General features: G+C 58.3%; 54 protein-coding genes and 2 pseudogenes (2 of these 56 running past the window's edge). 24 read left to right on the top strand and 32 right to left on the bottom strand.

Annotated elements, in window-relative coordinates; all coding sequences use genetic code 11:
• Positions 1-717: the 3' portion of a cytochrome c oxidase subunit 3 gene (locus tag AC1MEE_RS25275; RefSeq protein WP_480412223.1), read on the top strand. It extends 171 nt beyond the left edge of the window; only the last 717 of its 888 coding nucleotides appear in the window; its start codon lies beyond the left edge, outside the window; the stop codon is at positions 715-717.
• A gap of 9 nt (positions 718-726) precedes the next feature.
• On the opposite strand, the gene AC1MEE_RS25270 is transcribed toward AC1MEE_RS25275, so the two are convergent.
• Positions 727-930, bottom strand: coding sequence for a twin transmembrane helix small protein (locus AC1MEE_RS25270; protein WP_480412222.1), 204 nt, complete (start codon positions 928-930; stop codon positions 727-729).
• 84 nt (positions 931-1,014) lie between these two features.
• Between AC1MEE_RS25270 and AC1MEE_RS25265 the strand changes: the two genes are divergently transcribed.
• The 5 genes from AC1MEE_RS25265 to AC1MEE_RS25245 are packed head-to-tail and all read left to right on the top strand — an operon-like array spanning position 1,015 to position 4,949.
• Positions 1,015-1,755, top strand: coding sequence for an SURF1 family protein (locus AC1MEE_RS25265; protein WP_480412221.1), 741 nt, complete (start codon positions 1,015-1,017; stop codon positions 1,753-1,755).
• Positions 1,721-2,314 (top strand): hypothetical protein, encoded by a 594-nt coding sequence (locus AC1MEE_RS25260; RefSeq protein WP_480412220.1) that lies wholly within the window; start codon positions 1,721-1,723, stop codon positions 2,312-2,314. The genes AC1MEE_RS25265 and AC1MEE_RS25260 overlap by 35 nt, the downstream gene beginning before the upstream one ends.
• A 9-nt stretch (positions 2,315-2,323) precedes the next feature.
• Complete coding sequence (locus AC1MEE_RS25255; RefSeq protein WP_480412219.1) at positions 2,324-3,385, top strand: COX15/CtaA family protein; 1,062 nt, start codon at positions 2,324-2,326, stop codon at positions 3,383-3,385.
• A gap of 35 nt (positions 3,386-3,420) precedes the next feature.
• Positions 3,421-4,320 (top strand): heme o synthase, encoded by a 900-nt coding sequence (gene cyoE, locus AC1MEE_RS25250; protein ID WP_480412218.1) that lies wholly within the window; start codon positions 3,421-3,423, stop codon positions 4,318-4,320.
• The gene (locus tag AC1MEE_RS25245; RefSeq protein WP_480412217.1) at positions 4,317-4,949 is read left to right on the top strand and encodes an SCO family protein; all 633 of its coding nucleotides are present in this window, start codon (positions 4,317-4,319) and stop codon (positions 4,947-4,949) included. The genes cyoE and AC1MEE_RS25245 overlap by 4 nt, the downstream gene beginning before the upstream one ends.
• A gap of 66 nt (positions 4,950-5,015) precedes the next feature.
• On the opposite strand, the gene AC1MEE_RS25240 is transcribed toward AC1MEE_RS25245, so the two are convergent.
• The 3 genes from AC1MEE_RS25240 to AC1MEE_RS25230 all read right to left on the bottom strand — a co-directional run bounded on the left by AC1MEE_RS25240 (position 5,016) and on the right by AC1MEE_RS25230 (position 7,568).
• Entirely contained in the window at positions 5,016-5,789 is a 774-nt protein-coding gene (locus AC1MEE_RS25240) for a MetQ/NlpA family ABC transporter substrate-binding protein (RefSeq protein WP_480412216.1), read from the bottom strand.
• A gap of 97 nt (positions 5,790-5,886) precedes the next feature.
• On the bottom strand, positions 5,887-6,561 hold the full coding sequence (locus AC1MEE_RS25235) for a methionine ABC transporter permease (RefSeq protein WP_480412215.1): 675 nt from the start codon (positions 6,559-6,561) through the stop codon (positions 5,887-5,889).
• Positions 6,561-7,568, bottom strand: coding sequence for a methionine ABC transporter ATP-binding protein (locus AC1MEE_RS25230; protein WP_480412214.1), 1,008 nt, complete (start codon positions 7,566-7,568; stop codon positions 6,561-6,563). The genes AC1MEE_RS25235 and AC1MEE_RS25230 overlap by 1 nt, the downstream gene beginning before the upstream one ends.
• A gap of 373 nt (positions 7,569-7,941) precedes the next feature.
• Here AC1MEE_RS25230 and katE point away from each other — a divergent pair, with 373 nt between their 5' ends.
• Complete coding sequence (katE, locus tag AC1MEE_RS25225) at positions 7,942-10,110, top strand: catalase HPII (protein ID WP_480412213.1); 2,169 nt, start codon at positions 7,942-7,944, stop codon at positions 10,108-10,110.
• 69 nt (positions 10,111-10,179) lie between these two features.
• Here the strand turns inward: katE and AC1MEE_RS25220 are convergent, their stop codons facing one another.
• The 4 genes from AC1MEE_RS25220 to AC1MEE_RS25205 all read right to left on the bottom strand — a co-directional run bounded on the left by AC1MEE_RS25220 (position 10,180) and on the right by AC1MEE_RS25205 (position 13,053).
• Complete coding sequence (locus tag AC1MEE_RS25220; RefSeq protein WP_480412212.1) at positions 10,180-10,896, bottom strand: PA5502 family lipoprotein; 717 nt, start codon at positions 10,894-10,896, stop codon at positions 10,180-10,182.
• A 102-nt stretch (positions 10,897-10,998) separates the two neighbouring features.
• The gene (znuB, locus tag AC1MEE_RS25215) at positions 10,999-11,781 is read right to left on the bottom strand and encodes a zinc ABC transporter permease subunit ZnuB (protein ID WP_480412211.1); all 783 of its coding nucleotides are present in this window, start codon (positions 11,779-11,781) and stop codon (positions 10,999-11,001) included.
• Positions 11,774-12,571 (bottom strand): zinc ABC transporter ATP-binding protein ZnuC, encoded by a 798-nt coding sequence (znuC, locus tag AC1MEE_RS25210; protein ID WP_480412210.1) that lies wholly within the window; start codon positions 12,569-12,571, stop codon positions 11,774-11,776. Before znuC ends, znuB begins: the two co-directional genes overlap by 8 nt.
• The gene (locus AC1MEE_RS25205; protein ID WP_480412209.1) at positions 12,571-13,053 is read right to left on the bottom strand and encodes a Fur family transcriptional regulator; all 483 of its coding nucleotides are present in this window, start codon (positions 13,051-13,053) and stop codon (positions 12,571-12,573) included. Before AC1MEE_RS25205 ends, znuC begins: the two co-directional genes overlap by 1 nt.
• A 66-nt stretch (positions 13,054-13,119) precedes the next feature.
• On the opposite strand from AC1MEE_RS25205, the gene AC1MEE_RS25200 reads away from it, so the two are divergent.
• A complete protein-coding gene (locus AC1MEE_RS25200; protein WP_480412208.1) occupies positions 13,120-14,043 on the top strand; it encodes a zinc ABC transporter substrate-binding protein in 924 nt (307 codons plus the stop codon).
• A gap of 111 nt (positions 14,044-14,154) precedes the next feature.
• Positions 14,155-15,579 carry an IS1182 family transposase gene (locus tag AC1MEE_RS25195; RefSeq protein WP_480410535.1) on the top strand — a complete coding sequence of 475 codons (1,425 nt, stop codon included), beginning with the start codon at positions 14,155-14,157 and terminating at the stop codon, positions 15,577-15,579.
• 413 nt (positions 15,580-15,992) lie between these two features.
• On the opposite strand, the gene AC1MEE_RS25190 is transcribed toward AC1MEE_RS25195, so the two are convergent.
• Together AC1MEE_RS25190 and AC1MEE_RS25185 are read right to left on the bottom strand one after the other, a co-directional pair.
• The gene (locus tag AC1MEE_RS25190) at positions 15,993-16,943 is read right to left on the bottom strand and encodes a homoserine kinase (RefSeq protein ID WP_480412207.1); all 951 of its coding nucleotides are present in this window, start codon (positions 16,941-16,943) and stop codon (positions 15,993-15,995) included.
• Between the two features lie 36 nt (positions 16,944-16,979).
• Positions 16,980-17,267 (bottom strand): DUF2782 domain-containing protein, encoded by a 288-nt coding sequence (locus tag AC1MEE_RS25185; RefSeq protein ID WP_480412206.1) that lies wholly within the window; start codon positions 17,265-17,267, stop codon positions 16,980-16,982.
• Positions 17,268-17,341: 74 nt separating this feature from the next.
• Here AC1MEE_RS25185 and polA point away from each other — a divergent pair, with 74 nt between their 5' ends.
• A complete protein-coding gene (gene polA, locus AC1MEE_RS25180; protein ID WP_480412205.1) occupies positions 17,342-20,104 on the top strand; it encodes a DNA polymerase I in 2,763 nt (920 codons plus the stop codon).
• 310 nt (positions 20,105-20,414) lie between these two features.
• Here the strand turns inward: polA and yihA are convergent, their stop codons facing one another.
• Positions 20,415-21,059: a ribosome biogenesis GTP-binding protein YihA/YsxC gene (gene yihA, locus AC1MEE_RS25175; protein WP_480412204.1), complete on the bottom strand. Its 645-nt coding sequence runs from the start codon at positions 21,057-21,059 to the stop codon at positions 20,415-20,417.
• Between the two features lie 190 nt (positions 21,060-21,249).
• Here yihA and AC1MEE_RS25170 point away from each other — a divergent pair, with 190 nt between their 5' ends.
• The 7 genes from AC1MEE_RS25170 (at position 21,250) to AC1MEE_RS25140 (ending at position 28,559) form a co-directional block, all read left to right on the top strand.
• Positions 21,250-21,540, top strand: coding sequence for a c-type cytochrome (locus AC1MEE_RS25170; protein WP_480412203.1), 291 nt, complete (start codon positions 21,250-21,252; stop codon positions 21,538-21,540).
• A 46-nt stretch (positions 21,541-21,586) separates the two neighbouring features.
• Positions 21,587-22,213, top strand: a complete 627-nt coding sequence (locus tag AC1MEE_RS25165) for a c-type cytochrome (protein ID WP_480412202.1) — start codon at positions 21,587-21,589, stop codon at positions 22,211-22,213.
• A 198-nt stretch (positions 22,214-22,411) separates the two neighbouring features.
• Complete coding sequence (locus AC1MEE_RS25160; RefSeq protein WP_480412201.1) at positions 22,412-23,056, top strand: thiol:disulfide interchange protein DsbA/DsbL; 645 nt, start codon at positions 22,412-22,414, stop codon at positions 23,054-23,056.
• A gap of 12 nt (positions 23,057-23,068) precedes the next feature.
• Positions 23,069-23,947: an endonuclease/exonuclease/phosphatase family protein gene (locus AC1MEE_RS25155; RefSeq protein WP_480412200.1), complete on the top strand. Its 879-nt coding sequence runs from the start codon at positions 23,069-23,071 to the stop codon at positions 23,945-23,947.
• A complete protein-coding gene (locus tag AC1MEE_RS25150) occupies positions 23,944-25,971 on the top strand; it encodes a GGDEF domain-containing protein (RefSeq protein WP_480412199.1) in 2,028 nt (675 codons plus the stop codon). The genes AC1MEE_RS25155 and AC1MEE_RS25150 overlap by 4 nt, the downstream gene beginning before the upstream one ends.
• Before the next feature lie 113 nt (positions 25,972-26,084).
• The gene (locus AC1MEE_RS25145) at positions 26,085-26,864 is read left to right on the top strand and encodes an N-acetylmuramoyl-L-alanine amidase (protein ID WP_480412198.1); all 780 of its coding nucleotides are present in this window, start codon (positions 26,085-26,087) and stop codon (positions 26,862-26,864) included.
• A gap of 81 nt (positions 26,865-26,945) precedes the next feature.
• A complete protein-coding gene (locus AC1MEE_RS25140) occupies positions 26,946-28,559 on the top strand; it encodes an EAL domain-containing protein (protein ID WP_480412197.1) in 1,614 nt (537 codons plus the stop codon).
• Positions 28,560-28,571: 12 nt separating this feature from the next.
• Here the strand turns inward: AC1MEE_RS25140 and AC1MEE_RS25135 are convergent, their stop codons facing one another.
• Together AC1MEE_RS25135 and algB are read right to left on the bottom strand one after the other, a co-directional pair.
• Entirely contained in the window at positions 28,572-30,359 is a 1,788-nt protein-coding gene (locus AC1MEE_RS25135) for a KinB sensor domain-containing domain (protein WP_480412196.1), read from the bottom strand.
• A 10-nt stretch (positions 30,360-30,369) separates the two neighbouring features.
• The gene (algB, locus tag AC1MEE_RS25130; protein ID WP_480412195.1) at positions 30,370-31,716 is read right to left on the bottom strand and encodes a sigma-54-dependent response regulator transcription factor AlgB; all 1,347 of its coding nucleotides are present in this window, start codon (positions 31,714-31,716) and stop codon (positions 30,370-30,372) included.
• Between the two features lie 229 nt (positions 31,717-31,945).
• On the opposite strand from algB, the gene AC1MEE_RS25125 reads away from it, so the two are divergent.
• Both AC1MEE_RS25125 and AC1MEE_RS25120 read left to right on the top strand, forming a co-directional pair.
• Complete coding sequence (locus AC1MEE_RS25125) at positions 31,946-32,794, top strand: BON domain-containing protein (RefSeq protein WP_480416339.1); 849 nt, start codon at positions 31,946-31,948, stop codon at positions 32,792-32,794.
• Between the two features lie 39 nt (positions 32,795-32,833).
• The gene (locus AC1MEE_RS25120; RefSeq protein ID WP_480412194.1) at positions 32,834-33,268 is read left to right on the top strand and encodes a ferritin-like domain-containing protein; all 435 of its coding nucleotides are present in this window, start codon (positions 32,834-32,836) and stop codon (positions 33,266-33,268) included.
• A 101-nt stretch (positions 33,269-33,369) separates the two neighbouring features.
• Here AC1MEE_RS25120 and AC1MEE_RS25115 read toward each other — a convergent pair whose 3' ends face one another.
• The gene (locus AC1MEE_RS25115; protein WP_480416392.1) at positions 33,370-33,603 is read right to left on the bottom strand and encodes a hypothetical protein; all 234 of its coding nucleotides are present in this window, start codon (positions 33,601-33,603) and stop codon (positions 33,370-33,372) included.
• Between AC1MEE_RS25115 and AC1MEE_RS25110 the strand changes: the two genes are divergently transcribed.
• From AC1MEE_RS25110 to AC1MEE_RS25095, 4 genes are all read left to right on the top strand, one after another.
• The gene (locus AC1MEE_RS25110; RefSeq protein ID WP_480416338.1) at positions 33,535-33,759 is read left to right on the top strand and encodes a hypothetical protein; all 225 of its coding nucleotides are present in this window, start codon (positions 33,535-33,537) and stop codon (positions 33,757-33,759) included. The genes AC1MEE_RS25115 and AC1MEE_RS25110 overlap by 69 nt on opposite strands.
• Before the next feature lie 57 nt (positions 33,760-33,816).
• Complete coding sequence (locus tag AC1MEE_RS25105) at positions 33,817-33,981, top strand: DUF1328 domain-containing protein (RefSeq protein WP_480412193.1); 165 nt, start codon at positions 33,817-33,819, stop codon at positions 33,979-33,981.
• A gap of 673 nt (positions 33,982-34,654) precedes the next feature.
• The gene (gene gltP, locus AC1MEE_RS25100; protein ID WP_480412192.1) at positions 34,655-35,986 is read left to right on the top strand and encodes a glutamate/aspartate:proton symporter GltP; all 1,332 of its coding nucleotides are present in this window, start codon (positions 34,655-34,657) and stop codon (positions 35,984-35,986) included.
• Positions 35,987-36,120: 134 nt separating this feature from the next.
• Positions 36,121-37,359 carry a nucleoside recognition domain-containing protein gene (locus AC1MEE_RS25095; RefSeq protein ID WP_480412191.1) on the top strand — a complete coding sequence of 413 codons (1,239 nt, stop codon included), beginning with the start codon at positions 36,121-36,123 and terminating at the stop codon, positions 37,357-37,359.
• Here AC1MEE_RS25095 and AC1MEE_RS25090 read toward each other — a convergent pair.
• From AC1MEE_RS25090 to AC1MEE_RS25005, 18 genes and pseudogenes are all read right to left on the bottom strand, one after another.
• On the bottom strand, positions 37,332-37,976 hold the full coding sequence (locus AC1MEE_RS25090) for an ABC-type transport auxiliary lipoprotein family protein (protein WP_480412190.1): 645 nt from the start codon (positions 37,974-37,976) through the stop codon (positions 37,332-37,334). The genes AC1MEE_RS25095 and AC1MEE_RS25090 overlap by 28 nt on opposite strands.
• Complete coding sequence (locus tag AC1MEE_RS25085; protein WP_480412189.1) at positions 37,973-38,911, bottom strand: MlaD family protein; 939 nt, start codon at positions 38,909-38,911, stop codon at positions 37,973-37,975. Before AC1MEE_RS25085 ends, AC1MEE_RS25090 begins: the two co-directional genes overlap by 4 nt.
• A 2-nt stretch (positions 38,912-38,913) precedes the next feature.
• Positions 38,914-39,720, bottom strand: a complete 807-nt coding sequence (locus AC1MEE_RS25080; RefSeq protein ID WP_480416337.1) for an ABC transporter ATP-binding protein — start codon at positions 39,718-39,720, stop codon at positions 38,914-38,916.
• Between the two features lie 17 nt (positions 39,721-39,737).
• The gene (locus AC1MEE_RS25075) at positions 39,738-40,883 is read right to left on the bottom strand and encodes an MlaE family lipid ABC transporter permease subunit (RefSeq protein WP_480412188.1); all 1,146 of its coding nucleotides are present in this window, start codon (positions 40,881-40,883) and stop codon (positions 39,738-39,740) included.
• Between the two features lie 10 nt (positions 40,884-40,893).
• Positions 40,894-42,054, bottom strand: a complete 1,161-nt coding sequence (locus tag AC1MEE_RS25070; RefSeq protein WP_480412187.1) for a DUF5924 family protein — start codon at positions 42,052-42,054, stop codon at positions 40,894-40,896.
• 222 nt (positions 42,055-42,276) lie between these two features.
• Positions 42,277-43,929 (bottom strand): Na/Pi cotransporter family protein, encoded by a 1,653-nt coding sequence (locus tag AC1MEE_RS25065; protein ID WP_480412186.1) that lies wholly within the window; start codon positions 43,927-43,929, stop codon positions 42,277-42,279.
• 253 nt (positions 43,930-44,182) lie between these two features.
• Positions 44,183-44,950 carry a TerC family protein gene (locus AC1MEE_RS25060; RefSeq protein ID WP_480412185.1) on the bottom strand — a complete coding sequence of 256 codons (768 nt, stop codon included), beginning with the start codon at positions 44,948-44,950 and terminating at the stop codon, positions 44,183-44,185.
• 94 nt (positions 44,951-45,044) lie between these two features.
• Positions 45,045-45,236, bottom strand: a pseudogene (locus tag AC1MEE_RS25055) (citrate transporter); the annotation flags it as partial.
• 142 nt (positions 45,237-45,378) lie between these two features.
• Positions 45,379-47,340 carry a DUF7844 domain-containing protein gene (locus AC1MEE_RS25050; RefSeq protein ID WP_480412184.1) on the bottom strand — a complete coding sequence of 654 codons (1,962 nt, stop codon included), beginning with the start codon at positions 47,338-47,340 and terminating at the stop codon, positions 45,379-45,381.
• Positions 47,337-47,657, bottom strand: a complete 321-nt coding sequence (locus tag AC1MEE_RS25045; protein ID WP_480412183.1) for a DUF2388 domain-containing protein — start codon at positions 47,655-47,657, stop codon at positions 47,337-47,339. The genes AC1MEE_RS25050 and AC1MEE_RS25045 overlap by 4 nt, the downstream gene beginning before the upstream one ends.
• 34 nt (positions 47,658-47,691) lie before the next feature.
• A pseudogene (locus tag AC1MEE_RS25040) lies at positions 47,692-47,876 on the bottom strand (DUF2388 domain-containing protein); the annotation flags it as partial.
• A 97-nt stretch (positions 47,877-47,973) separates the two neighbouring features.
• Positions 47,974-48,291, bottom strand: coding sequence for a DUF2388 domain-containing protein (locus AC1MEE_RS25035; RefSeq protein WP_480412182.1), 318 nt, complete (start codon positions 48,289-48,291; stop codon positions 47,974-47,976).
• Positions 48,292-48,630: 339 nt separating this feature from the next.
• Complete coding sequence (locus AC1MEE_RS25030) at positions 48,631-48,846, bottom strand: DUF1127 domain-containing protein (RefSeq protein WP_480412181.1); 216 nt, start codon at positions 48,844-48,846, stop codon at positions 48,631-48,633.
• Positions 48,847-49,163: 317 nt separating this feature from the next.
• On the bottom strand, positions 49,164-50,657 hold the full coding sequence (locus AC1MEE_RS25025) for an acetyl-CoA hydrolase/transferase family protein (RefSeq protein ID WP_480412180.1): 1,494 nt from the start codon (positions 50,655-50,657) through the stop codon (positions 49,164-49,166).
• Between the two features lie 199 nt (positions 50,658-50,856).
• On the bottom strand, positions 50,857-52,308 hold the full coding sequence (locus AC1MEE_RS25020; RefSeq protein WP_480412179.1) for an NAD(P)(+) transhydrogenase (Re/Si-specific) subunit beta: 1,452 nt from the start codon (positions 52,306-52,308) through the stop codon (positions 50,857-50,859).
• A complete protein-coding gene (locus tag AC1MEE_RS25015; RefSeq protein ID WP_480412178.1) occupies positions 52,305-52,652 on the bottom strand; it encodes an NAD(P) transhydrogenase subunit alpha part 2 in 348 nt (115 codons plus the stop codon). The genes AC1MEE_RS25020 and AC1MEE_RS25015 overlap by 4 nt, the downstream gene beginning before the upstream one ends.
• Before the next feature lie 11 nt (positions 52,653-52,663).
• Positions 52,664-53,785 (bottom strand): Re/Si-specific NAD(P)(+) transhydrogenase subunit alpha, encoded by a 1,122-nt coding sequence (locus AC1MEE_RS25010; RefSeq protein WP_480412177.1) that lies wholly within the window; start codon positions 53,783-53,785, stop codon positions 52,664-52,666.
• A 427-nt stretch (positions 53,786-54,212) separates the two neighbouring features.
• A complete protein-coding gene (locus tag AC1MEE_RS25005; RefSeq protein WP_480412176.1) occupies positions 54,213-55,133 on the bottom strand; it encodes a LysR family transcriptional regulator in 921 nt (306 codons plus the stop codon).
• A gap of 158 nt (positions 55,134-55,291) precedes the next feature.
• Here AC1MEE_RS25005 and AC1MEE_RS25000 point away from each other — a divergent pair, with 158 nt between their 5' ends.
• On the top strand, positions 55,292-55,956 hold the 5' portion of the coding sequence (locus tag AC1MEE_RS25000) for an acyl-CoA dehydrogenase (RefSeq protein WP_480412175.1). Its footprint extends 517 nt past the window's final position; the window shows 665 of its 1,182 coding nt (coding positions 1-665); it begins with the start codon at positions 55,292-55,294; its stop codon lies beyond the right edge, outside the window.

Raw genomic sequence — 55,956 nt, 5'->3', positions numbered from 1 at the left:
GCCTACATGCTGTTCGGCTGGTTCGGCACGGTGATCAAGGAAGGCCGCTCCGGTCTGTACAGCGCGCAGATGGATCGCAGTTTCCGCTGGGGCATGAGCTGGTTCATCTTTTCCGAAGTGATGTTCTTTATCGCCTTTTTTGGCGCCCTGTTTTATGTGCGGAATTTGTCTGGCCCCTGGCTCGGAGGTGAAGGTTCCAAGGGTGTTGCCCATATGCTCTGGCCGAACTTCCAGTTTGCCTGGCCAATGCTGCATACCCCGGACCCGAAACTTTTCCCGGGGCCCAAGGAAATCATCAATCCGTGGCACCTGCCGCTGATCAACACCATCTTGCTGGTCAGCTCCAGCGTCACCGTGACCATCGCCCACCATGCGTTGAGAAAAGGCCATCGTGGTGTCTTGAAAATCTGGCTGGCACTGACGATCTTGCTCGGCCTGAGCTTCCTGACGTTGCAGGCCTCGGAATATATCGAGGCTTATCACGAGCTGGGCCTGACCTTGGGTTCAGGCATCTACGGCGCGACGTTCTTCATGCTCACCGGTTTTCACGGGGCCCACGTCACCATCGGCACAATCATTCTGTTCGTGATGCTAATGCGGGTGATGCGCGGGCACTTCAATGCCGAGGATCAATTCGGCTTCGAGGCGGCGAGTTGGTATTGGCACTTTGTCGACGTGGTGTGGATCGGGCTGTTTGTCTTTGTGTACGTGCTTTAGAGGGCGGGTTTACCAATTGACGTGAGAGACCAGTTGGCCGCTGTAGAAGCCCCACGCGATCAGGACGACCGTGATGGCGGCCAGGCTGACACGCACGGTCAATGCCTTCAGCAGCCGGTTGGAACCGCTCTCGTCCTTGACCAGAAAGAACAGGCCGCTGAACAGACTGATCATCGTGGCAATCAGCATTAGAACAATCGCCGCTTTGAGCATGATGAAACTCCATGGCACTTGATTAAATGGGCGGGGGGTATAGGCGATGTATTGCAGTATAGCTACCCGCGATTGGGGCACGCCATGAAGCGCTTCCGACCCGGACTGGCGCCAACGATGGTGGTTTTTCTGTTGTTGCCGCTGCTGATTTTTCTCGGTTTCTGGCAGCTTGATCGTGGCGAGGAAAAGCGCGTGCTGCTGGCCAACTATGCCGAGCGCCGCGCGGCTGAGCCGATGGTCAGCATCCACCTTGGGCAAACGGCAGACCCTGCCTATCGGCGCGTGCAATTGCGTGGCCAGTTCGATGCCGAACACAGCCTGATGCTGGATAACAGCACCCGAGGTGGCAGGGGCGGTATCGAGCTGATTCAACCCTTTCACGATCTGGCCAGCGGGCTTTGGCTGTTGATTAATCGGGGCTGGCTGCCTTGGCCGGATCGGCGCACGAGACCCGTGTTCACCACGCCCGATCAGGTCTTGAGCCTCAACGCCTGGGTATATGTGCCTACTGGTGCAACCTTCCAATTGAGTCCAGATCCGGCCGGCGCCCCGTGGCCGCGTCTGGTTACGGCGGTGGATCCGACAAAACTCTGGCCTGAGCTGGGACGCGAAGGTTTTGCCTATGAACTGCGGCTGGAGCCGGGGGTTGCCGCTTATCAGCTCGATTGGCCGGTCGTGGCGATGGGCCCGGAAAAACACCTCGGTTATGCCGTTCAGTGGTTTGCCATGGCGGCGGCACTGTTCGGCCTTTATCTATACTTCGGATTGCACAACGCCAAGGAGAAAAACCATGGGAGCGGCCATGAATCCACTCAGCATGTCTGAAACACGTCCGCCGCAGCATCGCCGCAGGGGGCGCTTGCAGCTGATTCTTGTGCTGCTGGTGGCGATCGGACCCATGATCCTCGCCACCGGGATGTACAAATTGCAGTTCTGGGTGCCGGACAGCCGCAGCTATCACGGTGAGCTGATCGGTAACGGTCAAAGCCGCGCCGATCTTGGCGTGCAGACCGACGAGTCGCGCTGGCAACTGTTGGTCAGTGCGCCGCAGGGCTGCGCGGCGGATTGTCAGCAGTTGGTGTATCTGGCGAGGCAGATTCAGATCGGTCTGGGCCAGGACTCCTCTCGCGCCAGCCACGCGCTGGCCGTTGCACAACCGCTCGATGCCGATTACTCGACGAAGCTCACACGCGAATACCCGAAATTGCAGCGCTACCCGCTGGATTTGTCGCGGTACAACAAAGCCGTACCCGGCGTTGAGACGCCACAACTCTGGATCATCGATCCCCACGGCAACCTGGTGCTGCGTTACGACGCCAAGGTCAACGGCAAGGACCTGCTCAACGATCTACGCCAACTGTTGAAACTGTCGAACATCGGATAGGGCATCGTCATGGCCAGACCTGGATTTCGCCTCGCTTTGCTTGCCACGCTGCTTGCGCTGGTCGTGGTGTTACTCGGTGCCTATACCCGGCTGACCCACGCGGGCCTGGGTTGTCCTGACTGGCCGGGCTGTTACGGCTTTATCAGCGTGCCCAATAGCGAGGCGCAGCTGGCGCACGCCGAACTGCATTTTCCCGATGCTCCGGTCGAAGCCCACAAGGGCCGCAACGAGATGGTCCACCGCTACTTTGCAGGCACGCTGGCGCTGATGATCATGCTGCTGGCGGCGCAGGCCCTGCGTCGGCGTCATCAAGCCGGGCAGCCGCTGAAGTTGCCGCTGTTGATGCTCGGTGTGGTGGTCGCTCAGGCCGCATTCGGTATGTGGACGGTGACCCTCAAACTCTGGCCGCAGGTGGTCACGGCGCATTTGTTGGGCGGCGTCGCGACCTTGAGCCTGTTGTTTTTACTGACGCTGCGTTTGTCCGGCGGCTTTGCCCCCATGCCGCAGCTACCTGCGCGATTACGCCGCCTGGCTGCGTTGGGGCTGGTGCTGGTGATCGCGCAAATTGCCCTCGGCGGTTGGGTCAGCTCCAACTATGCAGCGGTGGCCTGTATCGACCTGCCGACCTGTCATGGCGAATGGTGGCCGAAAGCGGATTTCGCCAACGGCTTTCACCTTACACAGCACATCGGCCCCAACTACCTGGGCGGGCAACTGGACAGCGATGCGCGCACCGCCATTCACATCACCCATCGGCTCGGCGCGGTATTGGTGACATTGGTATTGCTGGCGCTGGCCTGGCAGCTGAAGCGTGCCGGCCTCAAAGGCATGGCTACATGGGTGCTGCTGGCCCTCGCGGTTCAGGTGGGCCTGGGTATCAGCAACGTGATCTTCCATCTGCCGCTGCCGATTGCAGTGGCTCATAACGCCGGTGGTGCGGCCTTGATGTTGACCATGACCCTGGTGAATTACCGCACACGATCAGCCTTCGGCTGGGCGGCCAGAACAAAGCCCGGACACCGCTTTCAGGGACAGGGTCTTGCTCAAGGGCAGCTTCAACCGAGCAAATAACCTGGCAAAGAACAATAACTAGAAGGAGAGATGCCATGGCTACTCTAATCCGCGAGCAACACAGCCAGGCCATCTGGCGTGACTACCTTGAACTGACCAAACCCAAAGTGGTGGTGCTGATGCTGATCACCTCACTGGTCGGCATGTTTCTCGCCACGCGCGCGGGAGTGCCGTGGACGGTGCTGCTGTTCGGCAATATGGGGATCGCTTTTTGCGCAGGCGGGGCGGCAGTGGTCAATCATGTGGTGGATCGGCGCATCGATGCGGTGATGGCGCGCACCCAAAAGCGGCCCTTGGCCGAAGGACGCGTGACACCTGCTGCGGCCATGACCTTCGCTTTGCTGCTGGCGGTGGCCGGGCAAGCCTTGCTGCTGGCATTTACCAACCCGCTGACCGCCTGGCTGACGCTGGCCTCGTTGCTCGGTTATGCAGTGATCTACACCGGCTTCTTGAAGCGCGCCACGCCGCAAAACATCGTGATAGGCGGCCTTGCTGGTGCCGCGCCGCCGCTGCTGGGTTGGGTCGCGACCACGGGGCACGTCGGTGCCGAACCGCTGCTGCTGGTACTGATCATCTTCGCCTGGACCCCACCGCACTTCTGGGCGCTGGCGATCCATCGCAAGGAGGAATACGCCAAGGCGGACATCCCGATGCTGCCGGTCACCCATGGCGAGCACTACACCAAGGTGCATATTCTGCTATACACCTTCGTCCTGCTCGCGGTCAGTCTGCTGCCCTATGTGATCCATATGAGCGGCATGCTGTACCTGTTGTGTGCATTGGGGCTTGGCGCGCGCTTTCTGCAATGGTCCTGGGTGCTGTACCGTGGCAGTAAGCCGCACGCGGCGATCAACACCTTCAAGTACTCTATTTACTACTTGTTCCTGCTGTTTATCGCGCTGCTTGTCGACCACTACTTATTGTTGAACCTATGACTCGAATCCAAAAAACAGTTTTTATTCTGGTCGCCCTGGTGGCGCTGGTCCTGGGCCTTACGGTCAACAAAGTATTGTCTGGCAGGGGACAGGGCGATCCAACGGTGCTGATCGACGCCGGCATCATTCTGCTGCCCACCAGCCGCAGCCTGCCCGATCTGCAGATGACCAATCAGGATGGCAAACCGGTTTCTGTTAATGAACTGAAGGGCAAATGGACGATGCTGTTCTTCGGCTATACCTTCTGCCCGGACGTCTGTCCGACGACCCTCGCCCAGCTGCGCCAGATAAAAAGCGAACTGCCTAAAGACGTCGTCGGCAAGCTGCAAGTCGTGCTGGTCAGCGTCGACCCCAATCGCGACACTCCACAACAGCTCAAGCAGTACCTGGGTTATTTCGACCCCGATTTTCAGGGCCTGACCGCACCGGTCGCCGACATCCAGAAACTCGCCAATGCGGTGAGCATTCCGTTCATTCCTGCCGACACCAGCAAGCCCAATTACACCGTCGACCACAGCGGCAACCTGGCCCTGCTCGGCCCGGACGGCACCCAGCGTGGGTTCATTCGCTCGCCGTTGAACAACCAGAAAATGGTCGCCCAATTGCCGGGTTTGTTGTCGCGTAAGTGACGCCTTCGCAGCGGGACGCGTAGTTGCAAGTCTGCGAATGGCCCGACGCGGTCTTATTCGGCGGTATCAGAACGCCGGAACGACCGCGCCCTGGTATTTATCCAGAATGAATTGCTTCAGTTCCGGGCTATGCAAGGCGACGACCAGTTTTTGCATGGCAATTGAATCCCTGTTGTCCGGGCGCGCGACCAGGATGCTCACGTAAGGCGAATCGCTGCCTTCAATGACCAACGCCTCTTTGGTGGGGTCCAGACTGACGGCCCGCGCGTAATTGGCGTTGATCAGCGCCAAATCGACGGTCGTCAGCACGCGGGTCAGCGTGGCCGCTTCCAGCTCGCTGAATGCCAGGTTTTTAGGGTTCTGGGCGATATCACTTGGCGTCGACAGGATTTTGTTCGAATCCTTGAGTGTGATCAACCCGGTCTTGGCCAACAGCAACAAGGCGCGGCCTTCGTTGCTGGCGTCGTTCGGCAGGGCGACTTTGGCGCCGTCGGGCAGCTCGTCCAGCGTCTTGTGCGGGCTTGAATAAGCGCCCAAGGGTTCGATATGGACCTTGGCTACAGCAACCAGGTCGGCGCCGTTGCCCTTGTTGAACTCATCCAGATACGGCTGATGCTGAAAGAAGTTGGCGTCGAGGCTTTTTTCCGCGAGTTGCACATTGGGCTGAATGTAATCGCTGAAGACTTTGATCTGTAGATCGACCCCTTCCTTGGCCAGCATCGGTTTGACGAACTCGAGGATTTCCGCGTGCGGCACGGCACTGGCGCCGATGGTCAAGGTTTCGTCGGCGTGCGCGCTCAAGGCAACGACTGCAGCCAATGCGGCGAGTAGCTTTTTCATGCATCAACTCCGTTGAAACGGCCACCTCTGTCGAGGTGACCACACCCGGTCGGGCCTTGGCGGGTCGGCGACCCGCCACTGTGATCATCTGTCGTTGCTATCGGTGAGTGAAGTGCGCTACCAGCTTGTCGCCGATGGTTTGCAGGATCTGCACCAGTACCAATAGCAATACGACCGTGACGAACATCACATCGTTCTGGAAGCGCTGATAACCATAGCGAATGGCCAGGTCACCCAGACCGCCAGCACCCACGGCACCGGCCATCGCAGTGAACGACACCAACGCGATGGCAGTGACGGTAATGGCCGCCAGAATGCCGGGGCGCGCTTCGGGCAACAGCGCCTTGATGATGATCTGCCGGGTCGTCGCGCCCATGGCCTGGATCGCTTCGATGATGCCTTTATCCACTTCCCGCAGGGCGGTCTCGACCAAGCGGGCGAAGAATGGTGTGGCGCCCGCGATCAAGGGCGGCAAGGTACCGAGGACGCCGAGCGAGGTGCCGGTGAGGAGTTCGGTCAACGGCATCATCACGATCAGCAGGATGATGAAAGGCAACGCCCGCAGCAGGTTGACGATCAACGCCACCGCCGAATACAGACGATCATTCTCCAGTAACTGGCGCGGCGAGGTCAGGAACATCAACACGCCCAGCGGCAGGCCCAGCAGCACGGTAAAGGCCAGGGAAACGCTGAGCATTATCAGCGTGTCACCGATAGCGACCCAGATTTCGTACCAGTCGACGTTGGAAAACAGATTGATCAGGGTATCCATCAGCGCAGCACCTCCATGTGAACATCCGCGGCAGTGAAGCGAGCGAAGGCCGCTTCCATGTCGCCACCGGTGATGGCCAGGGTCAATTGCCCGTAGGGGGTGTCTTTGATGCGGTCTATACGTCCGGCGAGGATGCTGTAGTCGACGCCGGTTTCCCGGGCGACGGTGCCCAGCAGAGGGGCGTAGGTGGCTTCACCCTGGAACGTCAGACGCACGATGCGGCCCTGCACATGGGAAAAGTCGTCGCGTTGTTCGCTTTCGTCGATCTGCTCGTCTTCCTGCACGAAACGCTTGGTGGTCGGGTGCTTGGGATGCAGGAACACATCGGCCACCGCACCCTGCTCGACGATCTTGCCGGCGTCCATCACCGCGACGTGGTCACAGACGCGACGGATCACGTCCATCTCGTGGGTGATCAGGACGATGGTCAGGTTCAGCTCGCGATTGATCTCGGCCAGCAGTTGCAGAACCGACGCAGTGGTTTGCGGGTCGAGGGCGCTGGTGGCTTCGTCGCACAGCAGGATTTTCGGTTTGGTCGCCAGCGCGCGGGCGATGCCCACCCGCTGCTTTTGCCCGCCAGACAGCTGGGTCGGGTATTTCTTTGCATGGTCGGACAGGCCGACGCGCTCGAGCAGCTCCGCCACGCGCTGATCGATCTGGCTGCGTGACATATCGCCGGCCAGGGTCAGTGGCATGCCAACGTTGTCGGCGACGGTCTTGGAGGCCAGCAGATTGAAGTGCTGGAATATCATCCCGACCTGGCGGCGAAAGCCCCGCAAGGCGTTGGCGTCGAACGCGGTGACATCTTCGCCGTCGACGATGATCTGACCGCCACTCGGGGTTTCCAGGCGATTGATCAGGCGCAGCAATGTGCTTTTACCCGCGCCGGAATGGCCAATCAGGCCGAACACCTGGCCGTCTTCGACGCGCAGGCTGGTGGGGTGCAGAGCGGGAATTTCCCGGTCGGCAACCCGATAGGTTTTATAGACGTTATGAAACTCGATCACGTAGCGAACCTTGTGGGGGCGCGGTAAAAAAGGGTGGAGGAAGCGGCCGGATGTTCAGGCGTTCTTACTACCAACGGGCACCGGCTGGATGAGCCGGGCGCGCATTTTAGCCTGTCTGGTTAGAGGTTCTTAGCATTTATTTCACGACAAACCTGCGAAACGGCAATAACGAGATCGGTGGTGGCGATGGCGTGGGGCTCGTTCGCTGGGTAGACCAAAGGTCATGAAAAACACGGAACGGCTGTTTTATCGCTCAGTCACAAATTAAGCGTCTCGATTTTCCTGAGTGCCGTGCCAGGAGAGTTTTTGCCGATCAAGCCCATGCCGATTGAGTTGGCGCCAGGGCCGCCCGCAACCGAGGAGTTTCAGTCTGATGGCCACTAAGAAAACCATAACCCACACCACGACTCGCGCTACGTCCAAAACCGAAAACAGCCAACTGGCGGGCACCGACACCCTGGATCGGGGCAATACCAACGCCAAGCTGGAAAGCCTGGAACAGTTCCGTTCCGATGCCACCGAGCAGGCGCTGCGCACTAATCAGGGTGTAAAAGTTTCCGATAACCAGAACACGCTTAAGGTCGGTGATCGCGGTCCGTCTTTGCTTGAAGATTTCATCATGCGTGAAAAAATCACGCATTTTGACCATGAGCGGATTCCTGAGCGCGTCGTTCACGCCCGGGGTACCGCTGCGCACGGTTATTTTCAGACTTATGAAAGTCATGCCCTGTTGACCAAGGCGGGCTTCTTGCAAGACCCTGAGAAAAAGACCCCTGTGTTCGTGCGTTTTTCCACTGTGCAGGGGCCGCGTGGCTCAGGCGATACGGTGCGTGACGTACGGGGTTTTGCTGTGAAGTTTTACACCGAAGAAGGCAACTTCGATCTGGTCGGCAACAACATGCCGGTGTTCTTCATTCAGGATGCGATTAAGTTTCCGGACTTCGTCCACGCGGTAAAACCCGAGCCGCACAACGAAATACCGACTGGCGGCTCAGCGCACGATACGTTTTGGGATTTCGTCTCGCTGGTGCCGGAATCGGCGCATATGGTGATCTGGACGATGTCCGACCGGGCCATTCCGAAAAGCCTGCGGACCATGCAAGGTTTCGGTATCCACACCTTCCGCCTGATCAACGCCGAAGGTAAATCGAGCTTCGTCAAATTCCATTGGAAGCCCAAGTTTGGCGTGTGCTCGCTGCTCTGGGACGAAGCGCAAAAACTGGCGGGCAAGGACACTGATTTCCACCGTCGCGACCTTTGGGAGTCGATTGAAACCGGCGATTACCCCGAGTGGGAATTTGGCGTGCAGATTGTCGCGGAAGAGGACGAACACAGGTTTGATTTCGACCTGCTGGATCCGACCAAGATCATCCCCGAAGAGTTAGTGCCGGTCACGCCGCTGGGCAAGATGGTGCTCAACCGAAACCCGGACAACTTCTTCGCCGAAACTGAACAGGTCGCGTTCTGCCCTGCGCATATCGTGCCGGGTATCGACTTCTCCAATGATCCGCTGCTGCAAGGCCGGCTGTTTTCCTACACCGACACTCAGATCAGCCGTCTCGGTGGGCCGAACTTCCATGAGATTCCGATCAACCGTCCACTTGCACCCAACCACAGCGGGCAACGCGACGCGCAACATCGCACCACCCTCGACAAGGGGCGTACGTCTTACGAGCCCAACTCCATCGATGGTGGCTGGCCGAAAGAAACGCCGCCATCACCGCAGGACGGCGGTTTCGAGTCCTATCCGGAACGCCTCGAAGCGCACAAGGTTCGTCGTCGCAGTGAATCCTTCGCTGACCATTTCTCTCAGGCGCGCCTGTTCTTCCGGAGCATGAGCACCCACGAGAAAGAACACATTATTGCCGCTTACAGTTTTGAGCTGGGCAAGGTGGGGCGCGAATGGATTCGCGCCCGTCAGGTCAACGAAATTCTGGCCAATATTGACCTGGAGCTGGCCGCGCGCGTGGCGCAAAACCTCGGAATGCCTGCGCCGAAAGCCGGCACGTTGCCAGAAAAATCGACCTCCGTGACTGAATCACCCGCACTGAGCCAGGTGAACCTGCTGTCCGGTGACATCGTTTCACGCAAAGTGGCAATTCTTGCAGCCAACGGCGTCGATGGTGCTGCCATCTCGGCGCTGAAAAAGGCGCTGGAAGCCGAAGGTGCACACGCCAAACTGCTGGGTCTGACGTCGGCACCGATAACGACCGTAGACGGCGAGAGCCTACCCGTGGACGCTTCCATGGACGGGATGCCGTCGATAGCCTTCGACGCGGTATTTGTGCCGGGCGGTGCTGAATCGGTGAAAGCGCTGAGTACCCACGGTGTGGCGCTGCACTTTCTGCTTGAGGCGTACAAACACCTCAAGGCAATTGCGTTGAACGACGAAGCCAAGGAACTGCTGAGCGTGCTGCATCTGGAGGCCGATGAAGGCTTGCTCGTTGGCAAGGACAGTAAGGCATTCAAGGCTTTTTTTGCCGCGATAGCTCAGCATCGGGTCTGGGCGCGTGAGCCGAAGGCCAAGACTATTCCGGCTTGATGTGGGGTTTTGCCGGGCAGATGTTCTGTTTCTGATCTGACGCTATCGCGGGCTAGCCCGCGATAGGGGTCATAACTTGGCGGGCTTGAGAACGATGTGCGCGGGTTGAGTACGCTCGATCTGGCGCTCCAGCTGCAACTCGAAATCAGGGTTGAGCTTATTCACGCGCTTGGTCAGCAGCGTGGCAAGCCACGGGTAATCATCGGTGCGTGGCACTTGCAGAGTGACCTGGCAATCGAAGGCCGTTACATCCGCCGCGATCGCATCCAGTTGGCGGCGAAGTTGCACCATGTTGCCGATTTTCAGCTCGATGGTCGTGCTTTCGGCGGTCGGGTCGATGACCTTCGCGATGCGTTTGGCTTCCGCTGCTTTCAGTTCGGCTTCGGCTTTTTCCAGCTCGGCTTTACGCGCCTGAGCAATGGCGCCGTTGACGCCGCTGGTCAGCGCTGGGGCCTTGGGCATCAGCGCCCGGGCGCGGCTCAATGCGCTGGCTGCCGCATTCACATCGCCTTTTTGCAGGACGGTCTGGCTGCGCTTCAAGTACGCCTCAGCCAACCGCCGTTGGTACTGTTCAATGCGCGGGTCGTCTGGCATCTGCGTCTGCAGGGCAGCCAACTGGTCTTCGGCGGTGGCCAGCTCGCTGCTGGCGATATTCTGCTCAAGCAGCTCAAAGCTGGTGGGCTCGGCGGCAGGCGCTGGCGTTTCGACCGTCGGCGCACTGTGGCAGGCGCCCAACAGGATGGAAAATGCGACAAGGAGCAGATAACGGGAGGCGAACGGCTTCATTCCTGCGATTCTCTAATTGCGCAAAAAACGAGCAAGTCTACACATAAGTACCTTGCCTCGAAAATAACTGTTCGATTCTGAGCGTATTTCCGAGGCAGGGCACTATCGCTTTGGTAGAACAAAGCTTAGTAAAAACAACACCGCTGCGCAGACCACGATCGAAGGTCCCGCCGGAGTGTCCTTGAACCACGACAAGGCCAGCCCACCGCACACGGCAACCACCCCCAGCAGGCTGGCGCCCAGCGCCATTTGTTCGGGCGAGCGCGCATGGCGTTGCGCGGCGGCGGCTGGAATGATCAGCAACGAGGTGATGAGCAGTACGCCGACGATTTTCATCGCCACGGCGATCACTATTGCGATCAACAGCATCAAGGTCATGCGCAAGGCGGCAACCGGCAGGCCTTCGACCCTCGCCAGTTCTTCATGCACCGTGATTGCCAGCAGTGGACGCCACAACGCGACGATTAGCGCCATGACCGCCGCGCTACCGCCCAGAATCCAGGCCAGATCCGTGGGACTGATTGCCAGCAGGTCACCGAACAGATAACCCATCAGGTCGATGCGAACGTTGTGCATAAAGCTCAGCACCACCAGCCCCAGGGACAGGGTGCTGGGCGCAAGGATCCCCAGCAGCGTGTCCGACGCGAGCGGCTGGCGCTGCTGCAGGGTCACCAGGAGAATAGCCAATAGCAGGCAGCCGACGGTGACCGCCAATGCCGGGCTGATATCCAGCAAAAAGCCCAATGCAACGCCAAGCAACGCGGCATGGGACAGGGTGTCGCCGAAATAAGCCATGCGCCGCCAGACCACGAATGAACCGAGGGGGCCTGCGACCAGCGCCAGCGCCAGCCCCGCGAGCAAGGCATACAGTAGAAAATCAGCCATGCTTGCAGTTTTCTCCGTGCACATGGGTATGGGGCGGGCTTGCCGCTGGCGCGGTCTCATCGACCACAGCGCCGTGCAAGTCGTGGGCGTGATCGTGGTGGTGGTGATAAATCGCCAGACTTTGCGCGTTGGTGCCGAACAGCTCGACGAACGCCGGATCGTTGCTGACTTGCTCCGGGTGGCCTGAGCAGCACACATGCCGATTCAGGCAAACCACCTGGTCGGTGGTGCTCATCACCAGATGTAAATCATGGGACACCATCAGCACGCCACAGCCGTGGCGATCGCGCAGGCGGGTGATCAAGCTATACAGCTCGGCCTGGCCAGCAACGTCGACGCCTTGCACCGGCTCATCAAGGACCAGCAGCTCGGGCTCGCGCAGCAGCGCACGGGCCAGCAAGACACGCTGCATCTCGCCCCCGGAAATCCCTTGCAGCGGGCTGTCGATGACTTTTTCGGCGCCTACTTCGTTCAGCGCCTCGAGCGCGCGTGGGCGATCCACTCCGGGTACCAGACGTAGAAAGCGCAGCACCGACAGCGGCAACGTGGGGTCTACGTGCAGCTTTTGCGGCATGTAGCCAACCCGCAACTTCGGCTTGCGCCAGACGGTGCCCGTATCTGGCTTGAGCAGGCCCAGTACAGCCCGCACCAGCGTGGTCTTGCCCGCGCCGTTGGGGCCGATCAAGGTGACGATTTCGCCGGGTCTGACACTGAGCTGAATATTTTCCAGCACGCTTTGCCCGGCAAAGGTAACAGCCACCTGATCGAGACGGATCAATGCAGTGCTCATCAAGCCGCCTTGCAGCCCGAACACAGACCGACGATTTCGACCGTTTGCCCTTCGACCGTGAAACCGACCTCGGCCGCGGCACTGACAACGGCCTGGGTGATGCTCTGGTGTTGCAACTCGATAGCGGCGTGGCATTCCCGGCAGATCAGGAACTGGCCTTGATGCGCATGCGTCGGGTGGTTGCAACCGGTAAAGGCGTTGAGCGAGGCGATGCGGTGCACGAGGCCGTTTTCCAGCAGGAAATCCAGTGCGCGATACACAGTTGGCGGCGCAGCGCGGCGGCCGTCTTCTTCGCTGAGGACCGCGAGAATGTCATAGGCACCCAGCGGTTTATGACTTTGCCAGACCAGTTCCAGCACGCGACGACGCAGAGCGGTCAGGCGCAGACCTTTGCGCGCGCACAGCGTGTCAGCCTCGGAGAGCGCGGTATGCACGCAATGGGAGTGATCATGGGGGCGACTGGCCAGCGGTGTTTTAGGCATGAGCGGCGACGGCTTTTGTGAGAGACGTTATTATGTTACCTGTTCCTGTCTCTCTGGGTGATGATCGTGTCGCGTCTTTTTGCCATTTTTATTGCTGTAACTGCCAGCTTACTGGTGATCACGTCTGCCCAGGCCGAGGTTCGGGTGTTAACCAGCATCAAGCCGTTGCAGTTGATTGCCGCTGCGGTGCAGGACGGTGTGGGCACGCCTGAAGTGCTGCTGCCGCCGGGTTCTTCTCCGCATAATTACGCGCTGCGCCCGTCCGATGTACGGCGCGTGCGTGAAGTCGATCTTCTCTACTGGATCGGCCCGGACATGGAAAGCTTTCTGCCACGCGTCTTGCAAAGTCGCACGTTGCCTACGGTAAGCGTGCAATCGTTGCCGGGCTTGCACCTGCGTCGCTTTGCTGCGGACAGCCAGTCCCATGAGGTGGCGGATCCTTCTGAGCATGATCGTGACCATCGTCCCGGCAGTCTCGACGCCCATTTATGGCTGTCTTCCGTCAATGCGCGGGTGATTGCTGCGCGGATGGCCACTGATCTGAGCGCGGCTGATCCGGCCAATGCGGCACGTTATCAGAGCAACGTGAAGGCGTTCGATGCCCACCTCGAAGCCTTGGATGTGCGGCTGAAAGCGCGGGTTGCGGGCATCGCTGGCAAGCCGTTCTTCGTCTTCCATGAAGCATTCGATTACTTTGAGGACGCCTACGGCCTTAAACATGCTGGCGTGTTCAGCGTCGCCGCAGAAGTGCAGCCCGGCGCGCAACACGTTGCAGCGATGCGCGCGCGATTGAGCGAAGTCGGCAAAACCTGCGTTTTCAGCGAGCCACCGATGCGCCCTCGCCTGGCCGAAACCCTGACGGCCGGGCTACCGGTCAAACTGGCCGAACTTGATGGATTGGGCGGCTACACCCCCGCGACCGCGCAGGGTTACGAGCAAATGATGGAAAAGCTGGGCAATGATTTGGCGGGGTGTCTGGAGTCGTTGTGACCGGTCGCTAGATTCGCAGGCAAGCCTGCTCCCACACAGACTGTGTGAAAACCTGGCAATTCTTGCAACGGTCTAAGAAAATGCCTTCATCGGAAGATTGGGGGCATTTTTGTGGCATACATCCAAGGCATAGCGCGCGATCAGAGCAGTCTTTTTCCGGTGTCGCTGGAAGAATCCATTCCGGTAGACCACTTGGTCAGAGTCATTGATGCCTATGTCACCCAGCTCAATCTGCGGGAGCTGGGATTCGACAAGGCTGTCCTCAAGGGCAACGGGCGCCCGCCCTATGATCCGGCAGACCTGCTCAAACTTTATCTCTACGGCTATTTCCTCAGCATCCGTTCGTCACGCCGCCTCGAAGCCGAATGCCTGCGCAACATCGAAGTCATGTGGCTGCTCAATCAGCTCGCACCTGACTTCAAAACCATCGCCGATTTCCGCAGAGACAACGGTGCCGCATTCGCCGCCATCTGCCGACTCTTCATTCTTTTTTGCCGTGAAGTGGGGCTAATCGCCGGCAAGCTGGTTGCTATCGACGGCAGCAAATTCAAAGCCGTGGCCTCCAAGCGCCGTCATATGAGCCTCAAGCACCTTAAGCGCGATGAGGAAATACTGAACAAGAAGATTACCCAGTACCTGGCGGAGCTTGATCGGGCGGACAAAGACGACGCCGATCAGCCTGTGGATAAGCAGAAAGTCAAAGCCGCTTTGGCCCGTCTGAGCAACAAACGAGACAACAACCTGACCCGTCAGCAGGTGATGAAGGCGCTGGAAGTCGAGCAGTTCATCAGCACCGAAAGCGAGGCGCGGATGATGCGGGCGCCGCAAGGCATGGCCGTGGCGTACAACGTGCAGACGGCGGTGGATGCCGAGAACGGCTTGATCCTGCACCACGAAGTGACTCAGGACGGCGATGACCGCAAACAGCTTGAACCCATGGCCAAAGCGGCTAAAGAAGTACTGCAACAGTCAGAGCTGACGGTAGTGGCCGATGCCGGATATTCCCACGGCAAACAATTCCAGGCCTGTGAAGACGCGGGTATCACGGCGTATGTGCCGCTGAATCGAACGATCAACACGCGGGGCGGGGACGTAAAATTCTTTGACCGCACCCAGTTTACGTATGAGGCCCTGGACGATCAGTACCGGTGCCCGAATGGCAAGCTACTGACGCTGACGCAACTGAATCGCGGCACGCGTATTTACCACGCACTGCCCAGTGACTGCGCCCACTGCCCGCTGAAAAGTCAGTGCACCAAGACCTCCCGCCGGAAAGTAACGCGGCATGCGCATGAGGCCGCTTTTGAGCGAATGGAGCAGCGCATGCAGGCGCATCCGGAGAAGATGGTTGAACGAAGGTCCATCGTTGAACACCCCTTCGGCAACCTCAAGCAATGGATCATGGGCAATGGACGGTTCTTGCTACGCCAACTGAAAGGCGCGCGAATAGAGATGTCGCTGGCGGTGCTTGCCTATAACTTTAAAAGGGCGATCAATGTGCTGGGTGCGCGTGAAATGATGGCGAAGATGGGCTAAGCAGCCTTTTTTTGCGCCTGACAAACGTCCCAGGACTGGCCATGGAGCGCTCAAAACGCTTTGTCCCGGCGACGTGAAAACGAACAGCGATGATTTCGGGATCAAAGGCCAAAAACCAACGCCCCGACAAGTCGGGGCGTTGGTTTGAAACATGATCGTCAGGTTTTCACACAGCCTGCACAGATGACCGCATACCTGTGCAGGCTGTGTGAAAACCCCAACAGAAAACTGAACTGCATGTTCGTACGTCAATTCTGAAATAGATCGGCTGTTGGACAGACCTGAATTTCACGTAGGAACGCGATTTTCAGGTCAGTTTTTAATCAGTTAATCGGTCGCGGAGGTTTTCACACAGCCTGTGTGGGAGCAGGCTTGCCTGCGAAGAATGCAACGCGGTACGTCAGGTATTTCGACTAAAGCGCAAACGGCAGCGGTGTATGGACTTGCTGGCGCTGGGCCAGGCGTTGCTGGAACTCCATCGGGTCGTGAATCAATACGTCCTGCCCGGCAAAGGATTCCGCCGCGATCAGGCGCGACAGCCAGAAACGCACGCAGGCCACGCGCAGCATCGTCGGCCACAGCTCGGCTTCGCTGGCGGTGAACGGGCGCAATCCGGCGTAGGCACCGAGCAATGCGCGGGCTCTTGCCCCGTCGATCTGGCCATCTTCGTGGGAACACCAATCATTGAGCGCAATTGCCAGGTCGTAGAGCATCGGCCCCGAGCAAGCGTTGTAGAAGTCGATCAGCCCTGTCAGGTGCGTGCCTTCGAACAAGGCGTTGTCGCGGAATAGATCCGCGTGCAGGTTGGCACGCGGCAAAGCCATGATTCTTGGCTTGAGTCGTTCGATCTCTTCCAGTGCCGCCTGCAGCAGTGCGCTTTGCGTCGCGTCCAGGTGCGACATCAATGTCGCCCCTTCGGCCAGCATCCAGTCCAACCCGCGATCAGTCTTGCGTTCCAATACATGTCCGCGCGTCGCCAGATGCAGATGCCCCAGTAACTCGCCGATCTGCACGCAGTGCTGGGTGTTCGGTTCGCTGATGTGTTTGCCGGGGAGCCGCGGTTGTAGCAGCGCCGGCTTGCCCGCCAGCTCACGCAAGGCACTGCCGTCGGTGGTGCGCAAAGCGTAAGGCACCGGCAGATTGGCGTCGTGCAGCACGTCGAGCAACTCGATGAAAAACGGCAAGTCCTGAATCGGACCGCGTTCGACCAGGGTCAGGACAAACTCGCCCTGCTCCAGGTTGACGAAGAAATTGCTGTTTTCGCTACCGGCGGCAATGCCCTGAAAGTCATGCAGACGGCCAAGCCCGTAGGGGGCGAGAAATGTTTCGAGCTCGGGCCGAGCCAGGGGGGTAAACACGGACATGGTCAAGACTGCCAGCTATAGGGTGAATGTAAGGCGTTACCAGCTGAATATTTCCCACTGGGGGATCAGCATGCCCGGGGCGTCCGAGCGAATGTAATTGGCTTCTGTGCCATCGGCGCGCACCAGAAAATACGGTTTGCCACCTTTTGGCGTGATCTTGATCGCATAGAGGAACCCGTTTAGCCGGTATTCCTGAATGAGTTTGTCTCCTTGGGTGCGGATGGTAACGTCTGGCTCCGCCGATGGAGCATTGTCTGCAGCAACTGCGACCAGCGGGCAGAGTACCAACAGGCAGGCCAGCAACAGGCGATTTGTTGTGCGCATGATAACCTTCTCCCTTTGTCGTCAACGGTCCTCGCATTCTAGCGCCGACCCCGCCGAAAAGGTTGATCCTGCTCATGAGCCAAGCCCCCCTCGTCCTGGTGGACGGTTCTTCTTACCTCTACCGCGCCTTTCATGCACTGCCGCCACTCGCTACGTCCAAGGGATTGCCTACGGGTGCTGTCAAGGGCGTGCTGAACATGCTCAAAAGCCTGCGTCGGCAATATCCCGACAGCCCGTTCGCCGTGGTCTTCGACGCCAAGGGCGGCACGTTTCGTGATGCGTTGTTCGCCGAATACAAGGCCAATCGCCCGAGCATGCCTGACGATCTGCGGGTGCAGGTCGACTTGCTCCACGCGTGCGTCAAAGGTCTGGGCTATCCATTGCTGTGTGTCGAAGGCGTCGAGGCCGATGACGTGATCGGTACGCTGGCCCGCAGCAGTGCGGCGGCGGACCGTCCGGTGATTATCTCCACCGGCGACAAGGACATGGCGCAACTGGTCGACGGGCACATTACCTTGGTCAATACGATGACCGGTAGCGTGCTGGATATCGCTGGCGTGAAAGAGAAGTTTGGCGTCGGTCCTGAACACATCATCGATTACCTGGCGCTGATGGGCGACAAAGTCGACAACATTCCGGGTGTTCCCGGCGTTGGTGAAAAGACCGCGGTCGGCCTGCTGGTCGGTATCGGCGGCGGTCTGATCGAGCTGTACGCGAACCTGGACAAGGTTGCAGCACTGCCTATTCGCGGCGCGAAAACTCTGTCGACCAAGCTTGAAGAACACAAGGACATGGCATTCCTCTCCTACGAGCTGGCGACGATCAAGATCGATGTGCCGCTGGATATCGAGCTGGACGCCTTGCACTGCGGCGAGCCGGATCGCGACAAATTGGTCGAGTTGTACACCGAGCTGGAGTTCAAAAGCTGGATCGAAGAGTTGCAGCGCGACGCCAAGCGTGCCGGTGAAGAGATTGTTCTTGCCGAAGAGCCGGTGGTCGCTGAAACGCGTTACGAAACCATTCTTGAACAGGATCAGCTCGATGCCTGGCTGAAGAAACTGAACGACGCCAAGCTGTTTGCCTTCGTCACCCAAAGCAACGGTCTCGACGCGCAGCGGGCGCAGTTGGTCGGGATCTCGTTTGCGGTCGAGGTCAACGAAGCGGCTTATCTCCCGCTGACCCACTCCTACATGGGCGTGCCGCAACAGCTGGATCGCGACACGGTGCTCAAGGCGCTCAAGCCGTTGCTCGAAGACCCGAGCAAGATCAAGGTCGGCCAGCACGCCAAGTTCGATATCAACATTCTCGCCAACTGCGCGATTGGCGGTGATCAAAGCCAAGGCATCACCGTGCAGGGCCTGGCGTTCGACACCATGCTCGAATCCTACGTGCTCGATTCCACCGCGACTCGCCACGACAAGGACAGTCTTGCCCTCAAGTACCTGAACCACACGAATACCAGCTTGCAGGACATCGCCGGCAAGGGCGTGAAGCAACTGACGTTCGGCCAGATCGCATTGGAGCAAGCCTCGCAGTTCGCTGCGGAAGACGCCGATGTGACCCTGCGCTTGCATCACGCCTTGATGGAAAAACTCGCGGCGACGCCGAGTCTGGTGCCGGTGCTGAACGACATCGAAATGCCGTTGGTGCCGGTGTTGGCGAGAATCGAACGCCAGGGCGCGTTGGTCGATGCCAAGCTATTGGGCATCCAGAGCGTAGAGCTGGGCGAGAAGATGGTGGCCCTGGAGCGCGAGGCGTTCGCTATCGCTGGCGAGGAGTTCAACCTCGGCTCGCCCAAGCAGCTCGGCGTGATTTTGTATGAAAAACTCGGTCTGCCAATCCTCAACAAAACGGCCAAAGGTCAGGCTTCTACCGCAGAAGCGGTGTTGGCTGAGCTGGCAGAGCAGGATTACCCGCTGCCTAAAGTGCTGATGCAGTACCGCTCGATGAGCAAGCTGAAAAGCACCTACACCGACCGATTGCCAGAACAGATCAATCCGCGCACCGGGCGAATCCATACGACCTATCAGCAAGCGGTCGCAGCGACCGGACGTTTGTCCTCCAACGATCCGAACCTGCAGAACATTCCGATTCGTAGTGCCGAAGGGCGTCGGATCCGTCAGGCGTTCGTTGCGCCCAAGGGCTACAAGTTGCTAGCGGCGGACTACTCGCAAATCGAGCTGCGGATCATGGCGCACCTGGCCAAGGACGAGGGTTTGCTGCATGCCTTCCGCAACGACCTGGATGTGCACCGCGCGACGGCGGCTGAGGTGTTTGGCGTCGAGCTGGAGAACGTCAGCATCGACATGCGCCGCAGTGCCAAGGCGATCAACTTCGGTTTGATCTACGGCATGAGCGCGTTTGGTCTGGCGAAACAGATCGGCGTCGACCGGAAACAGTCACAGGCTTATATCGACCGTTATTTCACCCGTTATCCCGGCGTACTTGATTACATGGAGCGCACTCGGGCGCAGGCCGCCGAGCAGGGCTTTGTGGAAACCCTCTTCGGCCGTCGACTCTACTTGCCGGACATCAATGCCAAGAACCAGGCATTGCGCAAAGGCGCTGAACGGACTGCGATCAACGCGCCGATGCAGGGCACCGCGGCCGACATTATCAAGAAAGCCATGGTGGCAGTGGATGGCTGGCTGGCTGACTCCGGTCTCGATGCCAAGGTCATTCTTCAGGTTCACGATGAATTGGTGCTGGAAGTGCGTGAAGACCTGGTCGAGCAGGTGCGTGAGCAGATTCGCCCTTACATGAGTGGGGCGGCGGAACTGGATGTGCCGCTGCTCGTCGAAGTCGGTGTGGGCAACAACTGGGACGAGGCTCACTAAATCGCTGAAGACGCTGGTCGAGGCTGCGACTTAAGGTCGCAGCGCAGGCTGGCGCTGATTCCGGATTTCGCCCTTATTCTCAAGCTTATTCCAGAAGTGAAGAGTGTTTATCGCGAACCGCTCAAAAGCGCGGAGGAACTAAACCAATGATTTGCCAGTCAGAGATTGGGAATGGCTGGTGAAGCCCTTCGATGCTCCTTATGTTGTGTTAAGTGTTGGCAGATATCTGGACCCCGCCCTAGCGGTCTAGAACTTGAACCCCGAACTTCCCCTCCCCATAGAAGTCCGGGGTTTTTTTTGCCTGCGATTCTTACGATGCAGACGGTTCAGCTACTTTATCTGCCAGCTCCATCCAGCCCGCCAATACAGTGTAGGCGTCTTCCAGGCCCATGCGCTTTGGCGCCGAAAACAGCTGAATGCTTACCGCGTCGCCCCAACCTTTACGAATCTCGGCCTGTACTTTGAGCAGGGCGTTTTTTGCGGCGCCATAGGTCAGCTTGTCGGCTTTGGTCAGCAGGATGTGCATAGGCATGTGGCTGGCGATCGACCAATCGAGCATCAACAGGTCGAAGTCGGTCATGGGATGACGGATATCCATCATCAAAATCAGACCTTTGAGGCTTTCGCGGCTACCCAGATATGCTTCCAGGTGACGTTGCCAGTGCAATTTGAGCGGGATCGGCACCTTGGCGTAGCCATAACCAGGCAAGTCGACCAGGCGACGATCATCGTCCAGACTGAAGAAGTTCAGCAGCTGGGTACGCCCTGGCGTCTTCGATGTACGCGCCAGGCTGGCGTGAGTAAGGGTGTTCAGTGCGCTCGACTTGCCGGCGTTGGAACGCCCTGCGAAGGCCACTTCAAAGCCTTCGTCGTCGGGACATTGATCGACTTTGGCCGCGCTGAGCATGAAGGTAGCCTGTTGGCACAGACCGAGAATGGGGTTCTTGAGTTGCATGGGATTTCCGATGAGGGCGGTGCCGGCAGGAGCGCGGCAAGCAGTGTCGTTTCCGTTTCAGTAGCGCCAGTATATAATGCCGCAGATTTTGTGTGCGCTTTGTCCCATCGTAGGATGAAGTTCACGGGAACAAGTGAGTTGAATTGCGCATTAGAACGCAGCACGTTCCCAGCCCTGAAAAGGTCGTTTTATGAAGAAGTGGCTGCTAGCTACCGGTGTCTTGATGCCGTTCTTCAGCGCTCAGGCTACACAGGATCCGGAAGCCGTGTACAACCGTGCTTGTGTGGCCTGTCATGCCGGTCAATTGCCGATGGCACCGAAACCGGGTGATCGGGCAGCTTGGGCGCCGAGACTGTCGCAAGGTATGGAGACGCTGGTGCAACACGTGACCCAGGGTTTCAAGGCAATGCCGCCGCGTGGATTGTGCATGGACTGCAGTAGCGAGGATTACCGCGTAATCATCCAGTGGATGAGCGAGTAACCCCGATACATAACTCTCTCACCCTTAGCCGTAGTTGGATTAGCTGATGAACAAATTACTCGCGAGTCTGCTGTTGACCTTGGGCATCACTGGTATGGCCCAGGCCGCTGGCGCTGCTGCAGGTGTTGTTGGCGACGCTGCTGCCGGTCAGGCAAAAGCGGCTGTATGTGGCGCTTGTCATGGCCCGGACGGCAATAGCGTGGCGCCTAACTTCCCGAAACTGGCGGGTCAGGGGAACCGCTATCTGCTCAAGCAAATGCATGACATCAAGGATGGTAAGCGCACGGTCCTGGAAATGACCGGTCTGCTGACCAGCGTGCAGGATCAAGACCTGGCGGACATCGCGGCTTATTTTTCCAGCCAGAAAGGCAGCGTTGGCGCTGCTGATCCAAAACTGGTGGCTGCCGGTGAAGCACTGTTCCGTGGCGGCAAACTGGATCAAGGCATGCCAGCCTGCACCGGCTGCCACTCGCCAAACGGCGTGGGTAACCCGGCTGCCGGCTTCCCGCACCTGGGTGGTCAGCACGCTGCTTATGTGACCAAACAGCTGACGGCGTTCCGTGAAGGCGACCGTACCAACGATGGCGACACCATGGTCATGCGCAGCGTCGCATCGAAGCTGAGCAACAAGGATATCGCAGCGCTGTCGGCCTACATTCAAGGCTTGCATTGATAGCGGTCTGATCGTTTTGCGAATGATCTACATCTTTCGCAACGATTTTAAGACTTTCCCGCACGGAAGCGGGCTCAAAAAGGGTGGCTTAGGCTGCCCTTTTTCGTAGCCGCCAGCGTTACACTAGCGAACTCAAGCCCGCCCGCCCGGTCGAAGACTGGTCGCGTGAAGGCGACTTCATATGCCCAGGAGTAAAGCATGCGTAATCTGATTCTCAGCGCCGCTCTCGTTGCTGCCAGCCTGTTCGGGATCTCCGCTCAAGCCGCCGAGCCGATCGAAGCCGGTAAGCAGTATGTCGAGCTGAGCAGCGCCGTCCCTGTTTCCGAACCGGGCAAGATCGAAGTGGTAGAAATGTTCTGGTATGGCTGCCCACACTGCTATGCCTTTGAACCGACCATCAATCCATGGGTAGCAAAACTGCCTGCCGATGTGCACTTCGTCCGTATTCCTGCCATGTTCGGCGGCCCGTGGGACGCTCACGGCCAACTGTTCATTACCCTTGACACCATGGGCGTAGAAAGCAAAGTCCATGCTGCGGTGTTCGATGCCATCCAGAAGGGCGGCAAGAAACTCGTCAAGCCTGAAGACATGGCTGATTTCGTCGCGACTCAAGGCATCGACAGGACCAAGTTCCTGGAGACATTCAACTCCTTCGCAGTGAAGGGCAAGATCGCGCAATACAAGGATCTGGCCAAGAAGTACGAGATTTCTGGCGTACCTACCATGATCGTCAACGGCAAATACCGGTTTGACCTGGGTACTGCCGGGGGGCCTGAGCAAGCGCTTGCAGTCGCTGACCAGTTGATCGCCAAAGAGCGCGCCTCTGCTGTAGTTGCCAAGTAAGCGGCGCCTGCCATGCGACGCTGGGGAACGGAGCGGGTCGTTGGTCGGCATGATGCGCAGGTCAACGAACATCACCTGCAAGCAAGCGGTTTACCGGCCGATGGTCGGTTGCGCTTGCTCAGCTTCAACATTCAGGTGGGCATCAGTACCGAGCGCTATCGGCATTACCTGACTCGCGGGTGGCAGCATTTGCTGCCGCATACCGGGCGAGCAGGCAACCTGAAAAAGATCGGTGATCTGCTCGGCGACTTCGATCTGGTCGCCCTGCAGGAAGTCGATGGCGGCAGCCTGCGATCAGGCTACGTCAATCAAGTCGAACACCTTGCCCAGCTCGGGGCCTTCCCGTACTGGTATCAGCAACTCAATCGCAACCTCGGGCGTTTTGGCCAGCACAGCAATGGTGTGCTCAGCCGCTTGCGGCCGTGGGCGATAGAAGATCATCCATTGCCCGGCCCTGCTGGGCGCGGGGCGATTCTGCTGCGTTTCGGCGAAGGACCGGATGCGCTGGTGGTGGTGATGATGCACCTGGCATTGGGTGCCCGCGCTCGCACCCTGCAGTTGGCTTACATTCGCGAGTTGATCGGTGATTATCGCCACCAGGTGTTGATGGGCGACATGAACACCCATGCCAACGATTTGCTGGAAAATTCTCCGCTACGCGACTTGGGCTTGTTGGCACCGCAGATCGAGGCGACCTTCCCCAGCTGGCGTCCTCAACGTTGCCTTGATCATATTTTGCTCAGCCCCAGCCTGACGCTGGAACGCGTGCAGGTGTTGGCTCAACCGATCTCCGACCATCTGCCCGTTGCGGTGGAGATCCGGTTGCCCGTCTCATTATGCACTGACGTGCTGTTCGTTCCCGGCACGCCTCCTCGCGGAACCCTTGCATGAGCGAAGAAGCAGAGCGCTGGAAAGAAAAGTATCTGAAAAGCATCGAACAACAGGACAAACTCGAGCGTCGCTGGAATGCGCGGCTCGACCTGCTGCGTCGAGGTTTGGTGCGCAGCAGTCTGGCTGCCGAAGGCACTGATCGCGCGGTCGATCAGTGCATGAAGGAAATGCGCGAAATCGTGCGTCGCGACGATATGGACGCGGGCCTCGCGGCACTGATTCCCCGCCTGGAAAAAGCCGTACTCGACTCAGAGCAGCGCCGCGAAACCCGGGTCGGTCAGATGGGGACTGCCCTGAACGCATTGGTCAGTCAGCTGCAAAGCCTGCCCTTACCGCGAGAAGTGAGCCGGTCGCTCAAGAGCTTTGCCAAGCAATTGGACGATCGCGTTTCTCAGACGCGCGAACTGCCGCTGTTACTCGGCGAGTTGAGCGGCTTGCAAGGCAAAGCGCTGACCCTGCTGGAAAACCCTGAGGAAGCTTCCCGACCAGGGTTCTTGCAGCGATTGTTTGGTGGTCGTGAAGCTGCCAGCAACGGGACGGAACCGGTGGCCGAAGCCTCGGTTGAGCCGGTGTTCACGCCTGTAGAACCTCTGGTGCAACCGGTCGAAACGAGCAATGAAAACGCAGGGCTTCCTGCTCAAGCTCAAGTGGCTCAGGCCCCCCCTCCTACTCTCGAAGCGCCTGCGCCGGTACCTGTTCCACCCGTTGAAGACCGGACAGAAGGTACGCCTGTCCCCGAACCTGAAAAGCGCTTCTTGGCCGCCAGTCCGTCGATGGCGTTGGAAAACCTGGCGCCATTCGAGGCTCCCGTTGAGGGTGCTCCGGTTGTTGAAGCGTCGGCAGTCGAGCCTGAGGTCATTGAATATCTGCCGCTGGCGCTGCCAGAAGCCGTGCCTGAGGTTGATCAGGAGGTCGAGGTTGATCACGAGCTCGTCGAGCAAGACGTAGTCTATGACCTGCCTGCCACCCCCGAGCCAAGCTACAGCTCGGTGGCGACGCATATTGAAGAAACACTGCTGGGCCTGCTTGACGATCTGACCTTGCCAGAGCATCACCGTCCTCAGGCACAGGCGATGCGGGCTCGTCTGGCCAAGGGCTTGAACTGGTATGAGCTGTTGCCAATTCTCGACGACCTGGCTGTATTGATGCTGGCGATCTCCGACGGCGGTCAGCATGAGTTCGAGGTGTATCTCAAGCAGCTCAATGAGCGACTGGAGTCCTTTCAGAGCAACTTGCAAACCGCCAGTGAAGGCCACGCCGATAGTCGTTCCGTTTCCCGCGATATGCAAAGCCAGCTGCGCGAGCAAGTCGATGGCTTGCAAAGCAGTGTGCAAGGTGCGGCCGACCTGAGCAGTCTCAAACAGGTGCTGGAAAACCGTCTTGAAGGTTTGCTCGGCACTATGGACCAGCATCAACAGCAACGTGACGAACGTGAGCAGGAAGTGGCGGCGCGGCTGCAGGGCCTGGCGAGTCGGGTGGCGACGATGGAGCAAGAGGCTCAGGTTTTTCGGGTGCATCTCGAGGAGCAGCGGCAAAAGGCTTTGGTCGATCCGTTGACTGCTTTACCCAACCGTGCGGCCTGGAGCGAGCGCCTGGAGCAGGAGATCGGTCTATGGCAAAAGAACAGAAATGAACTGCTGCTGGGAATGCTCGACCTCGATCACTTCAAAAGAATCAATGACAACTACGGCCATCTGGCAGGCGACAAGGTGCTGAAGATCATCGCCAACGAACTGCGCAAGCGCCTGCGCCCCAGCGATTTCATTGCCCGGTTTGGCGGTGAAGAGTTCGTCCTGTTAATCCCCGACACCTCCATGGTTGAAGGTCTGGCGTTGATGGACAAACTGCGCAAGGCCATCGAGGCCTGTCCGTTTCACTTCAAAGGCGAACCGGTGACCATCACTGTGTCGATGGGCATTAGCGCTTTCAGGGCTGGCGAGCGTAGCGAGTCAGTATTGAAGAGAGCGGATCAGGCGCTATATCGCGCCAAGGACGAAGGCAGAAACCGTATAGAACAAGGCTGACAGGCCCCGTGCCGATTGATGAGTAAATATTGCAAAGCTCAGCTTTACTAAAACGCTCCTCCAGCATTACGTTATGCTATTGCATTACTTGCCTATGTGTACTCTGACCTTCCATGAAATTGCTCACCTCGCTGGTACTGCTGATTCTCCTGACCGCTTGCAGCAGCGGCCCGAAGCTCGACACCAGTCATCCGTCAGCCAACTATGACAACCGGATCCAGTTCGTCATCTTGCACTACACCAATGCGCCGCTGGAGCGCTCTCTAGCGCTATTGACCCATGGCGACGTCAGCAGCCATTACCTGATCGGCGATCAGCAGCGCCCCACGGTCTACAAACTGGTCGATGAAAACCTTCGGGCCTGGCATGCCGGCGAAAGTGAGTGGGAAGGCCGCACGTGGCTCAACTCCAGCTCTATTGGCATTGAAATCGTTAACCCCGGTTATCGCGATACACCCACTGGCAGGCTTTGGTACCCCTACACCGAGGGCCAGATCCAGGCGTTGATCGTGTTGCTCAAAGACATCGTCAAACGCAATAACATCGATCCTCGACATGTCATTGGCCATAGTGACATCGCCCCTATGCGCAAACTCGATCCGGGCCCGTTGTTTCCATGGAAGCGACTGGCGGAGGAAGGGCTGGGTAACTGGCCCGATGCTCAGGCGGTCGCTCAGCGTCAGGCGCTGATGATGGATAACTTGCCGAGCATTACCTGGTTCCAGCAGCAACTGCTCCAGCTGGGTTACGCGACACCACAGACCGGCGAGTTTGATACTGCCACGCGAGATGTGTTGGCTGCATTTCAGATGCATTATCGACCAGAGCGTTTCGATGGCCAGCCTGATGTGCAAAGCGCAGCTATCCTGCAAGTGCTCAACCCGCAAAAGTAAAAACGTTCGGCCCGTCTGATAGGGCGGGCTATTTTCTGACTTGTTGCTATACCTCAGTGGTATTCATTTGGATATTCATTGATGGCTATGGCTGCAGCACGCATTGCGAGCTACCGTCCCTGGCTGCTGGCATTGCTGGCGGCATTACTCACTGCTGCCCTGTTGTTATGCGGGAGTTTCGGTTTGGCCATGCATCAGGCCAGGCAGGATGAAAGCGAGCAGATGAATGCTCAGGGCGAGCGCTTTCTGGTGCGTCTGGAGCAACTGTTCGGTCAATTGCGCGAAGGTCTCGATCAACTGGAAGCGCAGCCGTTGCGCAGCTGTAACCCGCAGATGCTGGAAATGCTGCGTCAGGTCAGCGTCAGCTATCGGTTCATTTATGAAGCAGCCTTCGTTGGTGATTCTCAATCCTGTTCGAGCTGGGCGCGGCAGACTGTACTCAATCACCAGCGCGCTCCGGACATTCGCGGGCCGACCTACGATTATTGGCTCAACACCTCGGCTCAACCTGATGACAACCTGGCAGCATTGATGTTGGGACGGAGTGATTTCCGGGTCTCGACCTCTCGCGGCCATCTGACCGATGTGGTTGATCTTCCTGCTGGCGGCAGTCTCCTGGTGGTCCTGGATAAAGGTGTCAGGGCCGTACCGGTGCTGGGGCCTGCGCAGGTCTGGCCACCGACGCCGGACTGGTCGCCTGTCACCGTCCAGACACTGGTCACGACCCCCACCCAGCTGATTTACCGAATGCCGACGCAAAGCCCTGAGTACCAGCTTGTCCTCATTACGCCGCGCTCGAGTTTGCAGCAGCAATTGAGTGGGGCCTGGTGGCTGCTGGCTCCGGCCAGCTTGCTGATGGCGTTGTGCGTTGGCGCGCTGGTGTTGCAGTTGGTGCGTCAGCGCCAATCGTTGGGCGGGGAGCTTCAGGGGGCATTGCGCCGGGGTGAATTGCAGGTGCTGTATCAGCCGATATTCGACCTCAACAGTCGCCGCTGTGTCGGCGCTGAGGCGCTGGTGCGCTGGCGCCGGCCGGACGGCACCCTGACCAGCCCTGATCTATTCATTCCATTGGCGGAAAACACCGGACAGATTCGGCAAATCACGGACTTCGTTCTTCAGCAGCTTTTGGAGCAATTGGGCCAGCTATTACGCGCCAATCCGCAACTGTATATCTCGGTGAACCTGGCCGCATGTGATGTCATGGCGCCGCGTATCGGCCGGGTAACGGCCCGATTGCTGGCGTTGCACCGGGTGGCCGCGCGGCAGATAGCGTTCGAGGTCACCGAGCGCGGCTTGATCGATGTGGTGGTGGCTCGAAATCACCTGCAAGCACTGCGCGATGTGGGCCATCAAGTGTTGATCGACGATTTCGGCACCGGCTATTGCAGCCTCGCGTATCTGCAAACGCTCCCCGTGGATTGTCTGAAAATCGACAAGGCGTTCATCGACGCGCTCGGGCACGATGCCGCCAGCAGCGGAGTCGCGCCACACATCATCCGCATGGCTCACGCTCTGCAATTGCGGGTGATCGCCGAAGGGATCGAATTTGAAGCACAAGCACTGCTGCTCAGCAGTGAAGGCGTGAACTATGGCCAGGGCTGGCTGTTTGCCCGGCCATTGAGTGCGGCCAAGCTCACCGAACTGGTCACCGGCGGCAGGCGCGCGCTCGCCCGGCGCAATGATGATGAGGCCTGAGGCTGTCAGCTTTTACAGTGGCAATGCCATGTAGAACTGGGTGCCCTGCCCCGGTCGCGAATAGACGCCCATCCGGCCTCCGTGCAATTGCACGATTTCCTTGCACAGCGCCAGGCCTAGCCCCGCCCCACCTTTCTTGCGCCCGACCTGGACGAAGGGTTCGAAAATCCGCCCTTGCTGGCCATAAGCGATGCCTTCACCGTTGTCCTCGACGCTGACGATGACCCGCTCGCCGTGGCGTCGGGCCTGCAAGCGAATCAGCCCGTTCTGTGGGGTGTGGCGTAGTGCGTTATCCAAAAGGTTATCCAGTACGCGATCCAACTGTGCATGGTCGGCATGCAGGCGTGGCAATGGCCCCTGAATCTCCACCAGCAACACGATGTTCTGTTCAGCCGCTTGTTCGGTGAAACGCTGGCGCGCTTGCTCAAGCAAATCATCGATGGCGCAGGGGGCGAGGCTGAGTTTTTGCAGACCATTCTGGTAGCGCGAAAAATTTAACAGATCGTTGATCAACTGCATCAGACGCTGCATTTCTTCATTGACCGTATCGAGCAGGTCGGCTTCGCGTGAATCCGCGGCAAAGTGCACGCGCTCTTGAAGCAAGCCGAACGCCATATGCATGCCGGTCACAGGTGTGCGTAGTTCATGGGAGGCGCGCAGGACGAATTCGCTGCGTACCCGTTCGAACGCACGCTGCTCGGTTACGTCGTGCAATACCATTACCGCACCCAGGATATGGCCCTTGGTGTGGCTGACAGGCGTCAAGCTGTAGGTCAGCAGCCGTGATTCACCATCGACCTCAACGGCCAGATCTTCCGGCGCATGCTCCAGGCTTCCGCCGCGCAGGGTCAGGTACAACTGCTCATCCAGTTCAGGGCGCTGCAAGGCCTCGCCCAGCCCTTGGCCCAGCCGATCCTCGTCCCAGCCCAGCTGACGTTGGGCCACCGGATTGAGATGCTCCAGACGCCCTTGCCGGTCAATCATCAGCAACCCGTCGTCGATACTGTCGAGCACCGCTTGCAGGCGTTGTTGGCCAGCGAGTAGCTCATCGATATTCGTTGCCTGATGCTGGCGCAAGGCTTCGGCCATGATCCCAAAGCGCCGAGTCAGCTGGTTCATTTCCGCCGCCGAAGAAATCGGCAACGTGACCTCGAAATTGCCTTGGCCAATGTTGTCGGCGGCCTTGGCCAGCGCTTCGATAGGCGCGCCGAAACGCTGAGCGATACCGTGGGCGGTAATAAAACCGATGCACAGCACAGCAATGCCTACCAACCCCAGCAGGCCGGCCACCCATAGCGCCCGTTCGTGCGCTATGTGCTGTGTCTGGTTGAAGTTGTCCAGCGCTTGCTTTTGGGTGTTGATCAGTCCATCGCGCAGGACATTGAAACTGTTCGTGAGCGGGGCATTGTCGTACAGCTTGGCGGGCTGATTTCGTAGCTGATCGAAGTCTTGAGCGAAACGCTGGTAGTTAATGCGTGCCTGATCGAAGCCGGTTTCCACATTATTTTGCGCATCGTACTCGACGCCTTGGGCCAGCAGCTCCTGAAACTGCTGCTGCGCCTGCTCGATTGCTGATCGGTTGGGGTGCTCGCTGAGCATCATGACCAACTGATCGCCGAGGCTCTGGCGCAGCTTCAGGCCCAGATCAAGGGTGATGAAGTTGTGGTGAATCAGCGATTCCTGGGTTCTAGCCATCTGCATTACGCTGACGAGCCCAAGCAATAGCCCCAGCAGCGCGACCGTCATCAGCGCCGAGATACTCAGGAACAATCGGGTACGCAACTTCATGGCCAGTTTCATGAGTTGAGATTCATAGATTGTACTGTTTACGTTTGCGGTACAGCGTCGAGGCGTCGATGCCCAAGGTTTTCGCGGCCTGATCGAGCGTATCGCTGGTGGCAAGAACGGCGCCGATATGTGCTTTTTCCAGCTCATCCAGGCTCATTGCAGCGCCAACCCGCGGAGCGTTGTTGGTTGGCTGTTCGGCCATCCCCAAATGGCTGATTTCCACACGCTCTTGCGGGCAAATAATGCTGGCCCGTTCGATAACGTTACGCAATTCACGGATGTTGCCCGGCCAACGATAGTTAAGCAGCGCCGATCGCGCTTCTTCGCTGAAACCGCGTGCAGGGCGGGCGTATTCCTTGACGAAACGGGCGAGAAACCGGTCGGCCAGGGTGAGAATGTCTTCGCTGCGCTCACGCAGTGGCGGCAGATGCAGGGTAATGACGTTCAAGCGATACAGCAGGTCTTCGCGAAAACGCCCGTCGCGCACCATGTCTTCGAGGTTCAGGTTGGTCGCCGCCAGGATTCTCACATCTGCGCGACGTGTGACCGGATCACCAACACGCTCGTATTCCTTGTCCTGAATGAAGCGTAGCAATTTAGGCTGCAACGCCAGCGGGAAATCACCAATTTCATCGAGGAATAGAGTGCCGGCATCGGCCTGATTGACGCGACCCAAGGTGCTTTCGCTGGCACCGGTAAACGCCCCTCGGCTGTGGCCGAACATCTCGCTTTCGATCAGCTCGGCGCTCAGCGAAGGGCAGTTGATAGTGACGCAGGACTTCTTCGCTCGTTTGCTCCAGCCGTGAATGGCGCGCGCCAATTCACCCTTACCGGTGCCGGATTCCCCAAGAATAAGAATGTTCGCATCGGTATTGGCGACCTGACGCGCGGTTTCCAGTACGGCCATCATCGACGGGCTGTGGGAGTCCAGGCCGTCCTTGGGCTTGCGCACTTCGCCTTCCAGCGCTTCGAGCCGCGCCGACAGCTGACGCACCTCAAGCTGCTTGGCAGTCGCCAGACGCAATTGATCCGGGCTGCAAGGTTTTACCAGATAGTCGGCAGCGCCTGCCCGAATGGCATCGACTGCGGTGTCGACGGCTGAATGGGCAGTAACAATCACCACGCGCATCCATGGCGCCTGGATGCGCATTTGCGCCAGTACATCCAGACCGTTGTCTTCACCCAGGCGCAAGTCCAGGAAGCACAGGTCGAACACCTGGCGCTGCAGCAACGCGTCTGCCTGAGCCGCGCTGTTGGCGGTGGCGACGGTGTAGCCCTCATCTTCCAGGCAATAGCGAAAGGTGCGAAGGATCGCGGATTCGTCATCCACTAAGAGAATACGGCCCTGGCGTTCAGTGGCTGTGTCCATATTCCTACGCTCCGTTATGAATGATCTTCGTTAGTCTCGGAAAAATCGGGCAAGTTGCATGGTTGATTCTGATTGATTCTGCGCCTTGCATGGTAGCTATCTGCTGACTAAGTAGTTATCTATCTGATTTATATGGTTTTTCTATCTTGTAAGGGACTGGCACGAGGCTTGCGATTCTCCAGCGACTGTCGTCACAAACGACCCGCGCATGATTGATGGAGAACCGTTTATGCACCCGCTGAAGAAGATTGCCCTGTCCGCTGCGACAGCCGCAGTACTGGGTTTGACCCCCTTGCTCGCGCAAGCGGCCCAGGAAGATCTGGCCAGTCAGCTTACTGAAGCACGGCAGGAAGGCTCGATCTGGACCGCTTTCGCCCTTAACCGGCATTTGAGCCCTTTCAAGATTGATGTAAACGTCCAGCACGGCACTGCCGTACTCAAGGGCAAGGTTGAAAATCAGGTCGACCGCGAACTGGCTGAACAGATAGCGCTCGACACTAAAGGCATCGATAAAGTCGATAACCAGTTGGAGGTGGACCCAAACGTCGCAGCTGAGCCTGGCACCAAAGCCAATGTCGCTCAGCGGTTTGAGGATGCGACGCTTACGGCGACGGTGAAATCCAAACTGTTATGGAACAGCATCACCGAAGCACTGAATATTCAGGTGGATAGCAAAGAAGGTGTCGTCACCCTCAAAGGCCATGCACAAAGCGCGGAAGCCAAGGAACTGGCCGGGAGCCTGGCCAGCAACACCGACGGCGTGACGGAGGTCAATAACCTGATCAGCCTGAGTGCGAGTGATCCATCGGTGCCCAAAGTGCAGCCCGGCGCCACCAGCGCTGGCGAGGCTATCAGCGACATCTGGATCACCAGCAAGGTGAAATCCAGCCTGATCTATAGCCGCAACCTCGACGGTTTGAATATCAAGGTCGACACCAAAGACGGCATGGTCAGCCTGAACGGGGTCGTCGCCAATTACGCAGAAAAACAACTGGCGGTCGAGATCGCACGAAATATCCGTGGTGTGCGTGGTGTGAATGCGGATGCGTTGAAAGTCATAACCCGCACGGCGGGTTAATCCTGTGTGTCTTTTTTGAAAAATTAATGGAGAAGAATCATGAGCGACGCAATAACCCAACTCAACGAACTGATTGAAATTACCCGCGATGGGCAGCGGTTTTATCAGCACGCCGCTGAGGAGGTTAAAGATCCACGGTTCATAGGGTTGTTTCTGGACATGGCGCAGGCCAAGAACGAACTCATCCGCGCGCTGGCCGTAGAAGTGGCGACCGAGCACCAGAAACCAGCCGAAGGCGGAACATTTGTCGGCAGGATGCGCCAGATGTACGCCGACACCAACGCGACGCTGTCCGGCGATGAAAGCGCGACCTATGCGGCGCAGCTGGAAGAGGCTGAGGACCGTATTCTGCACGCCTTTGAAGATGCGCTACAAAGCGCTGAGCCCAAGGTCAAGGCGCTGGTGGCGGAAAAACTTCCGCAAGTCCGCGCTGCCCATGATCGGATGCGGAATTTGAAGCGGGATACGCACTAGCTTTTTTACGTCGTGCATAACGCACGACGCCAATAGGTCCATCGTGCAGGATGCTCGCAGCATGGCTGGCGATTTATAGATAAGTCATTGATTTTATTAAGTTATTTATCAATCAAGAAGCTGGCACACAGGCTGCAATAGGTTAAGTAACAAGGCTGAGCAATGCGCTCGCCGAACAAGAACAGCCACTCAGGTGGAGGAGCTTCAGGATGAATAGCCAGTGTCTCGCTCAACTGCGTATTTCGCCGCTGCATATCCAGCAGGGTTTGTTTGCCAGCCTGGCGTTGCTTGTCACCTTGGTTGTCGGCCAACAGTTTCAGCGTTGGGAACATCATCAGGACGCTCTTCCGATTCATCAACAGTTCAACGCTAGCCGCTCCTACACCATGGTGAGCGCGCCAGCAGTGAAAGATGCAGCACTGAGCTTCCAACCGGTTCAGGGGACTGCACCTGCGAGTGAACAACCTCATCAGCAAAGATGGGTGTTCTAGGGCTATTTGTTCCTGGTCTGGAAACCCAAAGAAAAACGCAAAGTAAGGAGAATCATCATGTTGAGCTGGGCAGTCACATTCCTGATCATTGCCATTGTCGCTGCCGTACTGGGCTTCGGTGGTATCGCCGGCACCGCCACGGGTATCGCGAAGATTCTCTTTATCGTGTTCCTGGTGCTATTCGTAGCCTCGTTCATCTTCGGCCGTCGCGGTCGAGGTTGAAGACGTAGCAGTCACACAGTACCCATTAGAAGCTGGGGCTTGCGAGGCTCCGCTTCTGGATGACTGCGCTACCTGAGGAAGGTAAGCGCATGACTATGGGGTCGGGATGTTTTGATCGAAGGTGGATCGGAGCGACCTAGGGATACAGCGAGTATCTCCATTAATTTGGGCCGGGTCAGGAAGAAGCCGCAACGCAAGTCCGTGATGCTGGTTCAGAAATGGACCCGACGGGCTTGCGAAGCGCTGAGTTATTCGACCATCTATCGAGAACTCTCTAGAAAAATTTGTTCCCTCTTACATTACGAAACACTTTCCGATTCGTCCAAATCCCGCTCTGAATTCCTCAACCGCTTCCGCTACAGGCGACGTTTTAGCCAGTCCTTAGCCGAAAAGCGGTGTCTCTTCTCCCTCTTCAATTGCCCTTTTCACTCGGGAACCAGCGTTTCATTTTGTGTCGATCATGCCGATTCGGCATGAGGTAGGCGTTTACGGCATTAGACGTCATGTCTTGTCGTGGGAATAGTTGCGCCTTTTTTCGGCTGCTACAGAGCTGGGACGCTCGTTTGCGGTGACCTTCTACGGGACAGCCCTCAAGGTATTTTCGTCTTCGATACGACCCTCAAAATGTCGTTGATCGGAGGATGTCCGCGCCACTTGATATAAGGGTAATAACATGAAGAAGGCAAAGCTAAGCCTCGCCTGGCAGATCCTCATCGGTCTGGTACTGGGGATTGCAATCGGGGCAGTGCTCAACCATTTCAGTGCGGAAAAGGCCTGGTGGATCAGCAACGTTCTGCAACCGGCGGGTGACATTTTCATTCGCCTGATCAAGATGATTGTGATCCCCATCGTGGTTTCCTCACTGATCGTCGGCATCGCCGGTGTCGGTGATGCGAAGAAACTGGGACGCATCGGCCTCAAAACCATTCTCTATTTCGAAGTCGTCACCACCATCGCGATTCTGGTCGGTCTGGTGTTGGCCAACGTGTTCCATCCGGGCACGGGCATCGACATGAGCACATTGGGCACCGTCGATATCTCCAAGTACCAGCAGACGGCATCCGAGGTGCAGCACGAGCATGCGTTCATCGAGACGATCCTCAACCTGATCCCGTCGAACATCTTCGCCGCCATTGCTCGCGGTGACATGTTGCCGATTATCTTTTTCTCGGTATTGTTCGGTCTCGGGCTGTCCAGCCTGCAAGCGGATCTGCGTGAGCCGCTGGTGAAGATGTTCCAGGGCGTCTCGGAAAGCATGTTCAAAGTCACCCACATGATCATGGGCTATGCCCCGATTGGTGTATTTGCGCTGATCGCGGTGACGGTTGCCAACTTCGGTTTCGCTTCCCTGTTGCCGCTGGCCAAACTGGTGATCCTGGTCTATTTCGCCATCGCCTTTTTCGCCTTCATGGTGCTGGGGCTGATTGCCCGCCTGTTCGGCTTCTCGGTGATCAAGCTGATGCGCATCTTCAAGGACGAACTGGTGCTTGCCTACTCCACCGCGAGCTCGGAAACCGTGCTGCCGCGCGTGATCGAGAAGATGGAAGCCTATGGCGCACCGAAGGCTATTTGCAGCTTCGTGGTACCGACCGGTTACTCGTTCAACCTCGATGGCTCGACCTTGTATCAGAGCATTGCGGCGATCTTCATTGCGCAGCTGTACGGCATCGACCTGTCGATAGGGCAGCAACTGATGTTGGTCTTGACCTTGATGGTGACGTCCAAAGGTATCGCTGGCGTGCCGGGTGTGTCTTTCGTGGTGTTGCTGGCAACGCTGGGCAGCGTCGGCATCCCGCTGGAAGGTCTGGCCTTCATCGCGGGTGTCGACCGGATCATGGACATGGCCCGCACGGCACTGAACGTGATCGGCAATGCCCTGGCGGTATTGGTGATCTCACGCTGGGAAGGCATGTACGACGATGCCAAGGGTGAGCGCTACTGGAACTCCCTGCCACACTGGCGCAGCAAAGAGCCGCTGCCAGTGGGTAAATCAGTCGCTGACTGATCGCTGAAGCGCTGCACGGACAAACCCCGGACTCATCATCCGGGGTTTGTCGTTTGTGGCGCGGCCAGAACCACGTCGTTTGTGGTCGCGCGCCCTCGCCGCTATCATCCCCGCATCTTCTGGGGGACTTTCTGATGCTCAATGGCCTATGGCTTGGCTTTTTTGTGGTGGCGGCGGTGTCGGCGCTGGCGCAATGGCTGATTGGCGGGAATTCCGGGATCTTTGCAGCGATGGTGGAAAGCATCTTCGCCATGGCCAAGTTGTCGGTCGATGTGATGCTCTTGTTGTTCGGCACACTCACCTTATGGCTGGGGTTTCTGCGGATTGCCGAGAAGGCCGGTATCGTCGATTGGCTGGCCAAGATCCTCGGGCCACTGTTCAGTCACTTGATGCCAGACGTCCCGCCCGGTCATCCGGCACTGGGCCTGATCACCCTCAACCTCGCCGCCAATGGTTTGGGTCTGGACAATGCGGCCACGCCCATCGGCCTTAAGGCCATGCGCGCGCTGCAAGAGTTGAACCCCAGCCAGACCACGGCCAGCAATGCACAGATTCTATTTCTGGTGCTCAACGCCTCGTCCCTGACGCTGATGCCAGTGACGATCTTCATGTACCGTGCCCAGCAAGGCGCAGTGGACCCGACGCTGGTGTTCCTGCCGATTCTGTTGGCGACCAGCGCTTCGACTCTGATGGGGTTGCTGTCGGTAGCGTTCATGCAACGCTTGCGCCTTTGGGACCCCGTGGTGTTGGCGTACTTGATTCCCGGCGCATTGTTGCTCGGCAGCTTCATGGCCCTGCTCGCAGGGCTCTCGGCCACCGCGTTGGCCAGCCTGTCGTCGATTCTCGGCAACCTGACACTGTTCGGTCTGATCATGATGTTTTTGCTGATCGCGGCCTTCAAGAAAGTGAAGGTCTACGAAGCGTTCGTCGAAGGTGCGAAAGAAGGCTTCGACGTCGCCAAAAACCTGCTGCCGTATCTGGTGGCGATGCTCTGTGCAGTCGGAGTATTGCGTGCTTCCGGCGCACTGGAATTTGGCCTCGATGGCATCCGCCACCTGGTGCAGTGGGCGGGACTGGACACACGCTTCGTCGATGCCCTGCCCACTGCGCTGGTCAAACCTTTCTCTGGCAGTGCCGCGCGGGCGATGTTGATCGAGACCATGAAAAGCCACGGCGTCGACAGCTTCCCGGCACTGGCGGCAGCGACGATTCAAGGCAGTACTGAAACCACCTTCTACGTGCTGGCGGTCTACTTCGGCTCCGTCGGCATCCAGCGCGCGCGGCATGCTGTGGGCTGCGCGCTGTTGGCGGAACTGACCGGTGTCATTGCGGCGATCCTCGTGTGTTACTGGTTCTTCGGCAGCGTCTCGTAATGCTTCTGGCCCTGCTCGACGGTCCATTGCAGCAGTTGCGCCGCCAGGGTGTCGCTGGCCTGACTGAAGCCAGCCACCACCGAAGGCACTTGTTTGTCGCTGACCGATTGGTGTACTTCGAAGCGGCGGCTGGCGACGATGCGCTGGTTTTCGCTGACCAGTCGCGCATCCAGACGGATCACGACGTCGATGGCCTGGCCGTGGTATTCGCTCTGAAACGCCTGCAACTCCCCGCTCAGCTCAAAATCGGCCTGTAGATTGCTGTCATCCGTGCTGAGCGACTGCACGCGGCCATCCCGGTAGAAGGCGTCGAGTAGCCGGTTGCGCAGCGCTACGGGGGCTGGATCGCTCCAGCGCGCGCCTTTGTAGTTGCTGATCAGATCACCCTGAGGCACCACCGCGATTCGTGGGCTGTCCAACACCTCGCTGGCCTTGGGGCGGGCAACCCGCAGCGACCAGGGAACCGGTGTACCCTGCGCTTTTTGCGCTGCCGACTGTGCAGTTGTCAGACGGTACACATCGGCCGGTTCAGCTTGCGGCAGGATCGAACAGCCGCTCGACAGTAGCAGCGCTCCGACCACGGCGAATCGACCGAGTGAGTGACGGGCAAGCCTCATGGCTCGAACTCCTTATTCTTGTCGCGGCCCAGAAGGTAACCGCTGGGGTTGGCTTCCAGGCGGCGGGAAATCGAGCGGAACGAGGTCAGTGTGTCGCGCAACTCACGAACGGCCGGGCCCAGCTCGCTGAGCCCTTGCATGCCGCTGTTGAGCGAATCGTGGTTGTCCTTGAGCAAGTTATTGATGGCCACGCTGCTTTGCTCGATGGACTTCATGGCCTGCTCGGCGCTGATGAACATCTGTTTGCCGTCGCTGTTGAGCATCTCGTTGGCGCCGCGCATCAATAACGAGGTTTGCTCCAGTGTTGCGCTCGCCTGCTTGCCGACCAGTGTCAGCTGTTTGAGGGTCTGGCGAATATCGTCGCGTTGTTCGGCGATGGCGCCGGTGGTCAGTTCCAGATGTTGGAGGGTGAGAGTGAGGCTCTGCACGTTATCGTTCGAGAACATCTGGTTGGCGTTGTGCAGCAACTGATTGATGCCGCTCATCAGGTCGCCCGTGTCATTGAGCAGCCGCGAGATGGGTGACGGGGTGGCAATGATCACCGGCAGTTTGCCGTAGGCGCCTAGCAGCTCAGGGCTTTCTGGAGTGCCGCTACTGAGCTGGATAATCGAGGTGCCTGTGATCCCGGTCAGGGCCAATTTGGCTTGAGTGTCTTCCTTGATCGGTGTCTCACCCGCGATGCGGATTTGCGCCAGTACCCGCCGCGGATCCTCTGGGTCGAGGCGCAGCTGCACCACATCACCGACCTTTATCCCGCTGTACTGCACGGCACTGCCGCGCGACAGGCCGGTCACGGCTTCGTTGAACACGATCTCGTAATCCTTGAACGCACTATCGACACTGGATTTGGCCAGCCACAGACCGAATAGCAGCGCCGCAGCGACCACTATTACGGTGAGCAGGCCGATCAGTACATGATGGGCACGAGTTTCCATCGTCAGACCTCGTTTTGCTGTGTGGCGGCTGAAAGCGCCGCTCGGCCGCGTGGACCATGGAAATACTCATGAATCCAGGCATCGTTTGTGGCGGCGACCTTGTCGATTTGGTCAGCCACCAATACGCGTTTTTGCGCCAGCACCGCGACTCGGTCGGTGATGGTGTAGAGCGTGTCCAGGTCGTGGGTGACCAGAAATACGCTCAGGCCCAAGGCGTCGCGCAGGGTCAGGATCAGTTGATCGAAAGCTGCGGCGCCAATGGGATCAAGGCCTGCGGTAGGCTCGTCGAGAAACAGAATGTCCGGGTCCAGGGCCAACGCCCGAGCCAGCGCGGCGCGTTTGATCATGCCACCCGAGAGCGATGCCGGGTATTTGTGTGCGGCCGACAAGGGCAGACCGGCCAGCGCCAGCTTTACCCCGGCCAGGTGCTCCGCTTCATCGCGGCTCAGGCCGGCATGTTCGATCAGGGGCAGCGCGACGTTCTCGGTCACCGTCAGCGAGGAAAACAGCGCGCCCTTCTGGAACAACACACCGAAACGCCGCTCGACCAGCGAACGGTTCTTTTCCGACAGGTTTTGCAAGTCCTGACCCAATACTCGAACCGCGCCCCCGTCCGGCCGGCGTAGCCCGACAATGCTGCGCAGCAACACCGATTTGCCACTGCCAGAGCCGCCGACCACGGCCAGGACTTCGCCCCGGTACAGGTCCAGATCCAGGTTCTCATGCACGCTCTGGCTACCGAATCGGTTGCACAGGCCGCGCACCTCGATCACCGCTTCGCGCGGCGTAGTCGGGGTCGGGCTGGTAATAAGGTTCGTAATAGGAGTCACCAGCCCATCTCCATATAGAACAACGCCGCCAGTGCATCGAGCACGATAACCACAAAGATCGACTGCACCACGCTGGACGTGGTGTGAGCGCCGACGGACTCAGCACTGCCGCTGACCTTGAAGCCTTCCAGGCAGCCGATTGAGGCGATCAGGAAGGCGAAGATCGGCGCTTTGGCCATGCCCACCAGGAAGTGCTGAACGCTGATGTCCGTTTGCAACAACGAAAGGAACAACGCCGGCGAAATATCCAGCGCCACCGCGCAGACCACGCCTCCGCCGATGATCCCGGAGAGCATCGCGACAAAGGTCAGGATAGGTAGCGAGACCAGCAGTGCGAGAATTCGCGGCACCACCAGCAACTCGACAGGGCTCAGGCCGATGGTGCGGATGGCGTCGATTTCTTCGTTGGCTTTCATCGAGCCGATTTGCGCGGTGAAGGCACTGGCGGTACGCCCAGCCATCAGAATGGCGGTCAGCAACACGCCGAACTCGCGCAGGAAAGAGAACGCCACCAGGTCCACGGTGTAGATGCTGGCGCCGAAACTTTTCAGTACTGTCGCGCCGAGAAACGCCACCACGGCGCCGACCAGAAAGGTCAGCAGCGCCACGATAGGCGCGGCATCGAGCCCGGTTTGCTCGATGTGCGAGATCACCGAAGTGATCCGCCAACGTCTGGGGCGCAGCGAATTGAACAGCAGCGACTCGAGAATCAGGCCGATAAAACCCAACAGTTGCAGGGTGTCTTGCCAGACCGTATCCACTGCTCTGCCAATGCGCATGAGCAACTGAATGCCCACGGTCTCTTCCGGCTCTTTGATCGGCACGCAGAAGTCATGCAGCGCCGACTGAATGGTTTGCAGCAAGGCGCGGCTGGCCGTGGGCAGGTCCGGCGCGCCCACGGCCAGTTGTCCCAGCCGGTCGGCGCCCAGCAACTCCACCAATAACGAAGCGCCTGCGGTATCGAGGGCGCGCAGGTGTGTCAGGTCGACGGGCGTATGGGCGTCGTACTGCCCGATCAGCGCGCTCGTCTGCTGCTTGAGGTCCCGGTAATGCGCAAGCGTCCAGTCGCCCGAGATCCGCAAGCTCGCGGGGTTGCTCGAGGTGTCCAGTGAGGCGCTGCCGGCCAGGGAAAGTGTGGTCATAGCTCCGAGCTTAGTAGGTTTGCTCTGTGGGCGATGGTGCTGGGCTGGAAGGCGTGGGATCGGATTTTGCGGGTTTGGTTCGCGCAGTGCCGGAATCATCCGCTTGCAGTTTGACGCCCACAGGGTTGCCTGTTGCGTGGGTGACCGGTGCCGGGTCTGTATCCGTGACGAGAAACCGCAGTACGCCGATCATCTGACCATCCTCAGTCAGCACCCTCACTTGCCAGCGACCCACCACTTCATCCGGGAAATTCTGCTTGTGCGTCCAGGCACGATAGCCTTCTTTGCGTCCGCCATGGATATCCAGGGCGATGCGATCAACCTCTGTGCCGTTGTGCTGCCAGACATGGTAAATCCGCTCGTCCAGCCCGCGCGGCGCATTGATTGCCGTATAGGCATACAAGCCGCCGTTGCGCACCTGCTTGGCGCTGATCTCTTCCTGGCTTTCTCCTGGCGTACGGTTCTGGTCGTCGAAATCAGTACTCACCGCGACTTCAGTCAGCCACAAGGTCGCCGGTGGCACCCACGAGCGCAGCAACCAGCCTGCGCCGCCGATGACCAGTGTCGCCGTCAGCAGCAATACGCCGCGCCGCCAATGGTTGATCGGGAAGCTCGACGCCAGGCTGGGGAATGACAACAGGATGGCGATGCCCAGCGCCAGTTTGTAACTCTCGGCGGTGGTCAGGTGCAGAATGATCGGCAGCGCCGTGAGCAGCGCGGCGAACAAGGTTAGCGTGTGCAGGGCCAGAAACAACCAGCGCTTGGGCACCAGCCATTTGTAGTACAGCGGATCGGTGATTGAAATCAGTGCTGCCGCACTCAGAACGCTGGTGAATATCAGTTGGCCGCTGTTCCAGGTGGTAGTGACGAAGAAAAACGGCAGCACGAAAAACAGACTTTCCTGATGGATCATCTGGGTACCGTAGCGCAACAGTGGCGGCGGAATCTCGCGATTGAAAACTTTGGTGAACAGCCTCATCACACTGTTTTCGAACATCAGCCACAGCCAGCTGACCAGCATCACTACGGCGATCCAGCGCGCCATACCTTCTTGACGATCCACCAGAATAAAACTGCCGATTCCCGAGGAAAAACCAAAGAACGCAATCACCCCTGGATAGCGCTTGATCAAATCCAGTACGAGAGTTGCGTAACGATTCCAATCGGGCATTTCGGCAATTCACAGTGATTGTAGGAAAAATCCCTGACAGGATACCGCCTTCTTCAAATGCCGGGCCTACACACTGAGTTTGCGCGTGCTGCTGTGGAAGTAATGGCTCAGGGAAAAACCAATGCAGTCGTGCGCCCTCGCCCAGCCAGCCTTTGGCCAGGGTGCGTTCGGACTCTGCGTTATGGCTGATTTCTGCGAGTGGACGGTGTTCGCCGGGCTCGTTCACATCGATTGGTCGGGCATGACCTCGCTGGACAGGGCTTCGGTTTCCGAGGTTCCGAGCACGGCATAGGCGCTGCTGCAGAACAGCGAGTTGAGCCGCTTCATGTCGGCGATCAGCTCCAGATGCAGTGAGCTGGTTTCGATGCTTTGCACCACCTTGCGCTGCAAGCGACTGACATGCGCGTGGGCCAGTCGCCTCTCCTGAGCGCGGAAACGGCGCTTCTCACGCAACAGTTGCCGGGCGCTTTCCGGGTCGGCGCTGACGAACACTGAAAGGCCCAGACGCAGGTTCGACAGCAACTGATCGTGTAGCCCGATCAGTTCTTCCAGGCCAACTTCGGAGAACGAGCGACGCTGCGAGGTCTTCTGCTGCTGGACCTTGCGCAGCATGCGCTCGATCAGATCGCTGGCCAGCTTGAGGTTGATCGCCAGCTCGATGATTTCTGCCCAGCGCCGGTTGTCCTGCTCGCTAAGGTCTTCCCTGGGCATTTGCGCCAGATAGAGTTTGATCGCGTTGTACAGCGCTTCGGCATCGTCGTTGAGGCGCCGCATTTCCAGGGTGACGGCCGTTTGTGTACCGCGCAGCACTGCTTGCATGGCGATAAGCATGCTTTCGATCAGATCGCCCAGACGAAGGGTTTCGCGCACGGCGTTGACCAGCGCCAGACTCGGGGTTGCCAATGCCGTGGCGTCCAGGTGCCGGGGTTTTGCGACGCCGTTGGTTTCGGGGCGCTCAGGCAACAGCCAGGCACACAAACGGGCCATCGGGCCGACGCTTGGCAGCATCAGCAGGCAGCGCAGGGCGTTGTAAGTCAGGTGGAAGCTGATCACCAGACTTTGGCCGCTGAAGTCCAGGGTATCCATCCACTTCACCAGCGGGTCCAGCACGGGGATGATCAGCAGCAGGCCGATCAGCTTGTACAGCAGGCTGCCGAGCGCAACCTGCCGCCCGGCGACGTTTTGCATGCTGGTACTCAGGAATGCCAACAGGCCGCTGCCAATATTCGCGCCGATCACCAGACCGATCGCGACCGGCAAACTGATGATTTCCGAGCCGGCCAAGGTCGCGGTCAATAGCACCGCCGCGAGGCTCGAATAAGAGATCAGCGCGAACATCGCGCCCACCAGGGCATCGAGCCAAATATCGCCGGTCAGCGACGCGAACAGTACTTTCACGCCCGCCGCCTGGGTAATGGGCGCCGCGGACGTGACAATCAGCTGCAAGGCCAGAATGATCAAACCCAAGCCTATCCCTACTCGCCCGAGCTGTCCGGCGCGGGTTTGCTTGCGCGACAGAAAGAAGATCACCCCGAGGAAAATCAGCAGCGGCGACAGCCAGGACAGGTCGAATGTCAGCACCCGCGCCATCAGGGCCGTGCCGACATCCGCGCCGAGCATGATCGCCAAGGCCGGCGTCAACGCCATCAGGCCCTGACCGACAAATGACGTGACGAGCATCGCCGTGGCGTTGCTGCTCTGTACCAGCGCAGTGACCAGAATCCCGGCGACGAAAGCCAGCGGGCGCCTGGACATGTTCTGGCTAAGTACGTGGCGCAATTGTGACCCGTATACGCGCAGAATGCCGGTACGGACGATGTGCGTGCCCCAGATCAACAAGGTCACGGCAGAAAGCAAATTGAGCAGGGTCAGCATATAAAGGCCCCCTGAAGGTCAACCCACGCGGGGTGAGGATTAGAAGTACAGCGTGTAGCGAGCGACGCGTTATTACTGAGAGTTTTTAGCGCTCACCTAAGCTTTAGTCGGCTTACGGCCTTGGCGCCAGCATCGCATAGGTAATAGGTCCATTGAAACAAAACTGTCATAAATCAGCGGATTGAGAACTCAGGAAAAAACGGGGCACTCAATGCCCCGTTGTCTTTGCCTGGTCATTTTTCAAGCGGTGCGATTACTGGTCAGGGACATCTTTGCGCAGCTTGACCGGCTCGCTCAGTGCCTTCTTTTTCGCCATTGCGCTGCGCATCTTGATGTTGATGGCTTCCACCGCCAGGGAGAACGCCATGGCGAAATACACATAGCCCTTGGGCACATGCACGCCGAACGATTCCGCAATCAGCACGGTCCCGACCACCATCAGGAAGGACAGCGCCAACATCTTCAGCGACGGGTGTTTGTCGATGAAATTGCTGATTGCAGCAGCGCACAACATCATCACCAGTACCGCCACGACGATGGCGGCAATCATGACCGGCACGTGGGACACCATGCCGACCGCAGTGATCACCGAGTCCAGCGAGAATACGATATCGATGATCGCGATCTGGATGATGGTGTAGAGGAACAGACCGCCCTTGCCTTTGGGCTCGTCGACCGTTTCTTCTTCACCTTCCAGACTGTGGTAGATCTCCTGGGAGCTTTTCCACAGCAGGAACAGACCGCCGAAGAACAGGATCAGGTCGCGGCCGGAAATACCTTGGCCGAAGACCACGAACAGATCCGCGGTCAAGCGCATGACCCAAGTGATCGACAGCAACAACAGGATCCGCGTGAGCATGGCCAGCGCCAGGCCGAAAATCCGGGTGCGTGGCTGCATGGGTTTGGGCATGCGGCTGACCAGAATCGAAATCATGATGATGTTGTCGATGCCCAGGACGATCTCCAGGGCAGTCAGGGTGAAAAAAGCAACCCAGATTTCCGGGTTGGTCAGCCATTCCATAGGTATTCCTTTGAGCGGTTAATACCCCGCTGTTACCCCGCCTCAAGGCCGAAACCCGGTCGAGGCGAGCTGATAGAGGGGTGAATCGTTTGCGTTACAGACTGCTGAAGAACGGGAAAATCCCCATCAGTAGAGCGGCAAACATTATGCACAGGCAGACCAGAACTGCCCATTTGAGGGTAAAACGCTGATGATCACCAAATTCGATGCCGGCCAGCGCCACCAACAAATAGGTTGAAGGCACCAACGGGCTGAGCAAATGCACGGGCTGACCCACGATAGGCGCACATACGGGGCACAGTTCTACTGCCAAAATCGAGTTCGCTGATTTTGCGACTGCTCCGCAGCCGATCGCGGGCAAGCCCGCTCCTACAGATGTTTTGTGTGTTGCCTGGGAACATAGCGATCCAGGCGACGCGGTGTGGCAGTTACGGCAACTCCAGCCCGCCGGCCGCTTTATGCAGCGCGCGCAGGTGTTCGCCAATCTGCTTGAGGTTGGCTTCGTTGGCGGCGATTTCCGCAGCGCGGCCGGGTTCGAGCAAGGCGCGAACCTCTTTGTCCAGGTCGCCGGTCAAGCGCAGCAACTGTTTCTGGCGCTGGCTGCTTTCGTCTTCCAGGCGCTGCCATTCGCTTGCCTGAGGCAAACCGTAACCGCCGCTGTCGAGTAACTCCGCCGGGCGACTGAGGAAGCCGCTGCTGGCGAGGATTTCGCGCAAGGTACCGGTGGCCTGGGAGACGCTGCCATCCTTCTGTTCCCGGGCGCTGAGGTAGCGCTGCTTGACTTCTTCCTGAGCCAGCAGCAGTTGTCGACGCAAACTGGCTTGTTCCAGCAAAAGCATGGCCGCGCTGGTGCGCAGATCGGCGTTGGCAAACCAGTCGCTACGTTCCTTGGCGGAGAGCGACAGCCAGTCTTCGACCGTGGTCTGTTTGATCGTCAACTGTTTTTTCAGCACGTCGAACATCGCCTGATAGCGGTCGCGATAGGAATCGAAGCGATACCCCAGACGCAAGGCCTCACGCGGATCCTTCAGCACACTGGTATCGGCCAGGCCGCGTGCGTCAAGCACCTTCAGCAAACCGTTAGGGATAATGCTGTCCAGGCCCTTGAGACGCGAATCATCCGTGCCGCTGCGCAACAGCTTCAGGGTTTCCACGGCGCAGTTGTTCGACAGGAAGTAGTAATTGCCGTCGTAACTCCAATGCAGCTCGGCAGCGTGCTCCACCAGGTCGTTGATTTGCGGGCGTGACAGATTGAGAGGCACCGAAGCCAGGCTGCGCATTTCGGTCTTGGTGTATTCGTCGATCACCTGCCCCAGCGGCAGGACGAACAGGCGTGATGGATACACGCCCGTCAGACCATCCCAGCTTGATAGCTGCACATCGCCGACAAAGGCGCGGTAGGACAACACCAGATGCTGGTCCAGATCCAAACGGCAATCCGGCCCGCGTGGCCGTCCCGGTTTGCAGATCACCAGTCGGAGCATGCTGTGGCCCCAGCGGCTGACCCAGTTTTGATTGGCTTCGGCCAGCAGATAATCGACGGCGTACACCCGTTCGGGGTCGATTTTACCCAATGGCTGCAGGCCGAAATCGCTGCCGGCGTTGAGGAAAGGGAAGGATGTCGGGCACTCATCTTTGGCTGCCGGAGCCCAGCCGAAATGTTCTTTGTAGTACGCGTACAGTGCAGGGCGCCGGCAAGCGTAGCCCGGATCGAGCAGGAAATACTCCATGTTCACCGCGACGAACTCACGCGGATTGCTGATCTCGTAGATGTCCGGGCTGCGGGCGACCTGGCGATTGTGCTCTTCACGTTCGCCTCTGCGACCGACGTATTGCGGCCAGCCGGCGAGGTCCAGTAACCGAGGGTTGTCGCTGAGGGTGAAGCGTCGGGCTGTTTCACCACGGCAGCGATCTGGCAGGCCGATCTTGCCCAGGCTATTGGCCTGGCGCTGGCAACTGAGGATCAGCCTGCGTTCGGCATCAGGCCACAGCATGGCGCGATCATAAATGTGGGTGAGTTCATGCAGCACAGTGGCGAGCATTTCCCGGCGCACGGTGCCGTGGGGGCGATTGGTTTTCTGGGTCGCCGCCGAGCCATCTGTCAGACCTGCCAGCAGATTGCTGTTCAACGCGAGCTGATTGGGGCCGGACGCTTCTCCATAACCGTTGCTCGGCAGATCGGTGGACCACTGCACTTCGACGCGACGATCGAGTTGCTCGATAAAGCGCGGCGGCAAGTCCTGCATGGCTTCATCGAGCAGGGTCTGACTGGCGTGTTGTTGTGCCGGACTGAGGCCGTCGGTGTTGAGCGACAGGCTCAAGCCGGCTACAGCACTATTGCCGACCAGCAACAACGCCGAGGACAGCAGCCAGCCGATGAGGCGCCTCACAGCGCGAGAATGGCTTCGGCGAGTGTTTGGTCGCTGGCATCTCTGGCTTCGGGCAGGCGGGCACGCAAGGTATCGAAAGCGGCCTCAAGCTGAGCCCCGCGAATCTCGCCTTGGCTGGCAACATAGCTGGCGGCGTCATCCTTGGCCTGGATCACAACCTTTTTATCGCGGATCGAGGAGGTGGTGTCGGAAGTGAAGTCGACGCTGCGGTCAAAGGCGCGAACGACGATGTTACTGGTGGCCTTCACTGTTTCAGCCTGGGCTACACCGGCCAGCAGCAACAAGCCAAGGGTAGCGGCAATCAGCGGGGTGCGCATGGAACGTCTCCAAAGTGCAGAAGAAACAACATAACTATTGGACGAGAATTGCCCGTGCCAGTTCAAGATCGCTGACACAAAGTTTTGGCGGGGTCTGACGTAGCTCTTCACGTAAAAGAAGCAGGGCCGACTCCAGTTGTGCTCCTCGCAGTTGGCCATCACTGGCTAAAACGCTGCAGCATCATCCTGGGTGGCAAGTATCAGTTTTTTGTCGAGGGGGCGGGCAAGGCTGGCGCAATGCCCGAACCAGAGCTAACCCGACAATCGCGGGCTAGCCGATGAGCATCGAATGACGCGGAATCAGAGGGGCAACGAGTCAGAGGGCCAAAATTGCCTGAGCCAACTGAGCGTCGGTTGCATTGAGTTGTGGAGCCTGTTGGCGGATATAGTCCAGGGCCCCTTCCAGTTGCACGCCGCGGATTTCGCCTCGGCTGGCGACAAAGCTGGCCGCATCGTCACGCGCCGCGAGAACGATTTTGTTGTCCTTGAGTGACGACGAGACTTTGGATGTCGCGTTGGAGGATGCATCGACAGCGCGAACCACAGCATCGGTGGTGACGACAAAGCTCGAAGCGCTTGCGCCGGTGACAACAGCCAGCAGGGCTACAGCGCTAAGCAGGCGTAGGCGGGACATGGTGAACTCCAATGACTAAAAAAGGTGAACTGAACAGGCGTAAGCCTAGCTCAGCGGCGCTACGCACACCATCCCGGGTCAGCTCCAGAGCGTATTTGGCGACAAGAGGCCGGTATTGATGGCGCTATGTGCTTAAAAAACAAGTCAAAATAAACTGTATAGGTTGTTTTTATAAACATAAAAACTGTACCGTTCCAGAAGACCCGTTCTCGGTTTGTCAGCACAAACGCGGATCACTGAAATGACAAAACCCGTCGGCAGTTACCTGCGACGGGTCTTGTATGGAGCAATTCGGGGTGCTGGTGGGAGACCGGAGGTCTGAGACCAGCGAGCGCTAAATTAGCGCCAGAACGGCTTGCTCAACTCTTCGTAACGTTGCGATTCGCTAATCCCGGCGTCAGCCAGCAAACGTGCGTCCAGACGAGCCAATTGGTGGCGGCTGGAGATGCGACGCTGCCAGAGCATCAGGTTGGCGAAAGCGCGAAGAGGCCATACAGCTTTTTCGGTTGCAGCAGTGTTTTCGTAAAACATGTCGGAACTGAGTGTACGTTCCATGATGACTTCCTTCCGCTTATGGCGGGTTTAGATAGTGGCTTAACTGGTGCCAATCTTCCTCTCTCTTGGCCAGTCTCTCCAGACACAGTTCACTTCAATTGTGCTGGTTCAGTTAACTGTTTATAGGCACTGTTTTGTTCTAAAAAGGGGCAACTGTACTGGTGTGCGCCTTTATGGTGCGCAATTGGTCGGAATCAGCCAAATAGTTGAATTTATAGCCTGAAAATGACCGGTACAGCAGTACAGTTTTTTAAATTACTGAGTTTGGCTGGATAACTGACAACACAAAAAAGGTGGTCAGCTATCCGCTATTGAGTTCAGACGGCGAGCATTTTCCCGGTTTCATCCAGGTTGATGTGCCAACTGAGTGCTTCGCGCAGCACATGAGGGGTATGGCCGCCTCGTTTGCAGGCCGCAATGAAGTAGTCATTGAGCGCTTCGCGATATGCCGGATGCACACAGTTGTCAATTACGACCCGTGCACGCTCGCGGGGTGCCAGGCCACGCAAGTCAGCCAGGCCAATCTCGGTCACCAGAATGTCGACGTCGTGTTCGGTGTGATCGACATGGCTGACCATCGGTACCACGCTGGAGATGGCGCCGCTCTTGGCGATTGACTTGGTAACGAAGATCGCCAGATGCGCGTTGCGCGCAAAATCCCCCGAGCCGCCAATGCCGTTCATCATCCGTGTGCCACAGACGTGGGTGGAGTTGACGTTACCGTACAGATCGAACTCCAGCGCGGTGTTGATGCCGATAATCCCCAGGCGGCGGATGACCTCAGGGTGGTTGGAGATCTCCTGCGGGCGCAGCACCAATTGCGGTTTGTAGCGGGCTAGATCACTGAACACTTCAAGGTGCTTGGCAGCGGACAGGGTCATGGAGCTGCCGGAGGCAAAACTCAGTTTCCCGGCATCGAACAAATCGAAGGTCGAATCCTGTAGCACTTCGGAATACATGGTCATGTCATGGAACGGCGAATCCAGCAGGCCATGCATCACCGCGTTGGCAATGGTGCCGATGCCCGCTTGGAGTGGCATCAGGCTGTTGGTCAGGCGATTTTCGCGCACTTCGTTTTTGAAGAACTCGACCAGATGATTGGCGATGGCCTGGGTTTCCAGGTCCGGAGGCAGGATCGTCGAGTGCGAGTCAGGCTGATTGCTGATGACAATGCCGATGATCTTCGCCGGATCAATCTGCACGGCGTGGCTGCCGATACGACTGTCAGCCTTCAGTACCGGGATCGGCAGACGGGTCGGCCGATAGCTGGGGATATAGATGTCATGCAGGCCTTCCAACTCCAAGGGTTGGGCCAGGTTGATCTCGATGATCACTTGCTTGGCCAGGATGGCGAAGCTGGCCGAGTTGCCTACCGAGGTGCTCAGGACCAGATGCCCCTCTTCGGTAATGGCTACACATTCGATGACGGCCAAGTCCACGGCCTTGATCTGCCGGTTACGCAATTGCTCGACCGTGTCCGAAAGGTGCTGGTCGATGAACATCACCGTGCCGTCGTTGATGGCTTTGCGCAGGGTGCTGTCGACCTGGAAAGGCATGCGCCGGGACAGCACGCCAGCTTCGGTCAGTTGCTTGTCGAGGTCGTTGCCCAGGCTGGCGCCAGTCATGAGGCTGATCTTCAGCGGTGACAGCTTGGCGCGTTCGGCCAGCGCATGGGGCACCGCCTTGGCGTCACCGGCGCGTGTGAAGCCGCTCATGCCGACGGTCATGCCGTCCTGAATCAAGCCAGCGGCATCTGCCGCGCTCATCACCTTACTTAATAGGGAAGGCAAACGAATACGATCACGGTACATGGATAGTCATCTCGGGCAGCGGAAGCAAGATATGAAGTCTAGAGAGTTGAGCTTTTTTCGTCCCGCTACCAAGGTCGCATTCGGGCCATCTAATCAGGGGGGGCGGGTGTAAAACACTGTTGCGGTAAATGTAAAAAACCCCAGCCGATGATCGCGCTGGGGTTAGAGCAAAACGTGTTTAGAGCAGTGCTACGAAGTGTTAATCGACCGCTTTGACCATGTCTTCGATGACCTTCTTGGCGTCGCCGAAGACCATCATGGTCTTGTCCAGGTAGAACAGTTCGTTATCCAGACCGGCATAACCGCTGGCCATCGAGCGCTTGTTGACGATCACGGTTTTGGCTTTATAAGCCTCAAGGATCGGCATGCCGGCAATCGGTGATTTCGGATCGTTCTTCGCCGCCGGGTTGACCACGTCGTTGGCGCCAAGCACCAGCACCACGTCGGCCTGGCCGAACTCGGAGTTGATGTCCTCCATCTCGAACACCTGGTCGTAAGGCACTTCGGCTTCGGCGAGCAGCACGTTCATGTGCCCCGGCATCCGCCCGGCGACCGGGTGGATTGCATACTTCACGGTCACGCCACGATGGGTCAGTTTCTCGGTCAGCTCCTTGAGCGCGTGTTGCGCCCGAGCCACGGCCAGGCCGTAGCCTGGAACGATGATCACCGTGTCGGCGTTGGTCAGCAGGAAGGTGGCGTCGTCAGCCGAACCGGATTTGACCGGCCGCGCTTCCTTGGCACCTGCTGGACCGCCTGCATCCACTGCACCACCGAAGCCACCACCAATCACGTTGAAGAACGAACGGTTCATCGCCTTGCACATGATGTAGGAGAGGATGGCGCCGGATGAGCCCACCAGCGAACCTGCGATGATCAGCATCGAGTTGTTCAGCGAGAAGCCAATGCCCGCCGCTGCCCAGCCTGAATAGCTGTTGAGCATCGAGACCACTACCGGCATGTCTGCGCCGCCGATAGGGATGATCAGCAGCACACCTATCACGAAGGCCAGGGCCAGCATCAAGGCGAACGCGCCCAGATCGCCGGTGGCGATGAAGATCACGCCGAACGCCAGCGTCGCGAGCCCCAGCAGCAGGTTCAGCTTATGCTGACCGGCAAACTGTACCGGTGCGCCCTGAAACAGGCGGAACTTGTACTTGCCCGCCAGCTTGCCGAACGCGATTACCGAACCAGAGAAGGTGATGGCGCCGATGGCAGCGCCGAGGAACAGCTCCAGACGGTTGCCCGGCGGAATCGAGTCGCCCAAGTGTTTGACGATGCCCAGCGATTGCGGCTCGACGACGGCGGCGATAGCAATGAACACCGCCGCCAGGCCGATCATGCTGTGCATGAAGGCGACCAGTTCCGGCATCTTGGTCATTTCAACGCGTTTGGCCATGATCGAACCGGCAGTACCACCGACCAGCAGGCCGACGATGATGTAGCCGATGCCAGCAGATGCCCCGCCTTGTTCTAAAGAAAGCGCGCCCAGCTTGTAGACCAGGCCAACAGTGGTAATCACTGCCAGCCCCATGCCCAGCATGCCGAACAGATTGCCGCGTCGCGAAGAGGTGGGGTGGGACAAGCCCTTGAGCGCCTGGATGAAGCAGATCGAGGCGATCAGATACAGGGTGGTAACCAGATTCATGCTCATGACTTCTGCACCTCGGCGTTTACCGGCAGGTCTTTGGCTTTCGCTGCTTTAGGTGCTTTCTTCTTGAACATTTCCAGCATGCGTCGGGTGACCAGGAAGCCACCGAACACATTCACGGCAGCCAGAGCCACTGCCAGGGTGCCCATGGTTTTGCCCAGCGGGGTGACCGTCAGTGCAGCGGCGAGCATGGCGCCAACGATGACGATGGCCGAGATGGCGTTGGTCACGGCCATCAGCGGCGTGTGCAGTGCAGGGGTAACGTTCCAGACCACGTGATAACCGACATAAATCGCCAGCACGAAGATGATCAGGTTGTAGATACCGGGGGAGATAAACTCTTCCATCGTCTTAGTCCTTAGGCGTTCTTGCGGATGACTTGGCCGTCGCGGCACATCAGGCACGCGGCGACGATGTCGTCTTCGAGATTGATCTGAAGCTGCCCTTCTGGGGTGAACAGCAGTTTCATGAAGTCCAGCAGGTTGCGTGCGTACAGCGCAGAGGCATCGGCTGCGACCATCGCCGGCAGGTTGGTATGACCAACAATAGTCACGCCATGCGCGATGATCACTTGGTCGGCCACGGTCAGCGGGCAATTGCCGCCTTGAGCTGCCGCCAGATCGATCACCACTGAACCTGGCTTCATCTGCGCGACGGTTTCAGCGCTCAGCAACACCGGTGCCTTGCGCCCAGGAATCAATGCCGTGGTAATCACGATGTCAGCCAGTTTGGCGCGCTCGTGAACCGCCACCGCCTGACGCTGCATCCAGCTGGCAGGCATCGGCCGGGCGTAACCGCCGACGCCGACCGCGCATTCACGCTCTTCGTCAGTCTCGTAGGGCACGTCGACGAACTTGGCGCCGAGGGACTCGATCTGCTCCTTCACTGCGGGACGTACGTCGGACGCCTCAATCACTGCGCCCAGACGCTTGGCAGTGGCAATCGCCTGCAAGCCAGCAACTCCAGCGCCAAGAATCAGCACGCGGGCCGCCTTCACGGTACCTGCGGCCGTCATCAGCATGGGCATGAAGCGCGGGTAGTAATGGGCCGCCACCAGCACGGCTTTATAGCCGGCAATGTTGGCTTGCGAGGACAGCACATCAAGGCTCTGCGCGCGGGAAGTGCGCGGTGCGGCTTCGAGGGCGAACGCGGTAATCCCGCATTCCGCCATTTTCGCGATGGTCTCGTTGCTGAACGGATTGAGCATCCCGACGACAACGGTGCCGCTCTTGATCTGGGTGAGTTCGTGATCGCTGGGAGCGACGACCTTGAGAATAAGCTCGGCGTCGAAGGCATCGGTGGCACTGCCAATGGTGGCGCCTGCCGTTTCATAGGCACTGTCTGTCACGCTGGCATTAATGCCTGCGCCGCTTTGCACAGTGACCCGATGGCCTTGGCCGATCAGCTTCTTGATGGTTTCCGGGGTTGCAGCAACCCGCATTTCACCCGTTTGGGTCTCGAGAGGAACACCAATGTGCACGTCAAATCTCCTGCGTGATCTTTTTATCTTTTTATCTTTTAAATAGGCCAGTGCACTACGGACGGTGCGGCTGGGGCGGCTGATCAGCACGATCCCGCCATAAAAAGGCGAGGCGCGGCATTTTGCAGGCGAAGTTCGATCCCTTCAACAAGTTATGAAGGGTGACGGAAGATTAACTACAAGTCACCCTGTGACCGAATGTCGCAAGGGTTGGGCTTAAGCCGCTAATTACTTGGCTTGTAGGGTTTCTGGATGAAATCGGACAAATTTGACGATTCGCATTGTGAATAACCTTCGCGCTGTTTGAGTCCACGCTATAGCGCCCGGTTTAAGGCCCTATACTCCTATTTTTAACGGAATCGGTACAGTCAGTGAAAAGGCGACATATTCGTATATCTGTAGTGCTTTTAAATTGCTGACTACAAGATCAACTAATGGCTGAGGGCTGCTCAGTGACCAGTGTGTAGCTATGAGCCTGCTCTACCAGCCAGTCACGAAATGCACGTAAAGAGGCTGATTCCACCTTTCGCTCTGGAATCATCAGGTAATAGGCCTTAATGCTTGATAGCGCGTGGTGGTTGGCAATCACCAGGCGTTTCTCGGCCAATTCGCGCTGGATCAGGAACGGTGGAATCAAAGCAACACCCATTTCATGCATGGCGGCTTGGGCAAGCATGGAGAATAGCTCGTAACGCGGCCCTGTCATGTCGCGAGCGATATTCAGGTTCAGGGAGCTGAACCACTGGCGCCAGGCATAAGGACGCGTGGTCTGTTGCAGCAGGGGGAGTTCGGCAATGTCTTCGGCGCTCAGACTGTCGCGATTGCCCAGAAGATGCGGGCTGCACACGGGCATGGGGTTCTCCCCCATCAGGCGATGGGATTCTGTGCCGGACCAGTCAGCGTCACCAAAGTAAATCGCCGCATCGAAGTCGGTGTCCGCAAACAGGAAGGGCCGCGTACGGTTAGTCAGATTGACCGTTACGTCCGGATGGCGTTGCTGGAAATCCTTGAGTCTCGGCAGCAGCCATTGAGTGCCGAACGTCGGCACGACCGCCAGTTCGATCACGTTGGCGCCCTGCTGGCCCATCACCGATAGCGTGTCGCGTTCGACCGCATCCAGTTGGGTTGCAATGCGGCGGCTATAAGAAAGACCTGCTTCGGTAAGTTTGACCCCGCGCCGAGAACGCCTGAACAACTCGACGTTGAGGAACTCCTCCAGGCTGGCGATCTGTCGGCAAATCGCACCTTGAGTGAGGGAAAGCTCTTGCGCCGCCTTGGTAAAGCTCTCATGCCTGGCGGCCGCCTCGAAACTGATGAGCGCGGTCGTACTCGGAATCTTTCTGCGCATGTACCGCTACCTCACTAATTGATCGCATAAAAAGGCATTTCTTAATATTACGAAGTGAGAAATTAGCACAACAGTATGCGAAATCCTCGTTTGCCGTATTCCGAAACCCGGCCTAGGATCAGCCCACGACTTCTGACCTACTTCGCGAGGACTCGCTCATGGGCGGCAAAGCAAGCTTCAACTGGATCGATCCGCTGTTGCTGGATCAACAACTCACTGAAGAAGAGCGCATGGTGCGCGACAGCGCTGAGCAGTTTGCCCGTGACAAGCTCGCCCCGCGTGTTCTCGAAGCCTTTCGCCATGAGCACACCGACCCTGCAATTTTCCGTGAAATGGGCGAGATCGGTTTGCTCGGGGCGACCATTCCTGAGCAATACGGGGGCAGCGGCCTGAATTACGTGTGCTACGGCCTGATCGCTCGCGAAGTCGAGCGTGTCGATTCGGGCTATCGCTCCATGATGAGCGTGCAGTCCTCCCTGGTGATGGTGCCAATCAACGAATTCGGTACTGAAGCGCAAAAACAGAAATACCTGCCCAAGCTGGCCTCCGGCGAATGGATTGGCTGTTTCGGCCTGACCGAGCCCGACCATGGCTCCGATCCAGGCTCGATGATTACCCGTGCCAGGAAGGTGGAGGGTGGCTATCGCCTGTCCGGCAGCAAGATGTGGATTACCAACAGTCCGATCGCTGATGTCTTCGTGGTCTGGGGTAAAGATGATGCGGGCGACATCCGTGGTTTCGTCCTGGAAAAAGGTTGGGCGGGTCTGAGTGCGCCGGCTATCCATGGCAAAGTCGGTCTGCGTGCCTCCATCACCGGCGAAAT

The organism is Pseudomonas sp. ASL3, from assembly GCF_056680425.1.
This window is presented reverse-complemented; position numbering and strand designations above follow the sequence as displayed.

Excerpts from the sequence above, each read along its gene's own strand:
- AC1MEE_RS25270 (WP_480412222.1), bottom strand. The coding sequence starts at position 930 with ATGCTCAAAGCGGCGATTGTTCTAATGCTGATTGCCACGATGATCAGT.
- AC1MEE_RS25265 (WP_480412221.1), top strand. The coding sequence starts at position 1,015 with ATGAAGCGCTTCCGACCCGGACTGGCGCCAACGATGGTGGTTTTTCTG.
- AC1MEE_RS25260 (WP_480412220.1), top strand. The coding sequence starts at position 1,721 with ATGGGAGCGGCCATGAATCCACTCAGCATGTCTGAAACACGTCCGCCG.
- AC1MEE_RS25255 (WP_480412219.1), top strand. The coding sequence starts at position 2,324 with ATGGCCAGACCTGGATTTCGCCTCGCTTTGCTTGCCACGCTGCTTGCG.
- cyoE (WP_480412218.1), top strand. The coding sequence starts at position 3,421 with ATGGCTACTCTAATCCGCGAGCAACACAGCCAGGCCATCTGGCGTGAC.
- AC1MEE_RS25245 (WP_480412217.1), top strand. The coding sequence starts at position 4,317 with ATGACTCGAATCCAAAAAACAGTTTTTATTCTGGTCGCCCTGGTGGCG.
- AC1MEE_RS25240 (WP_480412216.1), bottom strand. The coding sequence starts at position 5,789 with ATGAAAAAGCTACTCGCCGCATTGGCTGCAGTCGTTGCCTTGAGCGCG.
- AC1MEE_RS25235 (WP_480412215.1), bottom strand. The coding sequence starts at position 6,561 with ATGGATACCCTGATCAATCTGTTTTCCAACGTCGACTGGTACGAAATC.
- katE (WP_480412213.1), top strand. The coding sequence starts at position 7,942 with ATGGCCACTAAGAAAACCATAACCCACACCACGACTCGCGCTACGTCC.
- AC1MEE_RS25220 (WP_480412212.1), bottom strand. The coding sequence starts at position 10,896 with ATGAAGCCGTTCGCCTCCCGTTATCTGCTCCTTGTCGCATTTTCCATC.
- znuB (WP_480412211.1), bottom strand. The coding sequence starts at position 11,781 with ATGGCTGATTTTCTACTGTATGCCTTGCTCGCGGGGCTGGCGCTGGCG.
- znuC (WP_480412210.1), bottom strand. The coding sequence starts at position 12,571 with ATGAGCACTGCATTGATCCGTCTCGATCAGGTGGCTGTTACCTTTGCC.
- AC1MEE_RS25205 (WP_480412209.1), bottom strand. The coding sequence starts at position 13,053 with ATGCCTAAAACACCGCTGGCCAGTCGCCCCCATGATCACTCCCATTGC.
- AC1MEE_RS25190 (WP_480412207.1), bottom strand. The coding sequence starts at position 16,943 with ATGTCCGTGTTTACCCCCCTGGCTCGGCCCGAGCTCGAAACATTTCTC.
- AC1MEE_RS25185 (WP_480412206.1), bottom strand. The coding sequence starts at position 17,267 with ATGCGCACAACAAATCGCCTGTTGCTGGCCTGCCTGTTGGTACTCTGC.
- polA (WP_480412205.1), top strand. The coding sequence starts at position 17,342 with ATGAGCCAAGCCCCCCTCGTCCTGGTGGACGGTTCTTCTTACCTCTAC.
- yihA (WP_480412204.1), bottom strand. The coding sequence starts at position 21,059 with ATGCAACTCAAGAACCCCATTCTCGGTCTGTGCCAACAGGCTACCTTC.
- AC1MEE_RS25170 (WP_480412203.1), top strand. The coding sequence starts at position 21,250 with ATGAAGAAGTGGCTGCTAGCTACCGGTGTCTTGATGCCGTTCTTCAGC.
- AC1MEE_RS25165 (WP_480412202.1), top strand. The coding sequence starts at position 21,587 with ATGAACAAATTACTCGCGAGTCTGCTGTTGACCTTGGGCATCACTGGT.
- AC1MEE_RS25160 (WP_480412201.1), top strand. The coding sequence starts at position 22,412 with ATGCGTAATCTGATTCTCAGCGCCGCTCTCGTTGCTGCCAGCCTGTTC.
- AC1MEE_RS25155 (WP_480412200.1), top strand. The coding sequence starts at position 23,069 with ATGCGACGCTGGGGAACGGAGCGGGTCGTTGGTCGGCATGATGCGCAG.
- AC1MEE_RS25150 (WP_480412199.1), top strand. The coding sequence starts at position 23,944 with ATGAGCGAAGAAGCAGAGCGCTGGAAAGAAAAGTATCTGAAAAGCATC.
- AC1MEE_RS25145 (WP_480412198.1), top strand. The coding sequence starts at position 26,085 with ATGAAATTGCTCACCTCGCTGGTACTGCTGATTCTCCTGACCGCTTGC.
- AC1MEE_RS25140 (WP_480412197.1), top strand. The coding sequence starts at position 26,946 with ATGGCTATGGCTGCAGCACGCATTGCGAGCTACCGTCCCTGGCTGCTG.
- AC1MEE_RS25135 (WP_480412196.1), bottom strand. The coding sequence starts at position 30,359 with ATGAAACTGGCCATGAAGTTGCGTACCCGATTGTTCCTGAGTATCTCG.
- algB (WP_480412195.1), bottom strand. The coding sequence starts at position 31,716 with ATGGACACAGCCACTGAACGCCAGGGCCGTATTCTCTTAGTGGATGAC.
- AC1MEE_RS25125 (WP_480416339.1), top strand. The coding sequence starts at position 31,946 with ATGCACCCGCTGAAGAAGATTGCCCTGTCCGCTGCGACAGCCGCAGTA.
- AC1MEE_RS25120 (WP_480412194.1), top strand. The coding sequence starts at position 32,834 with ATGAGCGACGCAATAACCCAACTCAACGAACTGATTGAAATTACCCGC.
- AC1MEE_RS25115 (WP_480416392.1), bottom strand. The coding sequence starts at position 33,603 with ATGATGTTCCCAACGCTGAAACTGTTGGCCGACAACCAAGGTGACAAG.
- AC1MEE_RS25105 (WP_480412193.1), top strand. The coding sequence starts at position 33,817 with ATGTTGAGCTGGGCAGTCACATTCCTGATCATTGCCATTGTCGCTGCC.
- gltP (WP_480412192.1), top strand. The coding sequence starts at position 34,655 with ATGAAGAAGGCAAAGCTAAGCCTCGCCTGGCAGATCCTCATCGGTCTG.
- AC1MEE_RS25095 (WP_480412191.1), top strand. The coding sequence starts at position 36,121 with ATGCTCAATGGCCTATGGCTTGGCTTTTTTGTGGTGGCGGCGGTGTCG.
- AC1MEE_RS25090 (WP_480412190.1), bottom strand. The coding sequence starts at position 37,976 with ATGAGGCTTGCCCGTCACTCACTCGGTCGATTCGCCGTGGTCGGAGCG.
- AC1MEE_RS25085 (WP_480412189.1), bottom strand. The coding sequence starts at position 38,911 with ATGGAAACTCGTGCCCATCATGTACTGATCGGCCTGCTCACCGTAATA.
- AC1MEE_RS25075 (WP_480412188.1), bottom strand. The coding sequence starts at position 40,883 with ATGACCACACTTTCCCTGGCCGGCAGCGCCTCACTGGACACCTCGAGC.
- AC1MEE_RS25070 (WP_480412187.1), bottom strand. The coding sequence starts at position 42,054 with ATGCCCGATTGGAATCGTTACGCAACTCTCGTACTGGATTTGATCAAG.
- AC1MEE_RS25065 (WP_480412186.1), bottom strand. The coding sequence starts at position 43,929 with ATGCTGACCCTGCTCAATTTGCTTTCTGCCGTGACCTTGTTGATCTGG.
- AC1MEE_RS25060 (WP_480412185.1), bottom strand. The coding sequence starts at position 44,950 with ATGGAATGGCTGACCAACCCGGAAATCTGGGTTGCTTTTTTCACCCTG.
- AC1MEE_RS25045 (WP_480412183.1), bottom strand. The coding sequence starts at position 47,657 with ATGCGCACCCCGCTGATTGCCGCTACCCTTGGCTTGTTGCTGCTGGCC.
- AC1MEE_RS25035 (WP_480412182.1), bottom strand. The coding sequence starts at position 48,291 with ATGTCCCGCCTACGCCTGCTTAGCGCTGTAGCCCTGCTGGCTGTTGTC.
- AC1MEE_RS25030 (WP_480412181.1), bottom strand. The coding sequence starts at position 48,846 with ATGGAACGTACACTCAGTTCCGACATGTTTTACGAAAACACTGCTGCA.
- AC1MEE_RS25025 (WP_480412180.1), bottom strand. The coding sequence starts at position 50,657 with ATGTACCGTGATCGTATTCGTTTGCCTTCCCTATTAAGTAAGGTGATG.
- AC1MEE_RS25020 (WP_480412179.1), bottom strand. The coding sequence starts at position 52,308 with ATGAGCATGAATCTGGTTACCACCCTGTATCTGATCGCCTCGATCTGC.
- AC1MEE_RS25015 (WP_480412178.1), bottom strand. The coding sequence starts at position 52,652 with ATGGAAGAGTTTATCTCCCCCGGTATCTACAACCTGATCATCTTCGTG.
- AC1MEE_RS25005 (WP_480412176.1), bottom strand. The coding sequence starts at position 55,133 with ATGCGCAGAAAGATTCCGAGTACGACCGCGCTCATCAGTTTCGAGGCG.